General features: G+C 36.8%; 43 protein-coding genes and 1 pseudogene (1 of these 44 running past the window's edge). 25 read left to right on the top strand and 19 right to left on the bottom strand.

All coding sequences use genetic code 11. The annotated features are described in order from the left end of the window. Nucleotides 1–321: 321 nt before the first annotated feature. The 9 genes from V6255_RS05850 (at nt 322) to V6255_RS05810 (ending at nt 11,929) form a co-directional block, all read left to right on the top strand. Complete coding sequence (locus tag V6255_RS05850; protein ID WP_341627304.1) at nt 322–1,668, top strand: ABC transporter substrate-binding protein; 1,347 nt, start codon at nt 322–324, stop codon at nt 1,666–1,668. 86 nt (nt 1,669–1,754) lie between these two features. Next, complete coding sequence (locus V6255_RS05845) at nt 1,755–2,618, top strand: sugar ABC transporter permease (RefSeq protein WP_341627303.1); 864 nt, start codon at nt 1,755–1,757, stop codon at nt 2,616–2,618. 6 nt (nt 2,619–2,624) lie between these two features. Then, nucleotides 2,625–3,587 (top strand): carbohydrate ABC transporter permease, encoded by a 963-nt coding sequence (locus tag V6255_RS05840; RefSeq protein ID WP_341627302.1) that lies wholly within the window; start codon nt 2,625–2,627, stop codon nt 3,585–3,587. 2 nt (nt 3,588–3,589) lie between these two features. Next, nucleotides 3,590–4,687, top strand: coding sequence for a sn-glycerol-3-phosphate ABC transporter ATP-binding protein UgpC (locus tag V6255_RS05835; RefSeq protein ID WP_341627301.1), 1,098 nt, complete (start codon nt 3,590–3,592; stop codon nt 4,685–4,687). A 203-nt stretch (nt 4,688–4,890) separates the two neighbouring features. Continuing rightward, entirely contained in the window at nt 4,891–5,910 is a 1,020-nt protein-coding gene (locus tag V6255_RS05830; protein ID WP_341627300.1) for a LacI family DNA-binding transcriptional regulator, read from the top strand. 462 nt (nt 5,911–6,372) lie between these two features. Beyond that, a complete protein-coding gene (locus V6255_RS05825) occupies nt 6,373–8,022 on the top strand; it encodes a diguanylate cyclase domain-containing protein (protein ID WP_341627299.1) in 1,650 nt (549 codons plus the stop codon). Nucleotides 8,023–8,131: 109 nt separating this feature from the next. Continuing rightward, the gene (locus tag V6255_RS05820; RefSeq protein ID WP_341627298.1) at nt 8,132–9,544 is read left to right on the top strand and encodes an esterase-like activity of phytase family protein; all 1,413 of its coding nucleotides are present in this window, start codon (nt 8,132–8,134) and stop codon (nt 9,542–9,544) included. A 359-nt stretch (nt 9,545–9,903) separates the two neighbouring features. Then, entirely contained in the window at nt 9,904–11,070 is a 1,167-nt protein-coding gene (locus tag V6255_RS05815) for a methyl-accepting chemotaxis protein (RefSeq protein ID WP_341627297.1), read from the top strand. A gap of 22 nt (nt 11,071–11,092) precedes the next feature. Next, nucleotides 11,093–11,929, top strand: a complete 837-nt coding sequence (locus V6255_RS05810) for a nitrate- and nitrite sensing domain-containing protein (protein ID WP_341627296.1) — start codon at nt 11,093–11,095, stop codon at nt 11,927–11,929. Between the two features lie 147 nt (nt 11,930–12,076). On the opposite strand, the gene V6255_RS05805 is transcribed toward V6255_RS05810, so the two are convergent. The 5 genes from V6255_RS05805 to betI all read right to left on the bottom strand — a co-directional run bounded on the left by V6255_RS05805 (nt 12,077) and on the right by betI (nt 17,983). Then, nucleotides 12,077–12,556 carry a MarR family winged helix-turn-helix transcriptional regulator gene (locus tag V6255_RS05805; protein WP_025565334.1) on the bottom strand — a complete coding sequence of 160 codons (480 nt, stop codon included), beginning with the start codon at nt 12,554–12,556 and terminating at the stop codon, nt 12,077–12,079. A gap of 169 nt (nt 12,557–12,725) precedes the next feature. Further along, nucleotides 12,726–13,943 carry a BCCT family transporter gene (locus V6255_RS05800; RefSeq protein ID WP_341627295.1) on the bottom strand — a complete coding sequence of 406 codons (1,218 nt, stop codon included), beginning with the start codon at nt 13,941–13,943 and terminating at the stop codon, nt 12,726–12,728. A gap of 283 nt (nt 13,944–14,226) precedes the next feature. After that, the gene (gene betA, locus V6255_RS05795; RefSeq protein ID WP_341627294.1) at nt 14,227–15,918 is read right to left on the bottom strand and encodes a choline dehydrogenase; all 1,692 of its coding nucleotides are present in this window, start codon (nt 15,916–15,918) and stop codon (nt 14,227–14,229) included. Between the two features lie 2 nt (nt 15,919–15,920). Beyond that, nucleotides 15,921–17,387 carry a betaine-aldehyde dehydrogenase gene (betB, locus tag V6255_RS05790; RefSeq protein ID WP_341627293.1) on the bottom strand — a complete coding sequence of 489 codons (1,467 nt, stop codon included), beginning with the start codon at nt 17,385–17,387 and terminating at the stop codon, nt 15,921–15,923. Further along, nucleotides 17,375–17,983 carry a transcriptional regulator BetI gene (betI, locus tag V6255_RS05785; RefSeq protein WP_341627292.1) on the bottom strand — a complete coding sequence of 203 codons (609 nt, stop codon included), beginning with the start codon at nt 17,981–17,983 and terminating at the stop codon, nt 17,375–17,377. Before betI ends, betB begins: the two co-directional genes overlap by 13 nt. 532 nt (nt 17,984–18,515) lie before the next feature. Here betI and V6255_RS05780 point away from each other — a divergent pair. From V6255_RS05780 to glpQ, 3 genes are all read left to right on the top strand, one after another. After that, nucleotides 18,516–20,840 (top strand): DUF1566 domain-containing protein, encoded by a 2,325-nt coding sequence (locus tag V6255_RS05780; protein WP_341627291.1) that lies wholly within the window; start codon nt 18,516–18,518, stop codon nt 20,838–20,840. Nucleotides 20,841–21,072: 232 nt separating this feature from the next. After that, nucleotides 21,073–21,303: a hypothetical protein gene (locus tag V6255_RS05775; protein ID WP_425355908.1), complete on the top strand. Its 231-nt coding sequence runs from the start codon at nt 21,073–21,075 to the stop codon at nt 21,301–21,303. Nucleotides 21,304–21,475: 172 nt separating this feature from the next. Further along, nucleotides 21,476–22,555 (top strand): glycerophosphodiester phosphodiesterase, encoded by a 1,080-nt coding sequence (gene glpQ, locus V6255_RS05770; protein WP_341627290.1) that lies wholly within the window; start codon nt 21,476–21,478, stop codon nt 22,553–22,555. Between the two features lie 350 nt (nt 22,556–22,905). Here the strand turns inward: glpQ and V6255_RS05765 are convergent, their stop codons facing one another. From V6255_RS05765 to V6255_RS19285, 5 genes and pseudogenes are all read right to left on the bottom strand, one after another. Then, on the bottom strand, nt 22,906–23,637 hold the full coding sequence (locus tag V6255_RS05765; RefSeq protein WP_341627289.1) for a class II aldolase and adducin N-terminal domain-containing protein: 732 nt from the start codon (nt 23,635–23,637) through the stop codon (nt 22,906–22,908). A 50-nt stretch (nt 23,638–23,687) separates the two neighbouring features. Beyond that, nucleotides 23,688–24,524 (bottom strand): transporter substrate-binding domain-containing protein, encoded by an 837-nt coding sequence (locus tag V6255_RS05760; RefSeq protein ID WP_341627288.1) that lies wholly within the window; start codon nt 24,522–24,524, stop codon nt 23,688–23,690. Between the two features lie 26 nt (nt 24,525–24,550). After that, nucleotides 24,551–25,423 carry a phytanoyl-CoA dioxygenase family protein gene (locus tag V6255_RS05755; protein WP_341627287.1) on the bottom strand — a complete coding sequence of 291 codons (873 nt, stop codon included), beginning with the start codon at nt 25,421–25,423 and terminating at the stop codon, nt 24,551–24,553. A 17-nt stretch (nt 25,424–25,440) separates the two neighbouring features. After that, the gene (locus V6255_RS19290) at nt 25,441–26,229 is read right to left on the bottom strand and encodes an amino acid ABC transporter ATP-binding protein (protein WP_425355909.1); all 789 of its coding nucleotides are present in this window, start codon (nt 26,227–26,229) and stop codon (nt 25,441–25,443) included. A gap of 93 nt (nt 26,230–26,322) precedes the next feature. Next, nucleotides 26,323–26,940 (bottom strand): annotated as a pseudogene (locus V6255_RS19285) (amino acid ABC transporter permease); the annotation flags it as partial. 383 nt (nt 26,941–27,323) lie between these two features. Between V6255_RS19285 and V6255_RS05745 the strand changes: the two are divergent. The 6 genes from V6255_RS05745 to V6255_RS05720 all read left to right on the top strand — a co-directional run bounded on the left by V6255_RS05745 (nt 27,324) and on the right by V6255_RS05720 (nt 32,977). Continuing rightward, the gene (locus V6255_RS05745; RefSeq protein ID WP_341627285.1) at nt 27,324–28,229 is read left to right on the top strand and encodes a LysR family transcriptional regulator; all 906 of its coding nucleotides are present in this window, start codon (nt 27,324–27,326) and stop codon (nt 28,227–28,229) included. 167 nt (nt 28,230–28,396) lie between these two features. Further along, nucleotides 28,397–29,656, top strand: a complete 1,260-nt coding sequence (locus V6255_RS05740) for an NAD(P)/FAD-dependent oxidoreductase (protein ID WP_341627284.1) — start codon at nt 28,397–28,399, stop codon at nt 29,654–29,656. A gap of 15 nt (nt 29,657–29,671) precedes the next feature. Continuing rightward, complete coding sequence (locus V6255_RS05735; RefSeq protein ID WP_341627283.1) at nt 29,672–30,082, top strand: RidA family protein; 411 nt, start codon at nt 29,672–29,674, stop codon at nt 30,080–30,082. A gap of 15 nt (nt 30,083–30,097) precedes the next feature. Continuing rightward, nucleotides 30,098–30,772, top strand: coding sequence for a DUF1028 domain-containing protein (locus tag V6255_RS05730; RefSeq protein WP_341627282.1), 675 nt, complete (start codon nt 30,098–30,100; stop codon nt 30,770–30,772). Next, nucleotides 30,765–31,937 (top strand): acetylornithine deacetylase, encoded by a 1,173-nt coding sequence (argE, locus tag V6255_RS05725; protein WP_341627281.1) that lies wholly within the window; start codon nt 30,765–30,767, stop codon nt 31,935–31,937. Before V6255_RS05730 ends, argE begins: the two co-directional genes overlap by 8 nt. Nucleotides 31,938–31,996: 59 nt before the next feature. Continuing rightward, nucleotides 31,997–32,977 carry a C-terminal binding protein gene (locus V6255_RS05720; RefSeq protein WP_341627280.1) on the top strand — a complete coding sequence of 327 codons (981 nt, stop codon included), beginning with the start codon at nt 31,997–31,999 and terminating at the stop codon, nt 32,975–32,977. 283 nt (nt 32,978–33,260) lie between these two features. Here the strand turns inward: V6255_RS05720 and V6255_RS05715 are convergent, their stop codons facing one another. The 6 genes from V6255_RS05715 to rhlB all read right to left on the bottom strand — a co-directional run bounded on the left by V6255_RS05715 (nt 33,261) and on the right by rhlB (nt 40,316). Continuing rightward, nucleotides 33,261–34,040 (bottom strand): DeoR/GlpR family transcriptional regulator, encoded by a 780-nt coding sequence (locus V6255_RS05715; protein WP_341627279.1) that lies wholly within the window; start codon nt 34,038–34,040, stop codon nt 33,261–33,263. Between the two features lie 274 nt (nt 34,041–34,314). Beyond that, nucleotides 34,315–35,844, bottom strand: a complete 1,530-nt coding sequence (gene glpK, locus V6255_RS05710; protein ID WP_341627278.1) for a glycerol kinase GlpK — start codon at nt 35,842–35,844, stop codon at nt 34,315–34,317. 85 nt (nt 35,845–35,929) lie between these two features. Beyond that, nucleotides 35,930–36,754 (bottom strand): MIP/aquaporin family protein, encoded by an 825-nt coding sequence (locus V6255_RS05705; RefSeq protein WP_341627305.1) that lies wholly within the window; start codon nt 36,752–36,754, stop codon nt 35,930–35,932. A 443-nt stretch (nt 36,755–37,197) separates the two neighbouring features. Beyond that, complete coding sequence (locus tag V6255_RS05700; protein ID WP_341627277.1) at nt 37,198–37,845, bottom strand: hypothetical protein; 648 nt, start codon at nt 37,843–37,845, stop codon at nt 37,198–37,200. A gap of 292 nt (nt 37,846–38,137) precedes the next feature. Then, nucleotides 38,138–39,055, bottom strand: coding sequence for a guanosine pentaphosphatase (locus V6255_RS05695; RefSeq protein WP_341627276.1), 918 nt, complete (start codon nt 39,053–39,055; stop codon nt 38,138–38,140). Nucleotide 39,056: 1 nt separating this feature from the next. Beyond that, complete coding sequence (gene rhlB / locus V6255_RS05690; protein WP_341627275.1) at nt 39,057–40,316, bottom strand: ATP-dependent RNA helicase RhlB; 1,260 nt, start codon at nt 40,314–40,316, stop codon at nt 39,057–39,059. Nucleotides 40,317–40,440: 124 nt separating this feature from the next. On the opposite strand from rhlB, the gene trxA reads away from it, so the two are divergent. The 6 genes from trxA to polA all read left to right on the top strand — a co-directional run bounded on the left by trxA (nt 40,441) and on the right by polA (nt 49,310). Next, nucleotides 40,441–40,767 carry a thioredoxin TrxA gene (gene trxA / locus V6255_RS05685; RefSeq protein ID WP_341627274.1) on the top strand — a complete coding sequence of 109 codons (327 nt, stop codon included), beginning with the start codon at nt 40,441–40,443 and terminating at the stop codon, nt 40,765–40,767. A 165-nt stretch (nt 40,768–40,932) separates the two neighbouring features. Further along, on the top strand, nt 40,933–42,201 hold the full coding sequence (rho, locus tag V6255_RS05680) for a transcription termination factor Rho (protein WP_341627273.1): 1,269 nt from the start codon (nt 40,933–40,935) through the stop codon (nt 42,199–42,201). Nucleotides 42,202–42,451: 250 nt separating this feature from the next. Beyond that, on the top strand, nt 42,452–43,921 hold the full coding sequence (ubiD, locus tag V6255_RS05675; RefSeq protein WP_341627272.1) for a 4-hydroxy-3-polyprenylbenzoate decarboxylase: 1,470 nt from the start codon (nt 42,452–42,454) through the stop codon (nt 43,919–43,921). Nucleotides 43,922–44,003: 82 nt separating this feature from the next. Then, on the top strand, nt 44,004–44,699 hold the full coding sequence (gene fre, locus V6255_RS05670; protein WP_341627271.1) for an NAD(P)H-flavin reductase: 696 nt from the start codon (nt 44,004–44,006) through the stop codon (nt 44,697–44,699). A 322-nt stretch (nt 44,700–45,021) separates the two neighbouring features. Next, nucleotides 45,022–46,131: a 1-acyl-sn-glycerol-3-phosphate acyltransferase gene (locus tag V6255_RS05665; protein ID WP_341627270.1), complete on the top strand. Its 1,110-nt coding sequence runs from the start codon at nt 45,022–45,024 to the stop codon at nt 46,129–46,131. Between the two features lie 380 nt (nt 46,132–46,511). Next, nucleotides 46,512–49,310 carry a DNA polymerase I gene (polA, locus tag V6255_RS05660; RefSeq protein WP_341627269.1) on the top strand — a complete coding sequence of 933 codons (2,799 nt, stop codon included), beginning with the start codon at nt 46,512–46,514 and terminating at the stop codon, nt 49,308–49,310. Nucleotides 49,311–49,478: 168 nt separating this feature from the next. Here the strand turns inward: polA and V6255_RS05655 are convergent, their stop codons facing one another. From V6255_RS05655 to V6255_RS05645, 3 genes are all read right to left on the bottom strand, one after another. Beyond that, nucleotides 49,479–49,943, bottom strand: a complete 465-nt coding sequence (locus V6255_RS05655; protein WP_341627268.1) for a chemotaxis protein CheX — start codon at nt 49,941–49,943, stop codon at nt 49,479–49,481. Between the two features lie 43 nt (nt 49,944–49,986). Continuing rightward, the gene (locus tag V6255_RS05650) at nt 49,987–50,424 is read right to left on the bottom strand and encodes a transcriptional repressor (RefSeq protein WP_341627267.1); all 438 of its coding nucleotides are present in this window, start codon (nt 50,422–50,424) and stop codon (nt 49,987–49,989) included. Between the two features lie 232 nt (nt 50,425–50,656). Further along, nucleotides 50,657–51,700 (bottom strand): helix-turn-helix domain-containing protein, encoded by a 1,044-nt coding sequence (locus V6255_RS05645; RefSeq protein WP_341627266.1) that lies wholly within the window; start codon nt 51,698–51,700, stop codon nt 50,657–50,659. A gap of 175 nt (nt 51,701–51,875) precedes the next feature. Between V6255_RS05645 and V6255_RS05640 the strand changes: the two genes are divergently transcribed. Continuing rightward, nucleotides 51,876–52,591, top strand: the 5' portion of a protein-coding gene (locus V6255_RS05640) for an ethanolamine ammonia-lyase subunit EutB (protein ID WP_341627265.1). It continues 685 nt past the right edge of the window; the window shows 716 of its 1,401 coding nt (coding positions 1–716); its start codon is at nt 51,876–51,878; its stop codon lies off the right edge, out of view.

Here is a 52,591-nt window from a genome sequence, read left to right as displayed (position 1 = left end):
AAAATGTGTACTAGAGATTGGATGAGTCTGATCAACTAATTATGCGGAATGGTATTAGTATAAATAGTGACCATGATCGCATGGATCAAAACCGGTTTTGTTATCCGTTAATAACGAGACTTAGTTCAAATAATAATCGATATTATTTAGGGTAGACTAAAAACCAATCATATAGTTTGATAAATAATTCACTAAATTGTTTGTTAGATTACTTACTGATTTTTTACTAATAATGGAAAAAGTCGAATTTAATCCTACTGAATTTTTTCTAAGTTGATTCTCTGATTACTTTTAAGTCTATTTTAAAATAAGGAAATAACGATGAAAATTAATACCTTAACTCTCGGGTTAGCGGCTAGCTTGCCATTTTCTAGTTTAGTGAGTGCTACCACTATTGAATATTGGACGACACAAACGCAATCGGACAGACTTCAAACCATTGAGGTGATGGCTGATGTTTTTGAGGCGCTTAATTCAGGTATTGAGGTGAAAATAATTGCAGTCGACGAAAACGATATGCCAAAACAAATAGCAGCTGCGGCAGCATCGAATACATTACCGGATATGATTGAAGTAGGGTCTGACCTTTCATTAGCTTTTGCTGAAGAGGGCATTATAGACGTTGCTTCTAATACGGATCTGGTTAAACGAATTGGTCAACAACGTTTTTATTCTGGTGCACTTAAGTTAGTAGAAAGTACCACGCTTAATGAATACGTTTCTGTTCCTTATAGTGGCTGGGTACAAGGTATTTGGTATCGTGCCGATTGGTTTAAAGAAGCTGGGTTAGCGCCACCGACTACTTGGGAAACGATTGAAGCTGCTGCAAAGTACTTTTATAAACCCACAGAAAATCAATACGGTATTTTGATTGGTACTAAAGCGGATAATTATGCTGAGCAATGTTATACACAATTTGCATTGTCTAATGATGCTGGGCAGTTTAATAAAAACGGTGAACTTGTTTTTAACTCGAAAGCACAAAAAGAAGTCTTAGACTTTTATAAAAACTTATCGCAATACAATCCTCCTGGTCCACAGAGTTGGAGAGCACGAGATTATTACTTACAAGGTAAGTTAGCGATGTTCTTTTACTCATCTTATATTTTAGATGATATTGCGCTTGCAGAAGCAGCTGCTAGTTCATTGAGTTCTGAAAACTTTACTGACCTTAAAGGTGCGGCTTTTGATCCTGATTTAGCGAAAAATACACGCTTAGCCACCACCATCACTAAAACGTCTCCTTCGTCATTCGGTACTTTGGTTGGACTGAGTGTGATGAAAAATGAGAATAAAGAAGAGGTTGAAGCAACTAAAGCATTCATTGAATATATGAATGAAAAAGACCAAGTGGTTGCTTATTCACATATGGCGGTTGGCGGGCATCTACCAATGTTACGAGATATTGCTGAAACTGATGAATTCTTAAATGATCCTAAAGGCATTTTTGCGCAATACGGCAAAGAGTCTATTAAGGAAATCGTTGCAGGTTTTGACAATATTAAGAATTTCTCTGTCGTGGAAGGAAAAACCTTTCCTAAGTCTGGTGAAATCTTTGCGAAACAAATTATTCCTCGCATGATTTACCGCGCGACGATTGAAGGTGAAGAGTCACAAGCGTCATTGGATTGGGCTGAAAAGCAGATGAAACAGGTTGTTTCTGAATAATTAATTTTAATTCGCGCTTGTTATTCTGTTATACAGATATCAATGATCCATATGAGGCAGCTTCCTCATGTGGATAAGGGAACACTATGACGCCACTAGAACGAGCTGAAGCTAAGTTTGGTTGGAAGTTGGTCGCACCGACTATTCTCATTCTTGGCTTACTGATTCTTTATCCACTGATGTATAACGTTTATCTGAGTTTTTTTGATGTTCAGTTAAACGGTTATAAAACATTTGTTGGCTTTGAAAACTACATAAAATTACTGACAAACACCGATTACTATTCTGCAATCGGCACAACTAGTTTGTATTTATTAGGCACCGTTGTAGGAACAACGCTATTAGGTTTGGCGATGGCGCTGTTGTTGAAAGACCCTTTTAAAGGACGTGGTTTGGTTAATGCCGCCATTATGCTGCCCTATGTTGCACCTGTTATTTCAGTTGTGTTTGGTTGGCAGTTTTTGTTTGATCCGATTTCAGGCGTTGTGAATTATCTGTTTGTCGATGTATTGGGGATATGGAGTGAACGCACCAATTTAATTGGTGATCCTGACTCTGCGTTGTGGGTAGTTGTGTTGTTTGATATTTGGAAGCATGCACCTATTGCTTACTTACTCATATTATCGAAGTTAGTGTCAGTATCACGAGACCAATATGAAGCCGCTGCGATAGATGGTTATGGGCCGATTGGTCGTTTCTTTCATGTGACGTTACCTGAGTTGTACTTTGTACTGGCGACAGTGGTGTTACTTCGCCTTATATGGAACCTTAACCGTTTTGAAGATGTGTATCTTCTTGCACCTAATGTGCAAACCTTGCCTATTTTTACTTATTACCAAGCCTTTACTGGCGTTATCGATCAAGGCTTAGCTGCAGCAACGTCCGTTATTCAGTTGGCCGTGTTGTCCGTATTCATTTGGTTTTACATCAAAAAAATAATGAAGTGGTGATTTAACATGTTAGGAAAACGTACATTAACAGGACGTATTGGGTTTGCTTTAGCTATATTATTATTGGTGAGCTTTAGCTTATTACCTTTTGCACAAATTCTTTCAACGTCCCTTAAACATCAGTATGACTGGGGAAACCCTTCGTTGATCCCACAAACTATTAATCTAGACGCGTACAAAGAGCTATTAGGATTAACGGAAGCTAAAAAAGTCGAAATACCCGCTGCCATTCAAAAGATACTCAATAATCCAAAGTTACCTAAAGATAAAAAAGAGGCTATTGCCGCTAAATATACGTCTAACGATAACTTGTTCCCTTTTGGTAAGTACATGCTTAATAGCATTATATTTTCCGTTGGTGCCGCAACATTCTCATTGGTGTTCTCTGTCATGGGAGCCTATTCAATTAGTCGATTACGTTTTAAAGGACAAGTGGTGATACAGCGATCCGTGTTGTTTGTTTATATGGTCGGTGGGGTGTTATTGATGGTGCCTTTGTATCAAATGGCGATGAATATTGGGTTAGCGTCTTCCTTATGGGGAAGTGCCTTCTGTTTGTTCTTGATTTACATTGTTCAAACCTTACCGGTGGGTATGTATATGTTAGGAAATTACTTTAGAGGCATTCCTTTCGCATTAGAAGAAGCGGCGATGATGGATGGCTGTTCACGTAAGGAAGCGATTATCAAAGTTGTGTTACCGCTTTCTTTACCTATGTTAGCCACGGTTTTTATTTACTGTTTTATTATTGGCTGGAACGAGTATTTATTTGCGTCAGTATTCCTTAAACAATATCCAGAATTCCATACGTTACCATTAGCATTACAGGAGTTGTTTGTATCCAAAAATGCAATTTGGGATCGGATCATGGCAGCATCAATGTTGACTTTGGCACCGATTGTAATTTGTTTCTTATTTGCATCTCGCTTTATGAAAGGCGGAAAAACAGACGGTGGGGTTAAAGGATAATTATGGCGGCTATTACATTAAAAAACATCGTTAAAAGTTACGATAAAACACAGGTTGTAAAAGGCATTGATTTAGAGATTGATGATGGTGAGTTTGTGGTGCTAGTTGGCCCTTCTGGTTGTGGTAAATCAACAACACTAAGAATGATTGCAGGCTTAGAGCAACCAACCTCTGGTGACATTATTATAGGCGACCGCGTGGTGAACAATATTGAACCTCAGAACCGTAATATTGCGATGGTCTTTCAAAACTATGCACTCTATCCTCATAAGTCAGTTAAGGAAAATATCGTGTTTGCGTTACGTCGTTTAAAGGTTGATAACGATGAAATTGAACGTCGCTTGAGTGAAATCAGTGAGATGTTACAACTTGAGGAATTATTAGAGAGAAAACCTGCCGATTTATCCGGTGGTCAGCGTCAACGTGTTGCCATGGGGCGCGCGATTATACGAGAAGCCGATGTGTTTTTATTTGATGAACCTTTATCGAATTTGGACTCGAAATTACGTAGCCACATGCGCACAGAAATAGGCAAAATCCATAACAAATTTGGTCGTACAAGCGTGTACGTAACCCATGATCAAGTCGAAGCTATGACCTTAGCGGATAAGGTTGTGGTATTACATGATGGTTATATTGCTCAATCTGGAACACCAATGGAGATTTATCTTAATCCGACCAATATATTTGTTGCGCAGTTTATCGGTTCGCCTTCTATGAATATTATAGAGGGGACGTTGTTCAATGATTACTTGGATATTGACGGTTATCACTTGCCAAGAAATAAGTTATCAAATGTCGCTTATCAAGAAACAATTTCTGAGGCTGGGCTTAAGGTAAAAGTAGGTATTCGCCCTGACTTTTTTAACGATAAAGCGTTCTTTTCTGAAACAGGGATTACCTTTAACTTTACTGGCCTGACTATCGACCTCATTGAGCCGATGGGGTTTGATAAAGAGGTTTTATTTAACCTAGCGGGTAGCTCGGTAAAAGCGCGATTAGATTTACGTTCTGATATTACATTAGGCGCAAAAATTGATTTGCTGGTCGATCTTTCTCGTGTGTTAATTTTCGACCATGAAACAGAGCAGCGTCTCTAATACCAAAAGAATTAATAAGGTGATCATTCTTGCTGGTTAAAATCACCCCTAACTGCGTTGTGAGTTTTGAAGTGAGAACAACTATCTCCTACAACTCACGCCTTATTAGTGTTAATTTTTCCTGCGCAATCTCTGATCACTTATTTAATTCCATTGGTATAAGTTGCAGATTGATTGTTTAATATCTCAATATTAGGTGATTTATGTCGATTAAAAAACTGGCAGCACATTTAGGCTTATCAAAATCCACCGTATCCAGAGCGTTAAATGGTTACACAGATGTGAATGAGCAAACACGTGAAAAAGTATTAAAGGCCGCTCAGGATATAGGCTATAAAGCGAATCCTACTGCTAAACGGTTAGCTTCTGGTAAGTCTCGCAATATTGGTATAATTCTGCCTGCCCATTCAAGAATGTTTGTCTCATCTGCCTTCTCCAAGGTATTAGCTGCAGCTGCTGAATTTTTAGCAAAACATGATTATCAGTTAATTGTGACGACTATTTTTGATTGGCAAGATGAACAACAAGTCTATTTTGATTTCATCACCAGTGGGTTAGTTGATGGTATTTTTATTGTGCGTACTCGCCATCTTGATCCACGGATCTCAATGTTGAAAAAGTATCAGTTTCCCTATGTTTGCTTTGGGTTTGATACTGATTTTAAGAATGACTGTTTTGTTGATGTGGATAACGCACAAGCTTTTTATGACCTGACACAACGCCAAATAATGCATGGCCATTCACGCATCGCTTTTTTAGATGCGCCAAATGAATTGACGGTTTCACAAGCGAGAAAACAAGGGTATTTACAAGCCATGCATGAAGCGCATATATCGATTGATCCACATTGGCTATTAAATGGTGAGCTTAATGAACTTGATGCGATGAAAATGACTCAGAAAATCATGTTATTAATTCACCGTCCTACTTGTATTTTGTGTGCAGACGATACGATGGCGTTAGGTGCTATTGCTGCTTGTGAAACGTTAGGCTATCAAGTCGGTATTGATATTGCTGTTGCAGGTTATGGGGATTATGAACATAGCCGTTATAACAACCCCTCTATTACTACCGTTCAATATGATATTAATGCGGTTGGTGAAGGGATGTCTAAATTGATGTTAAATAAGGCCGAAGGTAAGCAATTTGAGGTTAAAAATTGGCACGAAGCGACGATTGTGATTAGACAGTCAGATGATTACTCTATAACTAATGAAACATGACTATATAACCAAAGAAAAATGACTATATTGCTGTATTTAGGGGGCTCAATGCATTTATAACCCTGTCCGAAATCAGTGTATTTACTTCACGCTTTATTTTAATATTCTTTATTTTCAGCACACGCTAACTTCTGTATCAATATAGTGATGATGAGTTAACACAATGAATCATTATTCCTTAACGACCCTTAGTCGCTTATCATTTTTATGTAATGTCTAAGCAATATCTAAGTAATGCTATGCAATAAAAATTATAATTAATGACATCCAAATTCTTATAATAGAATTATTCCTTTATCTTCATTCTTGTTTCAAATTAAGTGATTTTGGGATAAGAAATTATTTTAATGTATTCAATAGAACTTTTAGTTTTTAAATTACAATAAACAGGTCCTTGTTGAATGTCATCTATTAGTAAGGTGCTATATTTATACTAATAAAAAATAAGTGGTTATGAATGGAATGAAAAATATTAATATCGGTAATGCACAATATCTTTTCTCTAGGCATGTTAAACACCTTGTCATTGCGCTGACGTTAATTTTCTTTGCTTCTTTATTACTTATTTGGTCATTACAGTCGATTGAAAAAGACATTACTTGGTTTGTTTTTTATCCTGCAGTTATATTGGCAACGCTCTATGGAGGAATCTCTGCAGGCTTTATAACTACGTTATTAACTCCCTTTACACTATTTTTTATCTGGCCTTTAATTTCTACTTATTCCTTAATTAATAATATATGGGACATCATGGAGGTGTTTTTATTTATTATTATTTGTAGTTATATTTCTTACCAACATGGTTTATTGCAGCGTAATAAAGCACAGTTAAAACAATCCAAATCGGAACATCAAGCAGATCAACAGGAGCATCAGTTTTTCACTAAATTGATTCACTCTATGCCTAATATGATTGGTTATTGGGATAAAGAATTAAATTGTCAATTTGCTAATAAAGCATTCAGTGAATGGCATACTCAACACCCTAAAGATATTATTGGCCTTTCTTTTAAGGAGTTAGCTGGAGAAGAGCTTTATCGTTTAAACGAACCTTATATTAATAATGTGTTAACAGGAAAAGCACAGCGATTTGAACGTATTCTGAAAAAAACGGATGGCAGTACAGGTACTATTCTAGCGCAATATATCCCCGATTTTGATAGTGACGGTTCTGTGAAAGGTTTTGCCATTCAGTCCAGTGAGGTCACTGAATTAAAAGAAACGGAAGCACAGTTAAAGTTAGCAACATGTGTTTTTGATAGCACTATTAATGGTATTTTAATTACTGATGTTAATGGCGTTATTTTATCGGTTAACCCTGCTTTCACTCATATCACTGGTTACTCTGCGAAAGAAACAATTGGGTTAACACCGCATATTCTTAAATCTTATCGCCAAAACAAAGATTTTTATATTTCATTGTGGGCTGAATTAAAAGAGCGGGGGAAATGGTCAGGAAAAATATGGAATCGTCGTAAGAGTGGAGATGTCTTTTTAGCACAAATGGACATTAATATGGTGAAAGATGAAGAGGGGAAAACAATTCGATATGTCTCCGTATTCTCTGATATAACCGATCTTTGGCATAAAGATGAAAGTTTAAAGCATTTAGCTTTTTATGATGCATTAACTGATTTGCCTAATCGCACTCTATTAATGGAGCGTTTAGGGCAAAAAATTATTAGCAATCAACGCAGACAGAATAGACTTGCCGTTATGTTTTTAGACTTAGATGGCTTTAAATTAGTGAATGATACCTTTGGGCACAATATTGGAGATGAATTATTAAGGACGATCGCTAGTCGGTTATTAGTGCTCGTTAGGGAGTCTGATATCGTGGCGCGTTTAGGAGGGGATGAGTTTATTTTTGTAGTTGATAATACAACTCAAAAAGAGGAAGTCTTAGAACTTGCGGAACGTATTATAAGTTCTATTAAAGATCCTATTGAAATTAATGGTCATCATTTACAGGTAGGTTCATCAATTGGAATCTCGATGTTTCCTGATGATGGAGGCACATCGAAAGAGTTAATCGAAAAAGCAGATCAGGCGATGTATAAGTCAAAAGTACTAGGACAAGAAGCTATCCATTTTTATACCTCTTGTTCTTAAGCAGCCAATTAATGGTCATTATTTGAACCCAATAATCATCAATATTCATTAAACCGTCATATTCATTTTGTACTTTGAGATAATAAAATAACTCTTCTTAAGGTTTAACATGTTAAAGAATAAAAATGGTTTAGTCAGTGCCCTTTCAGCGGTTGCTCTGTTTAGTTCAATTAATAATGCAAGTGCAACAGAGATGGATACGATCTTAGAGACCTTTCCTAAGCAGGGCAGTGAATTACCCTATTCAGTATTACGCGCTGATTTAAAAGATGCAAAAACACAATTGCCTTTTGATATTCGTAATGGTGGTTATGGTTCAGCAATGACGGCTCACCCCACACAGACTAATCAATTTTATGCACTAACAGACCGTGGTCCGAATGCTAATCATCAAGGACAATACGGTAAAGGTAAGAGTTTTCCTGTTGCTGATTACACTCCTCGTATTGGTTTATTTGAAGTTAAGGCAGGTGGTAAGATTGTTCAGCTAAAAGATATTCTATTAAAACGTCCCGATGGTCACCTGATTTCAGGTTTACCTAATAGTTCTGCATTGGGGGGGACAGGTGAAACACCTTATCATGCCGATGGAAAGCCAGTATTAGTCAATGATCAATTACCGTATAACGCGACAACAAACCCCATTAAATTAGATGATTATGGGTTAGATGGTGAAGGCTTAGTCGCTTTAAAAGATGGTTCATTTTGGGTAAGTGATGAATACGGCCCACATATTGTTCACTTTGATACTAATGGTATCGAAATAGACCGTATCAATGCGTTTAAAGATGACAGTCGTACCTCATTACATTTACCTGCCGTCTATCAGCATCGTCGTGCTAATCGTGGTATGGAAGGACTCGCCATTACTCCTGATGAAAAGGTGCTGGTGGGTATCATGCAATCTACCTTAAAGAACCCTGATAAAGCCGCACAGAAGGGCGATCTTACGCGCATCGTTAGTCTCAATTTAAGTAATGGACACACTGAGCAATATTTATATCGCCAAGAAAAACGTGAAAATGCTAACTCTGAGATTGCAGCATTAACGGCGGATAAATTTTTAGTGATTGAACGAGATGGTAGTTTCTTGCTTGGTGGTCCTAAAAAAGCAAACCCCAATGCACAAAAACAAGTCTATCGTATCGACCTTAGTACTGGTACTGCACTCTCTACTATTGCTTTATCCTCATCGTTCACTAAAGATGAAAGCCATGGTTTATTGATTGATGGCTTAACATTAGAGCAGTATGTTCAGAAAAATGGTTGGGATGCGTTAGCTGAAAAAGGCATTAAACCTGTGTCTAAAAAACGAATGATTGATATGGTCAAAGAAGTGGCTTATGCACATGATAAAATGGAAGGGTTATGGATTATTGATGACCAACATTTAGGTGTATTAAATGATGATGATTTTGCGACTTGGTCAACGGATGGAAAATTAGAACAAAAGTATTTAGATAAAAATACGGTCGATGCTAACCGCCTTTATATTATTAAAAAGAATTTACTTGGAGAGTAAATATCACTTTGAAAGGGGCTTACCTTCCCGATAGAGAGTAACTAGCTCACTCGTTAGGCTAAGCCCATTTATTAACTTAAGCTTTTTTATTCAATTAAATTCATTAACTCATTTATTAAAGTATTCATTAACTTATTCAACGCAATCAAGGTTAGCTAATGATTAATCTTGATTGCGTTGAATTAACTCATATAATTATCATCTAATCATGCACTAATCTGACACTTTATAGTTAATTTGCACCAAATTATCACGTTCATATATAAACTTAATAAATATTTTCATTACTTATCAGTCGCTTATGAATTGGTATGTTTTTTGTACCTAATAAGTAATAATTTATCTGTTATGAGTGAAAAATGTATCAACTATTCTCGTTACCTATACAAAAGATTATTCATTTTGTTGGCTTTAAAGCCATGCTTAGCTTTTATCTCTGTGTGTTATTAACCATTATCGCCACACAGATGATGATTGTTAATTTCCCTGAAAAAATATCAACTCATGCATTATCAATAGAATTAGCCATTTTACTTTATTTATCAGTCGCATTAGTGATGATTATAAATACTGAATTACAGTCTTTTAAACAGATTCTTTGTTCATTAAATGCCGATACATTTGATTATCGTGAGCTTAAAATAAGTAACTTACTGCCTGCCAGTTTACTTGAACAATTAACGTCTTCTTATCGTGAGCTTGGGCGGGTTAATGATAAAAATAAAGATAAGTTGAGTGAAGTTTCTTATTCTGCGATACAAGTTATTAATACCGCACATTCCGTGACTGAAAATGTGCAAAAACAATCGGATGCGACGAATGCAACCGCTGCAGCGATTACTGAAATGAGTGTTTCTTTAAATGAGGTTAATACTCGTATCAGTGGTGTTCATTCTTCGTCAGAAAATGCATTCAATACCGCTGAACAAGGTCGTTTATCTATTGCAGAGTTACAAGCCTCATTAGAAAAAGTCGCTTTTGAAGCAGGAACAACAGCTAATGATATTGAGTTATTAATGACACTCGCCAATACTGTTGCAGAAATTTCTGAGTCTATTCAAGGCATCGCCGATCAAACTAATTTATTAGCGTTAAATGCCTCTATTGAAGCAGCCAGAGCAGGTGAGTTCGGACGAGGCTTTGCTGTTGTTGCCGATGAGGTTAGGGCTTTATCACATCGCTCATATACTGCAGCGGATAGCATTGTAAAAAATGTTCGTTCGGTGATAAATCAAGGTAATAAAATTAGTCTTAGTATGTCTAATGTTGTTGAGCAATCTACACAATGCAAGCAAGGAGCTGATGTCGTTGATCAATCATTGCAACAAATCGAGGAAGCGACTTTCGATGTGAGGGAGAAAATAAAAACTGTTGCTTATAATGTTGAGCAACAAACACTCGCTACTAATGAAATTGCAGAACATGTTGAGCTGGTGGTACAAGGTGCTAGGGCCAATGCCGAAGTGGCAAAGCAGGCTGAAACCGTTGCAACTCACCTTAAATCATTGACACAAATCGCTGGCTAAAATTATTGAATAAGGAACAGATATGGAAATCTATATCATTATTTTATTACTGATTATTTTATTTTCAGTGTGGTTACATCATTATAAAACGAAACAACAAAAGACATTATGTGTACAAGGGCTGGATAACATCACGCATATTAAATTGCTGATCAGCGCTATACAAACTCATCGAGGGTTAAGTTCTGCATTATTAAATGGTGACCAAAGTAAACAAGTAGTGCTAGCCACTATTGAGCAACAAGTTAAAAGTGAAATTAAGTACCTTGAAGAACAGCATACCCTTGATAAAAATGGCCGTTGGGGATCGTTTACAGATCATTGGGGGCGACTTAAACAGCATGATAAAGCTCGAGATGCAGATAATAGTTTTAAACAACATACACAGTTAATCGCTAACTTACTCTATCTATTAGAAGATGAAGCAGAGAGAGGGCATTTAAATGCAGGGTCTTTTCCTAAGTTGCCTAATATTGGATTTGTATGGCGAGAGTTGGTTGTTACGACTGAAATAATAGGCCAATCGCGCGCAATAGGAACGGGTGTTGCAACGAGCAAAACATGTTCGAGTGTTCATAAAATACGTTTATCATTTTTACAACAAAACATGCAGAAAACCATTAATAGCACATTACCTAAACTATCTTCACTTGATCGTTTTACAGGTGAACATAAGGCGCTATTAAAAATCGCTAAATTAAAAATGCAGTTTTTAAGTAGTACCATTGAAAGAGAGTTAATTAGTGCAGAGAAAATCAGTATTAATCAAGATGAATATTTTGCGTTAGCGACCGATAGTATTAAAGCATTAGATTCCATATTTAATCATCAAATAGAGCAAATCCAACAAATTATTTAGGCTAAATATTAAGCCATAATCAAGGTTATCGTGAAAGTATGGCGGTAGGTGTTGTTAGTGGTAGCGATTGAGCGAATCGCTACTCGATAGAATTTAACTGATGGAAGCGTTTAAGTAATGGCAAAGGATATATGTGTTTATTGCTTATTAAGACTCTGCATCTTGGATAGTACCGACCAATAATACTGGAGCGGCATCAAGTTCAGTTGCGTCCATCATTGAAGCAATACGCTCTACGGCAGACAGTAACTGACTTTGCTCCCACTCTTCAAGGCGTTGATAGCGTTTAATAAAGTGTTCTTGTAATGGCTGTGGTGATGAGCTTAAAACCGCTTGTCCAGCTTCACTTAATGATAAGTGCACTTTACGTTTATCTGTTTTACTGCGGGTTCTGATAACAAAGTCGCGCGCTTCTAATCGATCTATAATCGTCGTCACTGTTGCTGCACTTAATGTTATTTCTTGAGCAATTTGCTTTGCAAGTGGCGCTTCAAGTTGATCAATTTTTCTCATTACCAATAACTGTGGGCCAGTTAATCCTGACTCTTTATTCAATTGACGTGAGTGTATGCTAATCGCTCTGATCACTCTGCGTAATGAAATTAATAACTGCTCTTGCTTTTCCATAATGCTCACTCTATTTTTTGTGTAGCATAACAAAAATAATCATAAGACTCATGTGTAAAATCATAAAAAAAAGCAGAATAACGAAACTCGCTATTCTGCTTTTTATTGATGTATTACTGTCCCTTATATTAAGTATTAAATATGCCTAATATAAGGTCGTAATCATTTATTAATCCATCAACTCAATTTTAGTAAAGTCGATTTTATTCTCTTTTGGAGAACGTTCAATATCAGCTACTTTACGGTAATGAGTTAATAACATATAACCAAAACACCCTAAGATTAAGCCGATTGCTAAAGCACCAACCCATTGGATTTGTAAAAAGTTTAGTTTGAATAACAATGTTAAAGCACTTAATAAAACAATATTACCAATGATGTAAGGTATTTTACCAAAGCGTTGTACTGTTAAGTTTAAGTTATCAGTATATAAACGAACCAGCGAATCTAGAGAATTGATTACAAAGGTGACACCTACAATAACCATCGCTAAGTTATAAAAGCCTGCTGTTGAGATAGCATTGACGCTGTAGTAATAAAGTACGGTAAACCAAATCGCAATTGGAATAGATGGGAATATCATCATCGCACCTAGTACTTGATACGTTTTCATACCACTTACAAAACGAGAGGTGAATTGACCAATCATGATGCTCCAAGCGAACCACCAGTAAAGGTAAAACTCATGGTAGTCATTCAGTGGTAATACAAAGTGATTTATATTAGCAAAGTAATCACCGATTAAACCAAAGGTTGTGAAGAACTCACCAACACTTGAGTTATCAGATAAGAAAGCACCAGACCACATAATGACGATCAATGCGAAAAATAACCAGCTACTACCTAAACTTAAAATACGTACGTAACGAATGCTTGTGCTTGAATATACAGCCGCTGCGATCGCTAAGAATACGATTAAGTAGAAACTACCAACAATGCTTTCGCCGTCGCCAAGACCCGGTAAATACCAAGGTAAGTTAGTTAGCAATAAGTAGGCAGTAAAGGCACACGTACCGATAATAACAACATTATTGATAAACTTGATCAGTGGTATTTCAAAAAACTTAACTCTTGGTTCAATAACACAAAAATAGAAACAAGTAACAAAGTAGAAAGCCCAAATCAAGAAGGCCCAAAATCCAAACTCAATAGAGAGCGGATTAGTAAAACCATATTCAGGGCTAGTGGCTAAATCGGCATAACCTGCAAACTCAGTCAATGGGAACATGATTAAACCTACATCTAAACCTGATGTAAATAGAATCGCGATAAAGGTAAATTTACGCACTGGTGTGACGCCAATACATTGCATATTACCCCAACGGAATAAGATAAATGCGATGGCAGCAAAAACGAATAAAATGCCAAACGAGAGCCAAAGAGTCATTATTTAGCCTCCCAGTGGATAGTGTTGATAAACATAGATAATTCCTTGTTTTATGTTTTAAAACGCTACGCCATTATTTTTAAGACAATCTTGCCCTCAAACCTTAAGTATCGTAGTGATAACGCCAATAAATGACATAGTTAGATGACGATAGTTAAACCCTGAAAAATAACGCAGTTTAATAGGCCATTTGCAATGCTTGCATAGGTTGACCTTACACCTCATCTTATTGAATCGTTGATGTTGCAATCAACGACTCACTAAGAGTGAAACTCGTTTTCGATTAACTCATTTTTCGTTTTGGTTCTGTTAATCGTTGCTTTTGCTGCCAATCTTGCGCCACTGTTACTTTAGCGTTGCTTGGTGCTAGCATTTTGTTACCTAAAATAATATCTGCTGCACGCTCTGCGACCATGATCGTTGGCGAGTTAAGATTACCGTTAGGAATAGTTGGGAAAATAGAGGAATCAACAACACGAAGCCCTTCAATGCCATGCACCTTAGTTTCTGAGTTCACTACTGCCATTTCATCTTCACCCATTTTGCATGAACAAGAAGGGTGGTAAGCACTTTCAACAGAGCTTCTTACAAACTCATCAATTTCTTCATTTGTTTGTATTGCCAATCCAGGCTGGATCTCTTCACCACGATATTCATCTAAACCCGGTTGATTAATAATCTCACGTGTTAAACGAACACAAGCTCTAAAGCCTTCAATATCATCTTGATGTGCTAAGTAATTAAATTGAATTTGTGGTGCTGCATGTGGGTCGTTCGAAACAACTTTCACTGCGCCACGACTTTTCGGTTTATTATGACCAATATGTACTTGGAAACCATGTCCTGCAAACGCTTCTTTACCGTCATAACGCATTGCGGCAGGTAAGAAGTGGTATTGAAGGTCTGGCCATTCTAAGCTCGCTTTTGAGCGGATGAAACCACATGATTCAAAATGATTAGTGGCACCTAAACCTGATTTATTTAAGATCCAACGCATACCAATTAATAGTTTATTCAGTGGGTCGATTTTACCGTTCAATGAAATTGGTTTTAAACATTTAAACTGAAAGTAAAACTCAAGGTGGTCTTGTAAGTTTTCGCCTACACCAGGTAATTCATGGTGCTGTTCAATACCGGCTTCTTTTAATGTTTCTGCTTTACCAATACCCGATAACTGAAGAATATGTGGCGAACCAATTGAACCGGCACTGAGTAAGACTTCTTTATTACACAGTACGTCAGTTACTTTATCTTTAACTTGGTAACGAACACCGACTGCTTTTTTATCTTCAAGCAATACTTTGTGTACTAAAGCGTGTGTCACCACTGTTAAGTTGCTTCGCTTCATAGCAGGTCTTAAATAAGCGTTTGCAGTAGACCAACGTACGCCATTTTTAACGGTCATGTGCATTGGGCCGAAACCTTCTTGCTGTTCTGCATTGTAATCAGCTGTTGCTAAATACCCTGCGTCTACACCTGCATCAACAAATGCTTGGTATAGTGGGTTTTTCATGTTGTTACCGTTATTAACGGCTAGTGGACCTGAGTCACCACGGTATTCATTACCGCCAAATGACCAGGTCTCTGCTTTCTTAAAATAAGGTAAGCAATGTGCATAATCCCAGTTTTCAGCGCCAGCTTGTTGCCACTCATCAAAATCACGAGCATGACCACGAACATAAACCATGCCGTTGATTGATGAAGAACCGCCCAGTACTTTACCGCGAGGGCAATGCATACGACGATTATTCAAAAATGGTTCTGCTTCTGTTTCAAACTGCCAAGCATATTTCTTGGTGTTCATCGGAATTGATAATGCAGTCGGCATTTGAATAAAAATGCTCTTGTCGCTGCCACCTGTTTCTAATAGTAGTACTTTATTATTAGCATTTTCTGATAAGCGGTTTGCCAACACGCAGCCTGCGCTGCCAGCACCCACAATAATATAATCATAGTTTGTTGTAGTCATAGTCATCCTTAAAATGGGCTTTCAAGATTTTGCATACCAACATATACCGCTTTAATTTGGGTATAAGCTTTTAATGTCTCACTGCCATTTTCACGGCCAATGCCTGACATTTTGTAACCGCCTACTGGCATCTCAGCAGGTGATGCACCATAAGCGTTGATCCAACAAATGCCCGCTTGAATTTGGTGTATTACACGGTGTGCACGTGTGATGTCTTGGGTAAATACTGCTGCTGCTAAACCAAGGCGAGTATCGTTTGCACGTTCAACCACTTCTTCTTCGTCAGTAAAGGTGAGTACTGACATTACAGGCCCGAAGATTTCTTCTTTAGACAGCGTCATTTGATCCGTACAGTCTGTGAAAATAGTAGGGGCAACAAAGAAACCGTTTGGTGCGCTTTCAGGTTGTAATGCTTTACCGCCTGTTAATAACGTTGCACCTTCTTTTTTACCGATTTCAATGTACTCGAGCACTTTTTGCTGGTGGTCTTTTGAGATTAATGCACCAAAGTTTGTTTCTGGATTCATTGGATCGCCACAGATGATGTTTTGCTCTGTACGCTCTACTAAACGCTTAATAAATTGAGGGTAGAGTTCTTTCTGAACAAAGACACGTGTACCGTTAGTACACACTTCACCTTGTGTGTAGAAGTTACCTAGCATCGCTGCAGAAACAGCATTTTCAACATCAGCATCATTAAAGATGATTAACGGTGATTTACCGCCTAATTCCATGGTGACTTCTTTTAATGAACTTGCGGCTGCTGCCATTACTTTTTTACCAGTACCCACTTCACCAGTGAAAGATACTTTTGCAATATCTTCATTACCGGTTAACCATGCGCCAACACGTCCATCACCTTGAACAACGTTAAATACGCCATCAGGAATACCTGCTTCAGTGAAAATTTCTGCTAAACGCATTGCGCCGCGTGGTGTTTCTTCTGAAGGTTTAAAAATCATTACGTTACCGCAAGCTAAAGCCGGCGCTGCTTTCCAACAAGCAATCTGTAATGGATAGTTCCAAGCACCAATACCTGCACAAATACCTAATGGTTCACGACGTGTGTAGTAGAAGTCATCACCAACAGTTTGTTGGTTACCTTCGATACTTGGCGCTAGCCCTGCAAAAAATTCGATTGAGTCAGCACCAGTAACAATATCGACTTCGATTGCTTCTTGTAATGGCTTACCTGTGTCTAATACTTCACCTGCAGCAAGTTCATCATTGTGTTCACGTAATAACGCAACTGCTTTAAGTAAGATGCGGCTACGTTCCATTGCCGTCATTTTTGACCACGTTGCAAATCCTGCTTTTGAACTCACAATTGCTGCTTGTTGTACCGCTTCAGTTGCTGTTTCTACTAAGTAACTAACTTGACCCGTTGCTGGGTTAATGACTTCAAATGTTTCGCCAGTACCATTCGCAATATATTGACCATGGACATAATTTTGATAAACGATTAATGATGACATTGATTTTCTCCATACTGCGTAAGAACAGTATTAATAAAGGCTTTAGATAAAATTTGAGCTTGCATGAATTCTTCTTCTGGTGTCGAGCTTAAGGCGCTTCGTAACCAGAAACCGTCAATTACAGCTGCTGTTTGTTTGGCTGCATTCGTCGCAGCAGTATTAGATAATAGTTGTTTAAAGCAAAAAAGCAGGTTGCTATATAAACGCTTACTATTGATATTTTGTAGTCTTGCTAAACCAGGCTCGTGCATGGCTTGAGACCAAAAGCTTAACCATGTTTTAGTGGCGGCACTAGAGCGTTGTAATTCAGTAAAGTTTGCTTCAACAATCATTGATAAACGATCTATTGGAGACAGATCTTTACCTGAAATTCTGCTCAATAATGCGTGTTTTAATTGGTCGAGAAGGTATTTAAGTGCAGCTTCGATTAAACCTTGTTTACCACCAAAATAATGACTAATAATGCCAGATGACATACCCGCCATTGCACTGATTGTGTTGATAGTAGTGTGTTGTAAACCATGGCGTTCTACTGACATTAATGTCGCATCGATCAATTGTTGTTGTCTAACTTCTTTGACCGCTGGCCTTGCCATAGATAACTTCCTTATTGTTTTTATTTTTCATAAAACGTTATTAATTGAACGTTCAATTAATAACGATCCTAATGATTAGTGCACTAACTATCAAGTGTTAATTTAAATAGTGTTGATGTTATAAGTTTATTCATTGCTTTAACTAACTCGTTACATTTTGATTGTTTTATTGCTTTCGCCCGCTTGTGGTGGGGTGTTTAGATGGGTTTTATAGAGAGATGTTTAGCTGATTAAACTGTTGAAAAATAGTTTTAGTCATAACTATTATTAAGTCTCATAACATGAAATTTAACTATATTACTTTGTATACTTGGTTATATTTTACTTTAAAAAAGTAAGGAAACAGTATTTTTTAATGAATATAGCCAAATAGAGATCTTGGTACATATTATTAAAAATTTTTTTCCTTTCTCCATAATGCTTGCTCATTTTAGTTTTATAGTCTTTTAATTGGAAATAAAATTCATTTAATGAAATTGAGACGATGATGATGAAAATTAAAATGATAGTTGGGCTTTTTATACTGAACACGATGTTAGTCAATACCGTAAATGCTGAAGATTTGCTGACAGCGACTATTGTTGGGTCGGGCTCACCTAAATACAATGAAAATAGGGCGAGTGCGAGCGTATTAGTTAGCGCAGGAGAAACTAGAATTCTTGTTGATATGGGGAATGGTACTCAGGCTAATTTGCATCGTTTAGGTATTAAAATTCGTGATTTATCAAGCTTGTTTTTTACTCATCATCATCTTGATCATAATGAAGAATTTGTCCCGATCTTAATTAATTCTTTGATGGGACGTAATAACTTTACCATTGTTGGCCCACCTAATACCGTTAAATTAACGGAGACAAACTTAGATCTTTACCAACAAGATATCGAATATCGCTTAGGTAAGACTCAACGAACACTTGCTGATCGTAAAAAAGCATTCGATGTTAAAGATATACAAGGTGGTGAATCATTTAAGGTGGGTGATATTAAAGTGAGCACAATAGAGGTGCCACATACTATTCATACTATTGCTTATCGTTTTGATTACAAAGGGCAGTCTATTGTGATCACCGGTGATCTTACCTATTCAGATAAATTACCAACGTTAGCTAAAAATACTGATTTTATGATAATAGATTCTGGCGGCATGGTGATGCAAAACACTAATGGTAAACAAAACAATGCGAAAAAAAGACAAGGTAACAATGAAGGCAAAAAAGGTAAAAATACACGTCAACGTGCACATTTAGATTTAGCTGATTCAAGTAAAATGGCTAACAAAGCAAACGTAAAAAACGTAGTTTATACCCATTTTAATACAGGCAATGTAAATGAAGAGGCGAGCTTGAAAGCGATTCGAAAAAATTACTCTGGTCATGTCATTTTTGGTGAAGACTTGATGGTACTTGATCATCAAAATAGTGGCATTCAAAATAGTACAGTTGCATCAAACTCCAGCAAAGAAACTGATATCTACCAAGTGGTTGATACAGGGCAAACTACGTTTTATAGCAATAATGCTGTGATTGCAGATCCTAGCGAAAGAGAACATTTCTTCGGGCAAGATGCCAGTTTTATCATTAATAGTCCTTCTTACACGAACAATAATGATGGCACGATTACAGATAACGTAACGCAACTAATGTGGCAACAAGGGTTAACTAAAAAACTATCTTATCAAGAAGCATTAGAAGCAGTTAAAAGCTTTAACTTAGAGGGGCATAGTGATTGGCGTATCGCTAATGTTAAAGAGCTTTATTCTTTAATTCAATTTACTGGTTCAGTTAAAGGTGAGTCAGCTATAACACCGTTTATCGATACTGATTACTTTGCGCAACCACTAGGTGATGTAAACCAAGGGGAACGAGAAATTGATGCCCAAGTGTGGAGTAGCACTGAATATGTATCAACAACGATGAAAGGTGATAAAACAGTGTTTGGTGTTAACTTTGTTGATGGTCGTATTAAAGGCTATCCAAAGTTTAACCCTCGTACCAAAGAGCCTAATAAAATGTACTTTAGGTTTGTGAGAGGTAATGAAGGCTATGGTGAAAATCACTTTGTTGATAACAATGATGGCACCATTACAGACACTGCAACGGGCTTAATGTGGCAAACCGCAGATAGCGATAAAGGTATGAATTGGCAAGAGGCTTTAACATATTCTAATAACCTAACATTAGGTGGGTATGACGATTGGCGATTACCTAATGCCAAAGAACTACAAAGTATTGTTGATTATAGTCGCTCACCAGCAACGTCTAATTCTGCAGCGATTAATTCAGTATTTAAAGCATCTACTATTAAAAATGAAGGTGGAGAAAAGGACTATCCATATTATTGGAGTTCAACGACTCACCTTGATGGGCCAGTTCCTGAGAAAAATGCCGTCTATATTGCTTTTGGAAAGTCGTTAGGAAAAATGCGAGGCAGTATTATGGATGTTCATGGCGCAGGTGCTCAGCGAAGTGATCCTAAAACAGGCGGAGCGATGTCTAGAGGGCCGCAAGGCGATATGATTAGAGTAAACAACTATGTACGCAGTGTAAGGGGAGGTATAGTCGATGCTTCTGCCCAAGTATCTGAAAAAACAGTTCATACTTACTCTAAGCGTAGTGATTCTATCAGTAATACTTTACCTAATGATACTTCAGTTAGAGCTCATTCAATAAAGAATGAAAGACCTAAAAATAATTTAAATAACCGTAAAATGAAATTTATTGAGAGATTCGATAAAGACCATGATAATAAAGTATCAATGGAAGAATTTAAGGGAAGGGCTAAGCGTTTTCAGTCTCTTGATCAAAATAAAGATGGTTATATTGCTGTGGATGAAGCGCCAACAGGGCCTCCAAAATAAAACATCTTTCAATATAAAGTTACGGCGATCTTATGCTTTTTTGTAAATTGAACCTTAACAAAAAAGCAGTATTAGGGAGTTAATTTTTATTATTCTCTCCTAATAATTAACTCCTTTCCTTGTGCTTGTTTATGAGGTTGATCCTACAGGTAACGCTATCGTTGAACCCTAGCTTTAATTTCTATTGGTTTCTTAATTTATGGTCTTGTGATATTAATTGGTTTATACGCGCTTGAACTTATACCTAAAAAAAGCAACCGGATTAACCGGTCTATTCGGGTACATTGGTGGTGCTGTCGCAGCCAATGCCTTATTAGGTTACACTGTTGATCACTTTGGATGGGATAGTAGCTTCCTTGTCATTATTCTTTCATGTACCTTATTTATATTGTTTCTTATCTTAGCGATGTTTGGCGAGAATAAGATACATAAGCAACGCAAAATAGATCAAAAGAATGCATAAAGAAGCCTAAGGGTAAACTGATGCATTAATATTTTGATTGAAAAAAGCCTGTATTGAGTTATTTATACTTAATACAGGCTTTATTTTTAGCTATCTCAATATGTTTAAAGTCAGGAAAACGAATCATAAAACTTATTAAATAAGTTATTAAACTATAAGGGTTAATTAAACTATGTTTACACAATTACCAAGTCTAAAAAAATTGTTATTAGGAGTTGTCATTTCATTACCTATCGCTAGCTATACTTATGCAGATAAAATCGTTGTGGCGCATCGTGGTGCAAGCGGTTACTTACCAGAACATTCAATGGCAGCTAAATCAATGGCCTATGCGATGGGTGTTGATTATATCGAGCAAGATGTAGTGATGACAAAAGATGATAAGCTAGTGGTACTACATGACCACTATTTAGATCGCGTAACAAATGTGGCAGATGTTTATCCTGATCGTAAGCGCGAAGATGGTCGATATTATGCGATTGACTTTACATTTGCTGAAATCAAAAAGCTAGAAATGACAGAAGCATTTAATGTTAAAGAGGGGAAAAAATCAGCAGATTATCCACAGCGCTTCCCTCTTGGACAATCTCACTTTCAAGTACATACTTTAGAAAATGAAATAGAATTAATTCAAGGATTAAATGCAAGTACTGGTAATGATATTGGTCTTTATCTTGAAATAAAAGCGCCTTGGTTCCATCGTCATGAAGGTAAAGATATTAGTACTGCTGTATTAAAAGTGCTTAAAAAATATGATTACACCAATAAGTCTTCTCACGTCTATCTTCAGTCATTTGATACTAATGAATTGAAGCGTATTAAAACTGAATTAATGCCTAAATTAGCAATGGATATAAAGCTAGTACAGTTAATGGCTGAAACGAGCTGGGGCGAAACAAAGGAATATGTAGACGGTAAACCTGTCGATTATAATTATGATTGGATGTTCAAGCCTGGTGCAATGAAAGAAATTGCAACCTATGCTGATGGTGTCGGTCCATGGAAACCAATGGTAGTTGCACCTGAATCAACTAAAGGAAACCTTGTTTTTACTTCTTTGGTTAAAGATGCACATCAAGCGGGTATGCAAGTACATCCATACACGTTTAGATTAGATGAAGGAAGAATTCCTCAATATGCAGAAAACTTCGAAGATTTGTTAGATATTTTCTACAACAAAGCGGGTGTTGATGGTGTATTTACAGATTTTCCAGATCGCGCGGTTAACTTCTTAAAAGAAAATAAGCAGTAATATAAAGCGTACGTACTTTCAAGATAACAATCGTTTAAAGCATTAAATGATTGTTATCTTTTATTATTACATGCGAAATCACACGATTCTAATCTAGAAAGATGGTGACTAAGTTATACCTATTAAATAGTTATCTAAATTTTGCGCTGGAAAAACAGTTCAATTCAAGGCGTAAATTGCGACTATCGAAGATTAACTTCTTTTGGTTAATCGCCTATCGCAGAATTAACCAAAAGAGGTTAATGCTTTAATGACTATTCCCTTTACGACATGTACAACGAGGAAGTGGCTGTTTTAATAAGTAAAATAGATACGCTATTTATTGTGATTGGTATTCGTCATATTGTTCGTTAATCAAGGAGAGAAGGGTCTTTTTGTATCATTATTTCTTTCATTTCTTCGAAGTGTTTACGTGAGAAATCTTCGATACTTTCCCAGTCTTGTGCTGTTTTCTCTGCAACTTCATCTGATAGCACGTTCAGCGGTTGTCCTGTAGATAATGCCGTTATTAAAATCTGACAAGATCGTTCTAATGTCCAAATATCATCAAATGCTACGCCGATATCTGTTCCTGTTACCATGACACCATGGTTCCCCATTAATAAACGACTATTTTTTTCTAATAGGCTACATAAGCGAGCACCTTCTTCAACCGTGTCTGCCATGCCACCGAACATAGTGTCGATTGATACTCTATTAAAATAACGAGCTGTATTTTGATCAATAGGTGGGATATGTGGTTTTTTCATTGCAGAAATCGCTGTAGTATAAATAGGATGTAAATGCATTGCGACGCGTACATGAGGCAGATTTTTATGTAATTGTCCATGTATAGACCAAGCCGTTGCATCGACATCAGGATGGTCGGCTGTTGTTGGATCATCTGCATCAAGTAGTAATAGATCGCTTGCTCGAACACGAGAAAAGTGTTTCCACTTAGGGTTGATCAAGAATTTTTTCCCGTCTTCTGATACCGCAGCACTAAAGTGGTTAGCGACAGCTTCATGCATACCAAGATGTTCAACGATGCGTAATGATGCAGCGAGATCGATTCGTGTTTGTTCTTCTTTAGATAAGGCCATAAAGTACTCCAGAAAAAGAGAGGGTGTAGGTTAACCTACACCTACTTATATTAAGATTTTGGCATTAATTGCTCAAGATCCTGTGTCGTTGGGGCTTGGAAATTATATTTTTTCAATAAGGCATCATATTCAGATGTTTTACTGAATTTTTCTAAACCTTCAATAAGCGCTTGCTTAACTTCATCGTTACCTTTTTTGATACCAAATCCATTTAAAACAGGATAAATAAGTGTTTCAGAAGAAATAGTAACTCGATTACCTAGCTTATCGATGACACCACGTGCAACAGCTGCATCTGTAATTTGTGCTTCCACAGCATGCGATAACATTGCTTGTGTTGTTTGTGGATCCGTTGGATATTCACGAATAGTGATTGGGTTATGACCATTTGCAACACAGTAATCTGTTGAGACAGTTTGCAATTGTTTTAACCATGCTGTTCCTGCCATTGAACCGACGGTATGACCACAAAAATCTTCAGGTAGTTTAGGTTGGTAGTCACTTCCTTTAACTGCCAATATAGACTCTCCACTTTTTAGGTAAGGGATCATATCAATAATTTTCATGCGGTCAGCAGTGATGTACATTGAAGAGTTAGTGATATCAAATTTTCCACCACGTAATCCCGGTATAAGATTAGCCCAGCGCGTGTCGATATTAACAGATTCTCTGCCCATCACTTTTGCTAACCCAGCTAAGAATTCAATATCAAATCCAACTTGTTTGCTCCCATCCATATATTCGTATGGGAAGAAAGTAATATCAGAACCAGCGATAATTTTACCCGGTTCATTAAATGAAAATGCATTAAATGATAATACAGCGCCAACAAGACCAACAGTTACAGAGCGTGCTAATAGTGTTTTTTTCTTAATAAAGTCTTTCATAATAATTCCTTTCATTAGTTTAGAGTTTAAGATTTAACCGAATCAGTTCCGGCTTGTTGAACAAAAAATGAGGCACCTTTTGGTTTTTCCGGTAATCGAAGGTGGTTAGGTGTGCTACGGATTTCTCCACTTTCGCTACCCCATACCAAATCACCTGAGTGAGTACTTGGTAATGGATTTTCACCGTACGGTAATGCATCTTCAGCAGCGTAAACACTGATATACAAAGTACGAGGTAATTCGGTTTCATTTGGGCTAGAGGCATGCAATAAACGTGAGTGCATAAAACAAACTGAGCCAACAGGACCAAAACATGAAATTGGTTTTTGGCAATAAACTCGTTCAACTTCAGAGCTGACAGCGCCTGTAAATTGATCATTATGCCAATGTGTATACAAGGTGCCTTTATGGCTACCCGGTATTACTTGTAGCGGCCCATTTTCCATTGTCACTTCGCTTATCATTAACAAACAAGTCACTAAGTCGTCATTACTGTGGGGTGTAAATGGAAAGTCTTGATGCCATTTAACTTGAGTTGCTGTGTGTGGCAGTTTTGAATTTACTTTACTGTGGTGAAAACGTGCGCCACTGCTACCAACTAGTTGACCTGCAATTACAGACATACGAGAATCAAGCGCCGTTTTTTTGTAGGCTTCAGAAATTTCTGTTGGTGACGTTACACGACGTAACGATGGATGCGTTGCGCTATGATCGCTTTCGATATCAAAACGAGCACGTTTGTCTAATGTTTCACCCCAAGGTTCTTGATGTTTACGACTATCTACTACCCACTCATCAAAATCACTTTGTAGTTCAGCAATTTGTTCTGCTGACAGTACGTTTTCTACAACCAAGAAACCTTGTTCGTTATATTGGTCAATTTGCCATTGTTCAATCATAAAAACTCCAAAATTATTTAATTAAGTGTGACATCTTTTAAAAAGGCATTAACACGTGGATTGTGGCCGTCTCGTAATACTTGAGGCTCATCGTCACACACCACGCGGCCTTGCTCCATAAATACAATTCGGTCAGAAACGTTAAACGCAAAGTTCATTTCATGAGTGACGATGACCATTGTGATCCCTTCGCGTGCTAAATCTTCGATTACTTTTAATACTTCGTTTACTTTTTCTGGATCCAGTGCTGAGGTTGGTTCATCAAATAACATAATTTGTGGGCGCATCATTAACGCGCGAGCTATAGCAACTCGTTGTTGTTGTCCACCAGATAATTGATGGGGGTATTTCCATGCATGTTCTAACATCCCCACTTTATTGAGTAGTTGGTAAGCCTGCATTTCTAATTCTTTTTTATTGGCTAAGTGATGGTAACTCGGTGCTAACAGTAAATTTTTAAGCACTGTCATATTTGGAAATAAGTTAAAACTTTGGAATACCATCCCAATTTTGGTGCGATGTTCTTGATGCTCTTCGATATGAGGTTTAGTCGAAGCATGATGTACATACTTCAAAAAAGCTTCTCCATTTAATTCAATTTTTCCGTTATTTAATTCTTCAAGACCATTTAATAATCGGATTAAAGTGGTTTTACCTGAGCCTGAAGGTCCAATAATAGAAACAACTTCACCAGATTTTATCGTTAAGTCGACCGCGCCGAGTACCTCTACACCGTTGTACGCTTTATGTAATTTAGAAGCTTCTAATGCTGGTATATCAGATTCAGGAGTGGGTTCGATAATCATTGCAGGTGTGTTTTTTACTTGCTCAATAAGTGTTTCTGGTAATATGTGGTCTTTGGTTGATTTTGTTACATCGAGGTAATTTTCTAACTGTTTTAATAGAAAATCGAATATCGTTACAATGGCAACATAATAAATTGCAACCGCAGCCATGGTTTCTAATACTAAAAAGTTTTGTGAGTATAAACGTTGGCCTACCATTAAGATTTCGGTCAACGAGATGACTGAGACTAATGAGGTTAGTTTCACAATAGAGATATATTCATTAGCAAGTGAAGGTAACGAAACACGTATCGCTTGTGGTATGACAACCAGCCACTGCATTCCCGTAAATCGGATACCTAAGGCTCGAGCCGCTTCACCTTGCCCTTTAGGGACTGCAAGTAAACCACCACGATGAATTTCAGCGACATAAGCACTTTCACACAGTACCATTGCAATTAAACCTGCCCAAAAAGGTTCTGCTAAAATAGCACTACTTGCGGGAATCAGTTGTGGCATGTTATAAACAAATATTAATAAAACTAACAAAGGCACGCTTCGAAACAGCCAAATATAAAACTTAGAAGGCAAATTGAGCATTGGATTTTTAGATTGTTTTCCAAGGGCTAATATAAACCCGAATATGATACTTAATCCCCAACTCGCTAAACTAAGTTGAATTACTGTCCAACTGGCCATCCAGAAATCAGCCAAATTGAACAAACTGAACATATAATCCCAATCAAATGTCATACTACGCTACCTTCCTTGATGTTTTGTTAGAGAACATGATCTGAATCAACAACACTTTCTCTCAAATATGAGATTACTATGCGGTGAATTTAGGATAAGTAGCAATTATAATTTTTGTCTCTTCTAGTTAAAAAAAATGTATACAGTCACCTCCATTGATAAAACTTATTAAGAAAAATGCCTATTTCTGCCCCAAATCAGGTCATATTTGTCTAAAATGAAGCAGTTTTTTGAAGCCGATTCGATTTATTCCTTCATTTCTTATTTTTAACCCCAGCATGAATAAGCTTTAAATCGTTTATAACTCATGGCACTACTCTTGCTTAAAGTTACTTAAATATCTTTTATTTACAGAGAGAACAATGAAAAATTTTACCTTGAAGCAGTTACATTATTTCTCCACCGTGGTGGAAACAGAAAGTATTGTAGAAGCCTCAAGGAAATTGTTTATTGCACAACCATCTATTTCTATTGCCATTAAAAATCTAGAGCATACTTTTGGTCAACAGCTATTAATTAGGCATCATGCTCAAGGCGTATCACTAACACCTGACGGAAGACGCTTTTATGAAAAAGCAAGGGAACTGCTACGCCTTTCTCATGAATTCGAACAAAATACTCTCGCTGATAACGATAAAATAAGCGGGAAAATATCTATTGGCAGTTTTGGTTCTTTAGCTCCTTTATATATTCCAAAGTTAATTGCTGGGTTTAAAGTCACTTACCCTGATATTGAAATACAACTGTGTGACGGGGAACAGCATGAAATGATGATAGGCTTACATAGAGGAGAGCTTGATTTAGCTTTTTTGTATGATTTAGAGCTTGATAATTCAATTAGTAAGAATGCGCTAAATGCGCCGCACAAACCCTATGCATTGCTTGCAAAAGATCATCCATTAGCACAAAAAAAATCAGTAACACTCGCTGAATTAAGCCAAGAGCCAATGGTGTTGTTAGACGTTATTCCTAGCCGAAATTATTTTTTAAGTTTATTCACTGAAAAAAACTTAAGTCCAAAAATTGCTTATACATCCCCTTCAGTTGAAATCGTGCGTTGCATGGTAGGACAAAACCAAGGGTTTTCAATCTTAGTTAGTCGACCAGCAACAAAAATGACTTACGACGGACAACAGTTAGCTTATATCGATATTGAAGACGAAATGGAAAGCTCTACATTGATAATGGCATATCTAAAAGTAAATAAACCCACTAAACCTGCAAGTTTATTTATGGATTACTGTCGTGAACATGACCTAGATAATTAGATTGGTAAGGCAATAGATAATATTATAATTTTTTGCTTAAAATTTAAAACGAACAATATTTTTCCTATTTAGAACCTATATTTATAATAATTTACGACATTTATTCACTGCCATATCCTTTAGTTATCTTTTCAAGAAATGATAACTGGGTAAAAAGGATTATATAAATGACAGATAATATTAAAAATATCGATACACTCGTTATTGGAGCTGGCCAAGCCGGTGTAGCAATGAGTGAACATTTAACCCATCAAAATGTACCGCATTTAGTCTTAGAAAAAAATCGTATTGCAGAAGCTTGGCGCACAGGTCGTTGGGATTCTCTTGTGGCTAATGGTCCTGCTTGGCATGATCGCTTCCCAGGAATGGAATTTCCGGGTGATAAACCAGACCAATTTGTTCCAAAAGATCAAGTCGCAGATTATTTCGAAGCTTATGTTGATAAATTTAAAATGCCTGTTGAAACAGATGTTGAAGTCATTAGTGCTTCTCGCAATGAAAGCACAAGTGGTTTCACTGTAAAAACATCTAAGGGAACAATTAATGCACAACGTATTGTTTCAGCAACGGGTCCATTCCAAGTACCAATTATTCCAGCCATTGCTCCAGAAAACCCTGATTTTTTACAAATTCATTCCGCTAAGTATCGCAACCCAGACAATTTACCAGCAGGAGCAATAATAGTTATTGGCGCTGGTTCATCTGGTGTACAAATTGCAGATGAATTACGACGTTCAGGCAGAAAAGTTTATTTGTCAGTCGGGCCACATGATCGTCCTCCTCGGGCTTATCGTGGGCGTGACTTTGTATGGTGGTTAGGAGTTTTAGGTTTATGGGATATGGCCGCCAATGTACCCGGTAAAGAACATGTCACTATTGCTGTAAGTGGAGCAAATGGTGGGGATACAATCGATTTCAGAGAATTAGCGAGTAAAGGTTTAAATTTAGTTGGACGAACACAATCTTTTGAAAATGGTGTTGTACATTTTTCTGATGACCTTGCTTGTAACATAAAAGCTGGTGATGAAAACTACTTGTCATTATTAGATAGAGCGGATCAATATGTTGTAGATAATGGTTTAGATTTACCAGAAGAACCTGAAGCACGTATCTTATTAGCAGATCCTGATTGTATGGTAAATCCAACTAAATCATTAGATCTCAAAGCGAATAATGTTACAACGGTGATTTGGGCAACAGGTTATGCAACTAATTATGATTGGTTAAAAGTTGATGTGTTTGACGAAAAAAATCAACCTCAACATCATCGAGGAGTATCAATTGAACCTAGCGTCTATTTTCTTGGTTTACCTTGGTTATCTCGCAGGGGATCTTCATTTATCTGGGGCGTATGGCACGATGCTAAATATATAGCGGATCAAATTGTTATCCAACGTCAGTATCAACAATATCAAAACAAAATTTAATTAAGGGATCATATTATGCCAACACATACTCGTATTCGCATGTTTAATACAAAAGAAACTTATCCTAATCAATCTTTAGATAATGACTTATGCCAAGCAGTGGTTGCAGGCAACACTGTTTATGTACGTGGTCAAATTGGAACAGATTTTGATGGGAAACTTATCGGTTTAGGTGATCCACAAGCTCAAGCTGAACAAGCAATGAAAAATATCAAACAACTGTTAGAAGAAGCTGGTAGTGACTTGTCTCATATAGTTAAAACAACAACTTATATTACAGATCCTCGTTTCCGTGAGCCAGTATATCGTGAAACAGGAAAGTGGCTAAAAGGTGTATTTCCTATTTCAACTGGTTTAGTGGTTTCTGGTTTAGCACAGCCGGAATGGCTAGTAGAAATTGATGTCATTGCCGTTATTCCAGAATAAACTTTAGGAGCTTTTATGACTATTTCTATTGCAGCTTACTGTCCTAACACAGGCCAACTAGGCATTGCTATTAGCTCATCAAGTATCGCTGTTGGCGCTCGATGTCCATGGTTATTAACAGGTGTAGGCGCTGTATCAAGTCAAAATATTACCTTGCCAGCTTTAGGGAATGCAACACTTGAAAATTTACAAAACGATTTGTCTGCCGAATCTGCGCTTAAACATGCCTTAGAAACAGATGAATTCAGCGCATACCGCCAAGTGACTGTGATTAATACAAAAGGTGAAACGGCTTGTTTTAGCGGTTCTAAAACTCTCGGTGTGCACAATATGGTTCAAGGCAAAAACTGTGTTGTCGCAGGCAACATGTTATCTCAACCATCAGTTATTAATGCCATGGTTGATAATTTTTTATCGACCACTGGACAGCTAACAGAAAGGTTGATCATTGCATTACAAGCTGGTGTGGATGCTGGTGGAGAAGCCGGACCTGTTCATTCTGCTGCAGTAAAAGTAGTGGATAAACACCCTTGGCCTTTAGTTGATTTACGTGTGGACTGGGTTGAGGAAAACCCTATTGGTGAACTCTTTACGCTTTGGGGAAATTATGCGCCTCAGATGCAAGATTATGTTACACGAGCACTCGACCCACGCGAAGCACCTAGTTATGGAGTACTTGGTGATGAGTGATAGCCATCTTATTACCTTATCGGAAAGTGTCAAACATTGGCTAACTCAATTATTAGCTTTCGATACAACCAGTAGAGAATCTAACCTCGCGTTAATTGAAACAATAAAAGAGTATCTTGAAACACTAGGTATTGAGTCAACATTAATATTCAATAATGAACGTACTAAAGCAAATTTGTATGCGCGTTTTGGGCCTGAAGGTGATGGTGGTGTTATGCTATCGGGGCATACTGACGTCGTTCCAGTAGATGGACAAAATTGGTCTCATCCACCTTTTCAGTTGATCGAAGAAAATGGAAAGTGCTACGGAAGAGGTAGTGCTGATATGAAAGGCTTTCTTGCTTGTGTACTTGCTGCAGTACCTCATTTTCAACAAGTTGAATTACGCATGCCTTTATACTTAGCTTTTTCCTATGATGAAGAGATTGGTTGCTTAGGCGTACGTAGTTTAATCGACCATCTTAAGGCCTCACCAGAAAAACCCGCAATGTGTATTATTGGCGAACCGACTAACATGAAACCCGTTTATGGTCATAAGGGAAAAATGGCGATGCGCTGTGAAGTGAAAGGGCATGCTTGTCATTCTGCTTATGCACCAGAGGGTGTTAACGCCATCGAATATGCCGCCAAATTAATTAATAAATTAACTGAACTGGCTGAACCATTAAAAAATAATATTGATGAACGTTTTGAACCGCCTTACAGCACTTTACAGACGGGCGTTATAAAAGGTGGTGCTGCATTGAATATAGTACCAGAGTCATGTCAATTTGATGTCGAGATGCGTTACTTACCAGAAACACAAGCAAATGAAACCTTTGATACCTTAAAAGCTTATGCAGAACAAACGTTACAACCTAAAATGCGAGCTGTTCATGCTCAAACGGGAATCGCGTTTCAAACATTAGCAGAGTATCCTCCCTTGTTGACAGATCCGCAGTCGGAATTTGCACAATGGCTTATAGATTGGAGTGGTAATCATGAACTTGGGACAGTCGCTTTTGGTACAGAAGGTGGGTTATTTGATGAAGCCGGTGTAGCATCTTTAATTTGTGGTCCCGGTAGTATGGAACAAGGCCATAAGCCAGATGAATTTGTTACTGTTGAACAACTTACAGAGTGTTGCAATATGCTAAATAACCTCTGCCATTGGATGATCAAATAACAAAAAATAGACTTTAAATATTTATCTCTTCCTCATCGGCACTATTAATGGAGTTATTAATGAACGAAAAGAAAAAAGTAATCTATTACAACATGGCGGGTGATCTTGATTACGAAAATCAATTATTACAGGAATGGGGTATTAAAGATCTAGAGTTAATCCAAGTCACTGGTAATAACTTAATTGTAGATGTTAAAGAAGCTGAATCTTTAACGCTTGAATACACACAAGTAGATGCTGATGTAATGAAAAATTTGCCTAATTTAAAAATAATTGCACTTCAAAGTATAGGAACAGATGAAATTGATATTGACTGTGCTGATAGAGAAGGCATCTATGTTACCAATGCCCCTGGCTTCTGCGCTTATGAAGTCGCCTCTCATGTGATGGCGTTGATACTTAATTTAAATAGAAAAATCGGTGTTTATGATGAAGCTGTTAAAAATGGTGAATGGGCACCTTTTTCAGGTAATAAAATAGAGCGTTTACAAGGGCAGACTGTTGGCTTAGTTTCTTTAGGTACTATTCCTAAAGCTTTAATTCCTATGTTAAAAGGCTTTGGTTTTAATGTTGTTTTTTATAGTCCTAGTAAAACAGATGAAGATGCAAAACGATTAGGTATTACAAGGTGCGATTCATTAAATGCGTTATTAAACATTTCAGATATCGTTTCTTTACATACGCCACTTCTTCCTAGTACTAAATATATGATCAATGAAACAACGCTTGCACAAATGAAAGAAGGTGCAATGCTGATTAATACTGCTCGTGGAGAGTTAATCGATGAGTCAGCTTTAATTGTTTGTTTAAAATCTAACAAAATATCGGCAGCTGGGTTAGACGTATTAATTGATGAACATAATCATGATAGTAAATTAATTGGAATGGACAATGTAATTGTCACTCCGCATGTTGGCTTTTTATCTAAGCAATCATTATTAGATGCTAGAAGGGTAGCACTTGAACAGATAGTGACTAGGTTGGTTAAAGTGACTCGGCCTGATACTGCACTAAACAAAGAGATGTTAACGGTAAGGTAAATAACCTCAGTTCTGGATAAGCAAAGCGATACAACACCGCTATTTGCGTGGATTTCTGAGTTAAGTTATTTCTCAATAACCCGTTATTGCTTCAATAATTAGCTTTGAACTACGCAAAACTAACGGCACTGACTAGTAAAAAATAATACCTTATAATTCTAAATATAATTCCGCTTTCATTAACAAGTATTGAGGCTAAATAATGAAATGATTATATTCAGGTTTTACTTTGTATAATCATTTCACCGAGTAAAGACATTTATAACATCAACATCATATAACGTTATGGTGTTGTTTTTATTGAGGTGACTTCATACGGGATATCGTGTTCTTTTAGAATCGCTACAATTTCATCTGGTGGTGGCAAATCGGTTATTAACATATCTAATTCACTGATATTACCTAAGTTTACCATGGCATTACGACCAAATTTTGTATGGTCTACAGCAAGATAAATACTGCGACTATTTTCTATTATAGCTTGTTTAACGCGCACTTCATGATAATCAAAGTCTAATAATGAACCGTCGTAATCAATACCACTAATCCCTAAAATGCCGAAATCTAAACGGAATTGTTTGATGAAGTCTAACGTCGCTTCTCCAACAATACCGCCATCTCTATTACGTACTTCACCACCGGCTAGGATAACTTTAAAGTCTTTATTACCCATTAAAATACCTGCAACATTAATATTGTTAGTAACAACGCGAAGGCCTTTGTGGTTTTTAACGAGTTCTTTAGCAATTGATTCTGGAGTGGTACCAATATCAATAAACAAAGTAGCACCGTTTGGAATGTATTTTACTAAGGCTTCTGCAATGGAGTCTTTCTCGTTAAGTTGCATTACTTTACGAGCGCTATAAGAGGTATTTACAGAGCTTTGTTGTGTCGTTGCACCACCGTGGTGACGGCGAATTTTGTTTTCACCTGCAAGTTCATTGAGATCTCGGCGAATAGTCTGAGGGCTGACCTTAAAATGCTCAACAAGACTATCAGTACTAACATATCCATTTTTTTGTACTAGGTTGACAATTTCTTGGTGCCTGGTTGTCTGCTTCACTAAATATTACTCCTTGTCTTTCTGCCGAAATGTAATAAATCAAGTTTACTGCGACTAAAGTTAATAGCAAGAAATTACAATTTTTTTGAGTGGTAAGTAGTATTTTAGTTTCGATTATCAACAAGTTGTATCATTTATCTTCATTTTGTTAATGTTTTTTGAGCATTAGGAAAGGGATAGTATCGAAAAAGAGCATCCTAGGGATGCTCTTTTATATTGGTTTAGGTTGCTTAATAACTGAACCGCATAGAAACGTTAAGTCATTATTAGATATTTATGGCGTATCTTCGTTATTTTCATTATGAAGATCTGCCCAGACCATTGCACACTTAACGGCACGTTTCCAACCGTTGTAACGTTGTTGACGCTTTTCTTGTACTGCTTTAGGTTCGAAAGAGCGTTCAATTGTTGCTTTATTAGATAGTTCTTCTAACCCGTCCCAGTATCCAACGGCAATACCGGCAAGGTAAGCAGCACCTAATGCTGTCATTTCAGTCATTGCTGGTCGATGAACAGCGGTATTTAGTACGTCAGACTGGAACTGCATTAAAAAGTTATTCGCAACAGCACCACCATCAACACGTAATGACGCTAATTGAATATTTGAATCTGCTTGCATTGCATCAAGTACATCACGTGTTTGGTAAGCAATACTTTCTAATGTTGCACGAATAATATGATTGGAATTAGTTCCGCGTGTTAGGCCAACAATTGTGCCACGAGCATACGGGTCCCAGTATGGTGCACCTAAACCAGTAAAGGCAGGCACAACATAAACACCATTTGATGAATCAACTTTAGTCGCGAAGTACTCAGAGTCTTTTGCATCTGAGATTAATTTCATTTCATCACGAAGCCATTGAATTGAAGCACCACCCATGAATACAGCACCTTCCAGTGCGTAAGTTGCTTCACCTCTAGGGCCACAAGCTATTGTTGTTAATAGACCATGTGTCGATGTTATTTTTTCTTTACCTGTATTCATTAACAAGAAACAACCTGTACCGTAAGTGTTTTTTGCTTGGCCTTTTTCTACACACATGTGTCCGTACAATGCAGCTTGTTGATCACCAGCAATACCTGCAATAGGGATACGTGTTCCACCTTTACCACCAATGTTCGTTTTACCGTAAACTTCTGAAGAGCTTTTCACTTCAGCCATCATGGATCTTGGAATACCAAAATCTTTTAATAGTTTGTCATCCCACTCTAATGTGTTGATATTGAATAGCATAGTACGTGATGCATTAGTGTAATCAGTGACGTGTACTTTTCCTTGCGTCATTTTCCAAATTAACCAAGTATCAACGGTACCAAATAATAATTTTCCAGCTTCAGCGTCTTCACGAACGCCTTCTACGTTGTCGAGTATCCATTTAATTTTGGTGCCTGAGAAATATGGGTCAAGCATTAAACCTGTATTTTCACGTACGTATTCTTCTAAACCTTGTGCTTTTAGTTCTTCACAGATGCTTGCCGTACGGCGACACTGCCATACAATCGCATTATAAACTGGCTTACCTGTTTCTTTGTTCCATACAATCGCAGTTTCACGTTGGTTAGTGATACCAATAGCAGCAACTTGATCACTGCGAATACTTGCTTTTGCTAATGCTTCAGTTAATACGCCACTTTGTGTCGCATAAATTTCCATTGGGTCATGCTCTACCCATCCTGAATGTGGGTAAATTTGCGTAAATTCACGCTGAGAAACACTGACGATATTGGCATCATGATCAAGGATCACTGCGCGAGAACTTGTTGTGCCTGAATCAAGTGCCACAATATATTTTTTATCTGTCATTACATTTTCCTCTTTGTTTAATATTGAGCGGATAACTCCGCTCTTTTAAAATCTTGTTGGTTATTCGTTTGTATTCATTAATTTTTTAATCACATTCATTTGGAATTGTGCAGCCGTGGCCTGTTTCAGGTAAGTATGGAGAAATCACTTTAGGGTATATCCATGCCCCAAAACATGCACCGAAGATTGGCGCTAATATTGGAACAATAAAGTAAGGAATTTCTTTTGCACCTGTTAAGGCAAAGTCCCATCCTGCTAGATAAGCAAATAATTTAGGACCAAAGTCACGCGCTGGGTTCATTGCAAAGCCGGTTAGTGGGCCTAATGAACCACCGATCACTGCGATTAAGACACCGATTAAAATTGGATTTAATGCGCCGCGTGGAGCACCATTATTTTCATCACCAAGTGCTAAAATCACAAACATCAATACTGCTGTAATAACAAATTCTACTGAAAAGGCACCAAGCATTGATATCGATGGGTGAGGGTAAGTTGAGAATATACCCGCAGTTGATAAAGCAGCTTCACTACTACGTAAAAAACCATGTGCTATTTCGTAATCAGTAAATAAGTTACTGTAAAGTGCGTAAATTAAGGCTGCTGAGCAGAATGCACCTAGCAGTTGCGATATAATATAAGGCAATACTTTTTCTTTACCAAAACCATGAAATAAAGCTAACGCAATCGTTACTGCTGGATTAATGTGCGCGCCAGAAACACCTGCAGTACAGTAAATAGCAATCGCGACTCCCATTCCCCACATGATGCTAATTTCCCACTGTCCAAAACTTGCACCTGCTAATACCAATGCAGCGACACACCCAACACCAAAAAATATTAATAGGGCCGTGCCTATAAATTCTGCGATGCATTTACCGAGTAACGAATGTTGTTTATTCATCTCTATTCCCTTTCATTGTATAAATATTTAAGTTCGATTTGATGTGCACAAAGATACTTATCATTAACAATTTAGCTACATAAAAGGTTTTATTTTGAGTGTTCGGTCATATTTTGTATTTAATCGAGCATTTGTGGTGTTTTTTATTCGATTTCGAATATTTTGTAAAATGTAAAGAATAAATATTTATTAAGTGCTAACAGCTCTAATTTTTGCTCTGTTATTTGTTAAAAGTGCTATCTAAATAAGGTAGGAAAAAGAATGGTCGGATATGAAGGGAGGATAAAGTTTATTTATTCATTGAATTAAATTATTAGTATAGAACGATGAACATTTATCGATGGAATAAATGTTCATATACGCCTATTACGTTTCTAAATTAACAAAAACGAAGATTATTTTATTCATTGTTGAATTAGATTCTCGTCATAGGGAGTATCTTAAGGCACCTAACATTGGCCATCGTAAGGGATTTTTGCAGTGATGGTTTGACCATTCTCGCCGGGGAAATTTATGAACATGGCTTTTAATAGTTCATTGAAGACTCCTGCAACAACATCACATTCACCAACGCTTTTTACTCTAGATTCATATACTTTTTTAGCGTTATCCTCTGATCCACTTTTTAATGATGCTGCTTCTACGATATCCAGAGCAAGAGCGCGGTTATAAGTGGTGATTGAACTCGTTGAAGTACCTACCACTCTACGGTGATAACGTGGCATTGAGTAACGGTGTTTAGGGTTGGCTAACCTACCACCATGAAGTGCATTTGGTGAACTGAATATAGGTGTGGAAATAATTGAGGTTTCACCCTCATCGATACCATAAGCAACAATAGCAATGTATTCTGCAGTGTTAGAGTTTGCTGCAATGGAGTAACCTGATAAGCGTAACTTCTCTTCTATTTTTTGCTTATAGTGAGCAAATTCTAATGAATGACTGTTTTCAATATCTGCTGGGATAACTGCAATATTGCCAGAGCTTGTAAATTCTGGTGTATAAAAAGTAGTGGTGGTGGTATTGATTTTAATCATGCTACAAGCGGTGATAAACGTAACGAATAAAAAAAGAATACTTAATTTTAAATGTTTCATGTTAAATCCTTATTGTGCCATTAAGTTAAATTTAATCGATAAAAATTTGAATAAATAGTAGTCTTATTTAGCGAATTAAGTTATTTGTGAATCACCCATAATCAGTTCTACGTTTACTATTTATTTTTATGCGGCTGTTTTTCATGATTATTTTTATTGGTTTGAAATATGAAAATGCTATTTATTATGATTGGTATTACATAAGGTTGTTTCATATTTATAACATAAAGTATTAAGGAGTAGGCGTTCTATAAAATGGAAATGGTCACTTACTATTCGAATCTAAGCGTGATTAGTTGAAATGAGTTTGCCCAGTAAACATCATGCTTATTAAGCCTTCTCGTAGAGCACCATTAGAGCGTTGCATTGCATTGATATTTAACGACTCGAAAATAGCAATTAAAATAGCTAAACCACTGGCAAAGACAGGGACTCGAGATTCTTCTAACCCAATAATATTAAGTGTTTTAATTGACTGGCATTGAATGCATTGTTGTTTGATTTGTTGTAACAATTCAATGGATAAATGATGGCTTAATTGTTGTGCTTGATTAATTTCATTGACGGCTTGAATCGTACCTGATGCCCCCAAAGTTAGTTCCCAATCAAAGCTAACATATTGAGCTTTAACGGTTGAAATGACTTGTCTTGCGGCATTAACTGCATTGTTGAAGTTATATTCATTAAGTAGGTCATCGGCAAAATAATGACTTAGCCAAGTCACACAACCTATGTTTAAACTATTCGCCACATGGACTTTGTTACCTTGCCCTAAAACCAATTCAGTACTTGCCCCACCAATGTCTAATACTAATAATTCCTTATCTGTATTTTCGGTAAAAGAAACGCCTTTAAAAATAGTCTCTGCTTCTTGAATACCTGAAATAAGATTGATTGGATGTTGTAGTATTTTTTCAGCTTTATTCAAAAATTGCTGATTATTGACGGCAATCCGTAATGCTGCGGTCGCGGTAATTAGGATACAAATGGGTTGGATTTGATCTAGCAACAATCTAAAGCTTTCTAAGCAAGCCCAGCCTTTTTCCATTGTTGCTTGATCGAGTTGTTTATCACCATTTAAGCCAGCGGCTAAGCGTACTTTCTGCTTATGCTTTGAGACAACGTTAAAACCATTCCCTTGCTTAACGACTGTCAGCATATGGAAGCTATTAGAGCCTAAATCAATAATGGTATAACGCGCTGCTGTCATATTATCTTTTATGTGACCTATGGTAATTATCTTTACGAGTATTGTTCGAATGCACTTTATATTTAGTGACTTTCATTACTGGTAAAGAATCTAATAAAGAATCTTTATCGTATTCGCTAACCGGGATGTTATGTTTAATATACTCTTCAATCCCTGGTAAATTAAACACATATTTTTCACAAGCCAAACTAATTGCTAATCCTTTCTCACCAGCACGGCCTGTTCGGCCAATTCGATGTACATAATCTTCGCAATCATCTGGTAAATCAAAATTGAATACGTGTGATACTTTTGGAATATGTAAACCACGTGCTGCTACATCGGTTGCGATTAAGATATCGATTTCACCTTGAGTGAATTGCTCTAGGATATGTTCACGTTTTTTCTGTGGAACATCACCCGTTAGCAAGCCTGCACGATGACCGTCACCAGCTAAATAACCCCATACTTTTTCACAAGCATGTTTAGTATTAGCAAATACAATGGCTTTCTCTGGCCATTCATCTTCCATCAGACTCAGTAATAACAACATTTTATCTTCGTTCGAAGGATAAAAAAGCTCTTCGGTAATATTGGCTGAAGTCATTACTTCAGGTTCAATTTGCACATGCTCTGGGCTATTCATATGTTCAAATGCAAGTTCTTGTACTTTATGTGACAAGGTTGCAGAGAATAATAAATTCAAACGTTGGTCAGCAGCAGGCATACGACGGAATAAGTAACGGATATCTTTAATAAAGCCTAAATCGAACATACGATCCGCTTCGTCTAAGACAACACTTTGTATTGAATCTAAATTAATGACACCTTGTTTAACGAAGTCGATAATACGCCCCGTGGTACCAATTAATATATCAACACCTTTTTCTAGTTTATTTTGTTGAATTTCAACTTTCTCGCCCCCATATGCTAAACCAAGGCGCAAAGATGTTGATTTCGAAAGAGTGATGGCATCTTTATGTATTTGAATCGCAAGTTCACGTGTAGGTGCTAAAATAATAGCTCTAGGCTGATTCTTACGACGATTTTCAGGTACATCGTTAGTTAATAGGTGATGGAAAACGGCAGGTAAAAATGCCAAAGTCTTGCCTGTACCCGTTTGAGCTTGGCCTGCAATATCTTTACCTTGTAAGGTAATTGGCAGCGACAAAGCTTGAATCGGCGTACAGTATTCAAAACCTATAGCAGTTAAACCTGAAAGTAGACTTGGCTCTAGAGGCAAGTCTGAAAATTTTGTTTGAGTTAGGTGTGTTTTATTCATTTGCAGAGCATAGCAGTTTATACTTGCAATAAATATTGAGATCGATTCAAATATCAAAAAATATATTTTACCAGTGAGCATGTTATAATAACTTTCTACTAGTAAATCTTTTCTGGAGATAAAAATGAGCGAAAATATCGTAACTTTAAGTGATGCAAGTTTTGACACTGATGTCGTAAATGCAGCTGGTCCTGTTTTAGTGGACTTTTGGGCTGAATGGTGTGGTCCTTGTAAAATGATTGCACCCATTTTAAGCGAAATCGCTGTTGAATATGCAGGTAAAGTAACTGTTGGTAAGTTAAATATCGATCAAAACAGTGAAACACCACCAAAATTTGGTATTCGTGGTATCCCAACTTTATTATTATTTAAAGATGGAAAAGTTGCAGCAACTAAAGTCGGCGCACTTTCTAAATCACAACTTACAGAGTTTTTAGACGCTAACGTTTAAATATTCTACTCAGAATGAGGTTAAGTTAATCTAGCTTAATCTTCATTCTGGACAGTTCCAATTATTAATGCTACCTTTACGCTCAAATTATGAGCAATTCATATTTAAGCTATTCAAACACACGTTATCTACCCATTTAATCCATATTAAAACATCAAAAGAATTATGAATCTAACCGAATTAAAAAATACTCCCGTTCCTGAGCTTGTTGAGCTTGGAAGTTCTATGGGGCTTGAAAATTTAGCCCGCCTTAGAAAACAAGATATTATCTTCGCAATATTAAAAGCCCATGCTAAAAGTGGTGCTGATATTTTCGGTGCTGGTGTTTTAGAAATTTTACAAGATGGCTTTGGCTTCTTACGTAGCTCTGATAGCTCTTATTTAGCTGGCCCAGATGATATCTATATTTCCCCTAGTCAAATTCGTCGTTTCAATTTACGAACTGGTGACAGTGTTGAAGGTAAAATAAGACCGCCTAAAGAAGGTGAACGTTATTTTGCATTGCTGAAAATTATGCAAGTCAATTTCGACAAACCAGAAAGCTCCCGCAACAAAATCTTATTTGAAAACTTAACGCCTATCCATCCTGATGAGCGTTTTCGTTTAGAGAATGGTAGTGGTAGTACTGAAGATATTACGGCACGTATTTTAGATTTAGTTTCTCCGATTGGTAAAGGCCAACGTGGATTGATAGTTGCACCGCCAAAAGCCGGTAAAACTATGCTATTGCAGAATCTCGCGCAAAGTATTTCAATTAATTACCCTGATGCTGAACTGATTGTTTTATTAATCGATGAGCGTCCGGAAGAAGTAACAGAAATGCGTCGCTTAGTACGTGGTGAAGTAGTGGCATCAACCTTTGATGAGCCTGCTAGCCGACATGTACAAGTAGCTGAAATGGTTATCGAAAAAGCAAAACGTCTTGTAGAGCATAAAAAAGACGTGGTTATTTTACTTGATTCAATCACACGTTTAGCCCGTGCTTACAACACCGTTATTCCAAGTTCAGGTAAAGTACTAACAGGTGGTGTTGATGCCAATGCATTACATCGTCCTAAACGTTTCTTTGGTGCTGCACGTAATGTAGAAGAAGGTGGTAGTTTAACTATCCTTGCTACTGCACTTATCGATACGGGTTCTAAAATGGATGAAGTTATCTATGAAGAATTTAAAGGTACAGGTAACTCTGAGATTCATCTAAATCGTAAATTAGCTGAAAAACGTGTTTATCCTGCGATCGATATTACTCGTTCAGGTACACGTCGTGAAGAATTACTGACGAAAGCTGATGAATTACAACGTATGTGGATTCTACGTAAGATTGTTCATCCAATGGGTGAAATCGGCGCAACAGAATTCATGATCGATAAGTTAGGTTTAAGCAAAACTAACGATAGCTTCTTCGATGCAATGAAAAACCAAAAATCAAAATAATTAATTTTGATTTATTGGAAAATAACGCTACTTAGGTAGCGTTTTTTTTACTTTAAATTTTGTCTTGAGCATAAGTGATATAACACTTGATAAGCTATTAAGTAGAATTACTATTATTCTTTCATTCAATCAAGACATAATTAATTTTAATCAGTAAACTTGATCAGTTATTGGCTCTCTTTCGTATTGATTTTAGATAGTTAATCGAGATTAATAAGTTGTAACCGTTCAATATAATAAGCAGGTGAATATGAAGTTTGATGATTTGCGTGATTTTTTAAATCAGCTAGAAGAAAAAGGGCTATTAAAGCGTATTAGCCAAGAAATAGACCCGAACTTAGAAATGACTGAAATATCCGATCGTACGCTACGTGCTGGCGGACCTGCCTTGTTATTTGAAAACCCTAAAGGTTACGACACGCCTGTTTTAACTAATCTTTTCGGCACCACTGAACGTGTTGCATTAGCAATGGGCAAAAAGAAAGTCAAAGAGTTACGTGAAGTAGGTGAATGGCTTGCTTATTTAAAAGAGCCTGAGCCGCCTAAAGGTCTTAAGGCGATGTGGGAAAAGTTGCCTATCTTCAAGCAAGTGTTAAATATGCCAACCAAAAAGGTAAGTTCACCTGCTTGCCAAGAAGTTGTGATGGAAGGTGACGACGTTGATTTAACTAAGTTACCTATTATGAAATGTTGGCCTGGTGATGTAGCGCCGTTAATTACGTGGGGGCTAACTATTACGAGAGGTCCTTATAAAAAACGCCAAAACCTCGGTATTTACCGTCAACAGTTGATCTCTAAAAATAAAATTATCATGCGTTGGCTATCACATCGCGGTGGTGCGATTGATTTTCGTGAGTGGCAAGAAGCAAATCCAGGTAAACCATTTCCTGTCAGTGTCGCGTTAGGTGCCGATCCAGCGACTATTTTAGGTGCGGTAACACCTGTGCCAGATACTTTGTCAGAATATGCTTTTGCAGGCCTATTACGTGGCTCTCGTACTAAAGTAGCAACCTGTTTAAGTAATGATTTAGATGTTCCGGCTACGGCTGAAATGATTTTAGAAGGTTACTTGATGCCTGGTGAAGAAGCACCAGAAGGACCTTATGGTGACCATACTGGTTATTATAATGAAGTTGATGATTTTCAAGTGATGACAGTAACGCATGTTACGACAAGAAAAGATCCTATTTATCATAGTACTTATACTGGGCGTCCACCTGATGAACCAGCGATTCTTGGTGTGGCATTAAATGAAGTCTTTGTCCCTATTATTAAAAAACAATTTCCTGAAATCGTTGATTTCTATTTACCGCCTGAAGGTTGTTCATACCGCATGGCCGTTGTATCAATGAAGAAAAGTTATCCGGGGCATGCGAAAAGGGTGATGTTAGGTATTTGGTCTTTCTTACGTCAGTTTATGTACACTAAATTTATTATCGTATGTGATGATGACGTTAATGTTCGTGATTGGAATGATGTTATGTGGGCTGTTACAACGCGAATGGATCCAAGCCGTGATACGACATTAATTGATAATACACCTATCGATTATCTAGACTTTGCTTCACCTGTTTCAGGTTTAGGTTCAAAAATGGGCCTAGATGCTACCAATAAATGGCCTGGAGAAACAACGCGTGAGTGGGGTACACCTATTGTCATGGATGAAAAAGTAAAAGAAAAAATAGATGGCCTTTGGAATGAGTTAGATATTTTGTCATAATATAAAGAGATTGAATTGGTTATCCTTAACCATTCTATCCTACTGTAAGTCATATTTTTCGCCAAAAAATAAAGAGAAAAGAATGTCACAAATTACTTGTAATGTAGCGTCAATTGAAAAATTAAATGCGTTTTTGTACCGTATATTTTTAGCCCCAACCAGTGTTGTTTCTTTTAAAGCTGGACAGTATGTATCAGTGATCATGGGTGAAGGAGATAAACGTCATTTTTCGATTGCGAATACACCTTCAAGTGATTTAATTGAATTGCATATCGGTGCGACTGAAGATAATAAATATGCAATGCAAGTAGTTGAAAAAATGCAATCAGGCGAACCATTAGAAGTTGAAATTGCTAACGGTGCTGCTTATTTACGTGAGTCTTCAACTCGTCCAATTATTTTAATGGCAGGTGGAACGGGTTTCTCTTATGTAAAATCAATATTGGAGCAAATTGTTGAGTCTGAATTAAAGAACCCAGTTTACCTTTACTGGGGAGTTAAGGAGTACTCACACTTTTACTTTGAAGAGCAAGCTATCAACTGGTCTACTGAGCACCATAATATCCATTTTCATCCCGTTGTTGAATTGCCTGAAGCATTTTGGCAAGGTAAAAAAGGTTACGTTCATCAGGCTGTATTAGATGAATTTAATGACTTATCTGAATTTGATATTTATATCGTAGGTCGCTTTGAAATGGCAAAAATTGCCCGTGAAGATTTCATTAAACAAGGTGCTTTAATCGACAATATTTATGGCGATGCGTTTGCATTTATTTAATCTTGATTAAATAATAGTCCTGAATATTAAAGTGTATTTGCGCTATATTTTTGAGACTAAATATACTCTTCGTAAGCTTTTAACTTGGGAAGAGTAAAATGTATTAATAGGTGATGATATTCAATTTACTGAATTTTTGGTTTTGAATAAAAATAGTTTGAGTGTTGCTTAAAAAATAATCAATATTTACCTTAATGTATTCAAACAATGCACGCCTTAAGCGTTAATCTAACTGGTACAGGTAGCATATTCGGTCAAATCTCCTCGCCGTCATAGCTAAAAGCATGTAAAATATGTCATCCATTTTATAGAGAATTAAAACATGCCAAGTAACATTGATAAATTTAGTGATATTCGCCCTTATAATGATGAAGAGATACAGCCTGCTATCAAACGCGTCATTAATAGCGAAGAGTTTATCGATGCAATATTAAGTTTTCGTTTTTCTAAACTATCCAAGCTTTTAGGTTTTGTACTTAAACCGTTAATTCGTCGTTATTTTTTATATAAATGGGGCAATATTAATAGCATCGATAAAATGCAGAAAGTAATGGGTCATTATGTTCAACAGATGATCGACTCTACCACTACTAAATTCACTTATTCAGGCTTAGAAAACCTAGATCCTAACCAAAGCTATTTGTACGTTTCAAATCACCGTGATATTGCTATGGATCCCTCTTTTGTCAACTGGGCTTTATATTCAGAGAATTTTAAAACGGTTCGTATTGCAATTGGTGATAACTTACTGAGTAAACCTTTTGTTTCTGACTTAATGCGTATGAATAAAAGTTTTATCGTTAAACGTTCAGTCACTGGTGTTCGTGAGATGATGAAATCGTTATTGCATTTATCTGATTATATTTGTAGCTCATTAAAAGAAGACAGTAGTATTTGGATTGCACAAAAAGAAGGGCGTGCAAAAGACGGTTTTGATAAAACAGATCCTGCGATTATCAAAATGTTTTATGTGAACGGTAAAAAGCAAAAAATCCCATTTACAGAATATATCAAATCATTGAATATTGTTCCCGTTGCTGTTTCTTATGAGCTTGACCCATGTGATCAACAAAAAGCGCGTGAGCTATATGAAAAAGCAGAGTTTGGAGAATATAAAAAATCTGAATTTGAAGATATTGAAAGTATTGTCAGTGGGATTATCGGTAAAAAAGGCCATGTACATGTTGCATTTGGTCAACCGTTAAATTGTGCCTTTGAAAATGCGGATCAAGTTGCCGAAGAGATTGACGCTCAAATTTACCAAAATTATTTTCTACACCCTTCTAATTTAATCGCTGCTGAACAAGATGTAGATAATATACCAGCCCAAGATATCGAAGCATTTAAAGCACGTATTCAAGCGATTAAGCCTGAATTACAAGATACGGTATTAAAAATGTACGCTAACCCTGTTGGCCATTACACAAGTTAAAATGAACTAAACTAGGCACTTCCTATATTTGTTATGCACATTCAATAATTAATTGGATGTGCTTTTTTCGTTTTATTTTTGTTTTTATCTTATTGAAAAATAAAGTGAAATTATAGTTTATTGTTCTGACTCAAATTTTAAGTAAATTCATTAACAGAGTTATCCACAGATAACTCTACATTGAAAGTGAATGACCACTTACCTTTTGCCTCACTCTATATTTGGGGTTCATAACTGTTCTTCTAAATTTTAATGGTTTTTATATCAGGCCTGTAAATCTGTTCTTTCTACTTCAATTCGACAATATAACAAAACGTGATCACAATTTTATGGCGTGTAGGTATACTATGTACCAATTTTATCTGATTGGTAGTTAATCTATGGCTGTAGTTCCTGAAAATCCTTTTGTGCTTGTTGATGGTTCCTCGTATTTATACCGTGCTTTTTTCTCTCCTCCACATTTAACTAATTCTGCGGGTGAAGCTACAGGAGCAGTTTACGGTGTAGTCAATATGCTACAAAGCTTGTTAAAGCAATTTAGCCCTACACATATCGTCGTTGTTTTTGATGCGAAAGGAAAAACCTTCCGTGATGATATGTATGGTGAATATAAAGCTAATCGCCCTAGCATGCCTGATGATTTGCGCAGTCAAATTGAGCCTTTACACGCCGTTATAAAAGCAATGGGCTTGCCTATTTTAACAATCCCAGGCGTAGAAGCAGATGATGTAATTGGTACGTTAGCGTTACAAGCTAGCAAAATGGGGATTAAGACCCTGATCAGTACTGGTGATAAAGATATGGCTCAATTAGTTGATGAGCATACATTTTTGATTAATACCATGACCAACACTATTTTAGATGTTGAGGGTGTTAAAGAGAAATTTGGTATTCCACCTGAAATGATCATCGATTATTTAGCATTAATGGGCGATAAGGTTGATAACATTCCTGGTGTACCAGGTGTGGGTGAAAAGACGGCATTAGCGATGTTACAAGGTTTAGGTAACATGGATCATATCTATGAAAACTTAGATAAATTAGCTGTACTAGGATTCCGTGGTAGTAAAACTATGGCCGTTAAAATGAAAGATAATGAAGCCATGGCACGTTTATCTTACTTATTAGCAACCATTAAGTTAGATGTTGAATTAGAACAAGGTTATGAAGATTTCAAACCTTCTCCGCAAGATACAGATGAGTTAATCAAACTGTTTGGGAAATTAGAGTTTAAGCGTTGGTTAGCATCATTATTAGCGGGTGATAATTTAGTAGCAAAAGCTTCTTCATCACAAGAAGGGCAATTCGTTGCACCTATAGAAGCAGTTAAATCGATGGTTGATCGTGAAAGCTACACAACGATTTATACAAAAGGTCAATTGTTACAGTGGATTAAAAAATTAAAGCAAGCAGACGTTTTTGCTTTTGATACTGAGACAACTAGCTTAGATTATATGAAAGCTAAAATTGTAGGACTTTCATTTGCTATTCAAACCAATGTCGGGGAAGAAGCCGCACCTATTATTGAAGCTGCATACTTACCGTTAACACATGATTATATAGATGCGCCTACACAATTAGATCTTACTGAAACACTTGAGTTGCTAACGCCTTTATTGACTTCGGATGAACATAAAAAAGTAGGGCAAAACCTTAAATACGATCGCAGTGTATTATTGAATCATGGTATTACATTAGGCGGTATTGCTTTTGATACGATGCTGGAATCCTATGTCTTAGATAGTACAGGTAAACATGACATGGATACCTTGTCATTAAAATATTTAGGCCATAAATGCATCAGCTTTGAAGATATTGCAGGTAAAGGTAAAAAACAACTTACTTTTAATCAAATAGCAATTAAAGAAGCGGCTCCTTATGCTGCAGAAGATGCAGATATCACTTTACGTTTACATCTTGAGTTACAAACTCGCTTAAAAGAAATACCTGAGTTATTGAAAGTATTAGATGAAATAGAAATGCCGTTATTAACTGTCTTATCTGAGATAGAAAGAGGTGGTGTAGAAATTGACAGTAAGTTACTGGGTATACAAAGTGTTGAAATTGCAAAACGTCTATTAGAGTTAGAGGAATTAGCTTATGAAGAAGCTGGCAAACCTTTTAATCTAAGTTCACCTAAACAGTTACAGACTATTTTATTTGAAGAATTAAATATTCCAGCCATTAAAAAAACACCTAAAGGAGCACCTTCTACAGCAGAAGAAGTGCTTCAAGAGTTAGCGTTAACTTATTCATTACCTAAGTTGATTATTGAGCATCGTGGTTTAAGTAAATTGAAATCAACTTATACTGATAAATTGCCATTAATGGTCAATGAAGAAACTGGCAGAGTTCATACATCATACCACCAAGCAGTAACGGTAACTGGGCGTCTATCATCGAGCGATCCAAATTTACAAAATATTCCAATCCGTAGTGCAGAAGGTCGTCGTATTCGCCAAGCGTTTATTGCAAAACCTGGATATAAAATAGTCGCTGCCGATTACAGCCAAATTGAATTACGTATTATGGCTCATTTATCTCAAGACGAAGGCTTATTAACGGCTTTCTCAACGGGTAAAGATATTCATAAAGCAACTGCTGCAGAGGTTTTCTCTGTTGGACTTGATGAAGTGACTGTTGATCAACGTCGAAGTGCTAAGGCGATTAACTTTGGTTTAATCTATGGCATGAGCGCATTCGGTTTAGCAAAACAATTAAACATTGATCGCCAAGAAGCACAAACTTACATGGATCGTTACTTTAGTCGCTACCCAGCGGTATTAACTTACATGGAAGATACGCGTTTATTAGCGAATGAAAAAGCCTATGTAGAGACTATCTTTGGACGTCGACTACAGTTACCGAATATCAATGCTAAAAACGGTATGTTGAAAAAAGCGGCAGAACGCGCTGCTATCAATGCACCAATGCAAGGTACTGCTGCAGATATCATTAAAAAAGCGATGATCGATATGGCGGCTTGGGTGAAACAACAGCCACAAGGTAGCGTTCAAATACTCATGCAAGTACACGATGAATTAGTCTTTGCGATTAAAGAAGAATGCGTCGAAGAGTATACAAAAGAGATCCAAAAAATTATGGCGAATGCCGCCGATTTAGATGTGCCATTAATTGCTGACGCAGACGTTGGTAATAATTGGGATGAAGCGCATTAAATTAGTTATTTATTTGTTGTATAATTTTTGAACTAAATGAAATATCAATCGACTAACTACTTGAAGATATAGATATTTCATGATCTCTTCCCTGTTCCCTCAATATATCCGTATATTGGGGGTTTTTTTTATCTATTTTTAAATATCTTAGATTACTCGTTTATAAAATTATTCAGTGAAGCAAATTTCAATGTAAGCATTACCTTGCTCTGATTGGAAAGGCATTAAAACTTTACTGGCTTTAATTTGATGTGTAATCGAGTGAGCGTCACCTGTTACAACAATAGGAATAGCCATATTAAAGTCATAGCCCTTTTCACTTAATTGTTGTTTTGCGCCTCCTGCGACCATATTGGTTATTTCACCAACCATATCGATAATTTCTTCAGAAATATTATCAACTGATTCACCTAGCATGTTATGAAATACACTTAGTGCGAGTTTTTTTTCAAAGCTAATTGAGAATGAACCTGAAACGGTTGGGCCGACCATGCCAATTAACCCTGAAACATCACCACGAGCTACTGAGTCCTTTTTTAAACTAGCTTGACCAGCTTTAACTTCGGTCATGGCCATTGTTTGTAAAACATGAATAAATGAAGATAAAAAAGGATTTACAAATGCTACATTCATAGTTTGATTACTACTTTTTGGCTAATTAATGAAATTTATTTAATCATTGATTATAAAGACATTCGTTACAAACTCCATGTGCTTCTAACACTTTATTGGTAATTTTGAATCCAAATTGTGAAGCTTTCGTTGAAAATGCCTCATCAATAATAGGATCACTCAGTTCAATCACTTGTTTACACTTCTCACAAATTAATAACTGCATTGGGTGTTCGCAGCCTAAGTGGCAACACATTAAGTAGGCATTCAGTGATTCTATGCGGTGAATAAAGTGATTATCTAATAAAAAATCTAATGCACGATATATAGTAGGTGGCTTCGCTTTACTATCAAATTTCTGTAATTGCTCTAATAGCTCATAAGCAGTAATAGCATCTTTATGCTCCGCCATTAAAGTAAATACCTGCTGGCGAACGGCTGTAAAGCGTACATTATTTGACTTACAAATTTCGATTGCTTGAGCGAGTAATGGATGAGGCATAGTGACAACTTCTATCAGTAAAAGAGACGTTATAATATCATAGAGGTAGCAGATTAAAGAGAGCAATTATTGTTGGGAGTAACAGACTTAATATTTTCATTCGTTCTTGTTAATAACTCTCTTTTCTCGATGACTCTCTTTTACAAATAGTCGCCTTTACAAACTGAGTTGGCTTTATTCATTTTGGTTGTACTGATTAGCTTAGATAAATACTATATCTCAATACTAAACATCATTTATTCGATGTATTTTGGCTAATAATAGGATTTTGATAAGTCACTGAACGTTTTATAGTTTGAGAGGGCGTTTCACCAAATAAATACTTATATTGTGCATTGAATGTGCCTATATGAAAAAAACCAAAATCAAGGGCAAGGTCTGCAATGCCAAGTTCATTATCCGCGTTTAATAAAAGTCTTCTTATTTCATTAAGACGACAGTCTCTTATGTATTGAATAGGCGACATGCCAAAACCTTGTTCAAAGCAATATTGTAGTGCTCGTCTACTGACATTGGTTATTTGGCATAGTTCAGTAATAGTAAGAGGGTAGCTATTTGTTTCTTTAATGTAATGAGTAATATCAGAAATCACTCTTTGAGTGGTTTGTTGTGTTACTTTTACCTCATTAAAACCATATTCTGTTTGTGTTAATAAATCTGCTACTTTAGACGTAATAAGTGGCGTTAACCTGGATAATCGAGCAGGGTTCTCATCGCCGAAAATACTATCACTTCCCATAGGTGAGTTATTATTATTCAATAATAAACTAATCAATTTCGCTAGTTCATAACTCACATAATGATTAGGGCGTGAAGCCTGCATAGTATGACTTTGGTTTTGCCATAGATCATTATCTCCTCCAATCATCTCTTCACTGAGACTATTTTTATTGATCACTAGTCCGTAAATATGAAAGTCTGGTGGTGTTATCAGCTCAAATTCAATACCTGAAGGACGTGTCATTAATTGCCCTCCAATAATCTCACTGTTATTTATTTTGGGTCTTTGTGGTTGTAACGAAAAACCAAGCCATAAGTTATCGTGCTTAACACAACATTGTTGTTGTAATGTGCGATTAGTGAACTCTTCAAAGAAGTGAATCCCCCCTAACTTTAATTCATCTAAATAACCGCTGAATGTACCGCTACTGTGTTGGTTATAGCGTTGTTCCCATTGTATTAAGCTTTCTGCTTGTTGATTAACATCAAAAGTAAATGATTTGCACCTCTCTAGTGCAGAGGCGGTACTACCTTGGTGCTGCTTTATAAAACCCATTTTTCCGCCTTTTATCATTTATGCCTCAATTTGAGGCGACTTTTATTTAACTTGTTGTTTTAAATAGTTATTTAATTTTGCGCAATAGCGTTATTCAGTTGGAACGATCCTCGCAGTTTACGGTGTAATTAGTCTGCAAAGTTTGCGCCGAATTTAATGTTTTGAGGTACTTAACATGTCCAATTATCGCTATCAGCTAGGTAGCCATCTTTATCGATTTGATAATCTTGCCGATTTGATGGCAAAAGCATCACCTATGAGATCAGGTGATCAACTAGCCGGTGTTGCAGCTCTTTCATCAGAGCAACGTGCAGTAGCACAAATGTTATTGGCAGAATTACCGTTAAAAACGTTTCTCGAAGAAACACTTATCCCTTATGAAAAAGATGAAATAACACGTCTTATTATTGATGAACACGATGCAGCAGCATTTTCGGAAATTTCTCATTTAACCGTTGGCGACTTCCGTAATTGGTTATTACAAGAAACAACAACTGAAGTTGATTTCAAACGTATTCGCGCAGGTATTACACCTGAAATGGTGGCTGCAGTGAGTAAAATAATGCGCAACCAAGACCTTATTTTGGTCGCTAAAAAGTGCAATATTATTACTCAATTTCGCAATACGATTGGCCTACCAGGACACTTATCGACACGTTTACAACCTAATCACCCAACAGACGATGTCAACGGTATTGCAGCAACCATTTTTGATGGTTTGATGTACGGTAATGGTGATGCTGTATTAGGTATTAACCCAGCAACGGATAGTGTTTCACAAGCAGTGAAATTAATGAAGCTAATGGATGATGTTATCCAACATTATGAAATCCCAACGCAGTCTTGTGTATTAACTCACGTGACAAACACCATTGAAGCGATAGAGCTGGG

Origin of the sequence: Psychromonas arctica (assembly GCF_038155225.1) — a bacterium.
GTDB lineage: Bacteria > Pseudomonadota > Gammaproteobacteria > Enterobacterales > Psychromonadaceae > Psychromonas > Psychromonas arctica_B.
Note: the sequence above shows the minus strand (reverse complement) of the source record. Positions and strands in the feature narration are given on the sequence as shown.

Excerpts from the sequence above, each read along its gene's own strand:
- V6255_RS05850 (WP_341627304.1), top strand. The coding sequence starts at position 322 with ATGAAAATTAATACCTTAACTCTCGGGTTAGCGGCTAGCTTGCCATTT.
- V6255_RS05845 (WP_341627303.1), top strand. The coding sequence starts at position 1,755 with ATGACGCCACTAGAACGAGCTGAAGCTAAGTTTGGTTGGAAGTTGGTC.
- V6255_RS05840 (WP_341627302.1), top strand. The coding sequence starts at position 2,625 with ATGTTAGGAAAACGTACATTAACAGGACGTATTGGGTTTGCTTTAGCT.
- V6255_RS05835 (WP_341627301.1), top strand. The coding sequence starts at position 3,590 with ATGGCGGCTATTACATTAAAAAACATCGTTAAAAGTTACGATAAAACA.
- V6255_RS05830 (WP_341627300.1), top strand. The coding sequence starts at position 4,891 with ATGTCGATTAAAAAACTGGCAGCACATTTAGGCTTATCAAAATCCACC.
- V6255_RS05825 (WP_341627299.1), top strand. The coding sequence starts at position 6,373 with ATGAAAAATATTAATATCGGTAATGCACAATATCTTTTCTCTAGGCAT.
- V6255_RS05820 (WP_341627298.1), top strand. The coding sequence starts at position 8,132 with ATGTTAAAGAATAAAAATGGTTTAGTCAGTGCCCTTTCAGCGGTTGCT.
- V6255_RS05815 (WP_341627297.1), top strand. The coding sequence starts at position 9,904 with ATGTATCAACTATTCTCGTTACCTATACAAAAGATTATTCATTTTGTT.
- V6255_RS05810 (WP_341627296.1), top strand. The coding sequence starts at position 11,093 with ATGGAAATCTATATCATTATTTTATTACTGATTATTTTATTTTCAGTG.
- V6255_RS05805 (WP_025565334.1), bottom strand. The coding sequence starts at position 12,556 with ATGGAAAAGCAAGAGCAGTTATTAATTTCATTACGCAGAGTGATCAGA.
- V6255_RS05800 (WP_341627295.1), bottom strand. The coding sequence starts at position 13,943 with ATGACTCTTTGGCTCTCGTTTGGCATTTTATTCGTTTTTGCTGCCATC.
- betA (WP_341627294.1), bottom strand. The coding sequence starts at position 15,918 with ATGACTATGACTACAACAAACTATGATTATATTATTGTGGGTGCTGGC.
- betB (WP_341627293.1), bottom strand. The coding sequence starts at position 17,387 with ATGTCATCATTAATCGTTTATCAAAATTATGTCCATGGTCAATATATT.
- betI (WP_341627292.1), bottom strand. The coding sequence starts at position 17,983 with ATGGCAAGGCCAGCGGTCAAAGAAGTTAGACAACAACAATTGATCGAT.
- V6255_RS05780 (WP_341627291.1), top strand. The coding sequence starts at position 18,516 with ATGTTAGTCAATACCGTAAATGCTGAAGATTTGCTGACAGCGACTATT.
- glpQ (WP_341627290.1), top strand. The coding sequence starts at position 21,476 with ATGTTTACACAATTACCAAGTCTAAAAAAATTGTTATTAGGAGTTGTC.
- V6255_RS05765 (WP_341627289.1), bottom strand. The coding sequence starts at position 23,637 with ATGGCCTTATCTAAAGAAGAACAAACACGAATCGATCTCGCTGCATCA.
- V6255_RS05760 (WP_341627288.1), bottom strand. The coding sequence starts at position 24,524 with ATGAAAGACTTTATTAAGAAAAAAACACTATTAGCACGCTCTGTAACT.
- V6255_RS05755 (WP_341627287.1), bottom strand. The coding sequence starts at position 25,423 with ATGATTGAACAATGGCAAATTGACCAATATAACGAACAAGGTTTCTTG.
- V6255_RS19290 (WP_425355909.1), bottom strand. The coding sequence starts at position 26,229 with ATGATTATCGAACCCACTCCTGAATCTGATATACCAGCATTAGAAGCT.
- V6255_RS05745 (WP_341627285.1), top strand. The coding sequence starts at position 27,324 with ATGAAAAATTTTACCTTGAAGCAGTTACATTATTTCTCCACCGTGGTG.
- V6255_RS05740 (WP_341627284.1), top strand. The coding sequence starts at position 28,397 with ATGACAGATAATATTAAAAATATCGATACACTCGTTATTGGAGCTGGC.
- V6255_RS05735 (WP_341627283.1), top strand. The coding sequence starts at position 29,672 with ATGCCAACACATACTCGTATTCGCATGTTTAATACAAAAGAAACTTAT.
- V6255_RS05730 (WP_341627282.1), top strand. The coding sequence starts at position 30,098 with ATGACTATTTCTATTGCAGCTTACTGTCCTAACACAGGCCAACTAGGC.
- argE (WP_341627281.1), top strand. The coding sequence starts at position 30,765 with ATGAGTGATAGCCATCTTATTACCTTATCGGAAAGTGTCAAACATTGG.
- V6255_RS05720 (WP_341627280.1), top strand. The coding sequence starts at position 31,997 with ATGAACGAAAAGAAAAAAGTAATCTATTACAACATGGCGGGTGATCTT.
- glpK (WP_341627278.1), bottom strand. The coding sequence starts at position 35,844 with ATGACAGATAAAAAATATATTGTGGCACTTGATTCAGGCACAACAAGT.
- V6255_RS05700 (WP_341627277.1), bottom strand. The coding sequence starts at position 37,845 with ATGAAACATTTAAAATTAAGTATTCTTTTTTTATTCGTTACGTTTATC.
- V6255_RS05695 (WP_341627276.1), bottom strand. The coding sequence starts at position 39,055 with ATGACAGCAGCGCGTTATACCATTATTGATTTAGGCTCTAATAGCTTC.
- rhlB (WP_341627275.1), bottom strand. The coding sequence starts at position 40,316 with ATGAATAAAACACACCTAACTCAAACAAAATTTTCAGACTTGCCTCTA.
- trxA (WP_341627274.1), top strand. The coding sequence starts at position 40,441 with ATGAGCGAAAATATCGTAACTTTAAGTGATGCAAGTTTTGACACTGAT.
- rho (WP_341627273.1), top strand. The coding sequence starts at position 40,933 with ATGAATCTAACCGAATTAAAAAATACTCCCGTTCCTGAGCTTGTTGAG.
- ubiD (WP_341627272.1), top strand. The coding sequence starts at position 42,452 with ATGAAGTTTGATGATTTGCGTGATTTTTTAAATCAGCTAGAAGAAAAA.
- fre (WP_341627271.1), top strand. The coding sequence starts at position 44,004 with ATGTCACAAATTACTTGTAATGTAGCGTCAATTGAAAAATTAAATGCG.
- V6255_RS05665 (WP_341627270.1), top strand. The coding sequence starts at position 45,022 with ATGCCAAGTAACATTGATAAATTTAGTGATATTCGCCCTTATAATGAT.
- polA (WP_341627269.1), top strand. The coding sequence starts at position 46,512 with ATGGCTGTAGTTCCTGAAAATCCTTTTGTGCTTGTTGATGGTTCCTCG.
- V6255_RS05655 (WP_341627268.1), bottom strand. The coding sequence starts at position 49,943 with ATGAATGTAGCATTTGTAAATCCTTTTTTATCTTCATTTATTCATGTT.
- V6255_RS05650 (WP_341627267.1), bottom strand. The coding sequence starts at position 50,424 with ATGCCTCATCCATTACTCGCTCAAGCAATCGAAATTTGTAAGTCAAAT.
- V6255_RS05645 (WP_341627266.1), bottom strand. The coding sequence starts at position 51,700 with ATGGGTTTTATAAAGCAGCACCAAGGTAGTACCGCCTCTGCACTAGAG.